This window comes from Flavobacterium potami (assembly GCF_020026915.1).
Classification (GTDB): domain Bacteria; phylum Bacteroidota; class Bacteroidia; order Flavobacteriales; family Flavobacteriaceae; genus Flavobacterium; species Flavobacterium potami.
On record NZ_JAINUY010000004.1, the window covers coordinates 1 to 57,671 of the forward strand.

The window sequence follows — 57,671 nt, forward strand, 5'->3', positions numbered from 1 at the left end:
CAGTCGCAGTCGCAGTCGCAGTCGCAGTCGCAGTCGCAGTCGCAGTCGCAGTCGCAGTCGCAGTCGCAGTCGCAGTCGCAGTCGCAGTCGCAGTCGCAGTCGCAGTCGCAGTCGCAGTCGCAGTCGCCAAATAAAAAAGTCCGAAAAAATATTTTTCGGACTTTTTTATTTTTTAATATACTTTCTCAGACTTCAGAATTTAAGTCTGGGCACTGAGACTAAGACTGAGACTGAACACTTACTTCACCATCACTCCTTCAACAAACAAAATCGGCACTTCTTCTGTTTTGTTTTCGTCAAGCGAATTGGCTTTAAAAATGAACTTCTTATCGTATAAAGTATTTCCGATAAAGAAAGTCACCATAAACTCGTTATTAAGTGCTAAAAGGCTTTTTTCTACCAATTCTATTTTCACAACAGAAACAGATGGAACCTCAACAAAAGCATGACGCAGAATTGACGTTTTTTTCATTTCACCGTCAATTGTTCCGAAAGCTTTTGAAACTACCATTACGCTGTCTAAGTTAAAATCGCTGTCGTTAACTAGATAAGCGTACCACACTTTTTCCATAAAATCGTCGCTCCATTCCTGCACTGCAGCTAGAAACACGTTTTCAACTTCTGGAATTATTATATCTTTTTTCATTTTTTTAGTAATTAGTAAAAAGTAAATAGTGATTAGAAAGAAAGCTTCTCACTAATCACTATTCACTAAATAACTTTTTTTTAAATATTTGCTTTAAACTGCTCTAAGAAACGAACATCATTTTCGTAGAACATTCTAATATCTCCAATTTGGTATAAAAGCATTGCAATACGCTCAACTCCCATTCCGAAAGCAAATCCGTTGTATTCGTCTGGGTTGATATCACAGTTTTTCAAAACATTTGGATCTACCATTCCGCAACCTCCAATTTCTAACCAGCCCGTTCCTTTTGTGATTCTGTAATCGGTTTCGGTTTTTAATCCCCAATAGATATCAATCTCAGCACTTGGTTCTGTAAATGGGAAATAAGACGGACGAAGACGAATCTTAGATTTTCCGAACATTTCTTTAGTGAAATAAAGCAACGTCTGTTTCAAATCGGCGAAAGAAACATCTTTATCAATGTATAATCCTTCCACTTGATGGAAAATACAATGCGAACGAGATGAAATTGCTTCGTTACGGAAAACACGTCCCGGAGAAATCGTACGAATTGGCGGTTTATGATTTTCCATATAACGCACCTGAACAGACGAAGTATGCGTACGCAATAAAACATCTGGGTTTGTCTGAATGAAAAATGTATCCTGCATATCACGAGCTGGGTGATATTCTGGTAAGTTCAATGCTGTAAAGTTATGCCAGTCGTCTTCGATTTCTGGACCTTCAGAAACGTTGAATCCGATATTAGCGAAAATATCAATGATTTGATTTTTAACGATAGAAATAGGGTGACGAGAACCAATAATTACGGGTTCTGCAGCACGTGTTAAATCTCCAAAAATACCTTTTGACTCTTCTTTGCTTTCAAGTTCTTCCTGAATAACTCTTACTTTTTCTTCAGCAACAGCTTTTAAAGTATTTATAACTTGTCCAAAATCCTTTTTCTGGTCGTTTGGAATATTTTTAAATTCAGTAAAAAGTTCTTTCAACAAACCTTTACTACCTAAATATTTAATACGAAATTGTTCTAAAGATTCTTTGTTTTTTTCATTAAAGGCTTTTGCTTCCTCTATATGTTGTTTTATCTTATCTATCATTTTCATTCAGTTCTGAGAATACAAATTTAAGTATTTTGTTTCAAGTTTAATGTTTAAAGTTCAAAGTTTCCTTCGCAACTGCAAAACAGAATCCTTAAATTAATGTACAACTCGTTAAATCTCTAAAAATTATATGTTTCTAAATCTCTTTAAAACTATTTTATTAGACTTAATTTTTCTTCTATATTCTTAATCTTTTCATGCCAATAATCTAAACCTTCCTGATTTCGAACGACTTCTTTTTTATAATTAGAAGAAATCCTTCCTAATTCGTACCAGTTTTTATTTGCATCGCGTTCTATTTCTTTTTTAGTTGAAGGTTCAACTCGATTACGCCAGAATTCCATATTTTTCAAATAGGTACTTTTTATTTCTTCAAAATATTCGATTAGCTTTTCCTTTGAATTCGGAATATATCCTGGACCACTGCACCCGCAAGAATGAAATGTAATTCCAACAGAATATAGACTTTTTAAATGTTCCCATTTCTTTAAATCGTCTTTTTTTGGCGATTCAAAATCCAATCCCATATTCGCCATCAATTCTCCACATTCAGGACATTTGGCTTCAAAACTCGATTTTTCTCCTTTTTTTATATCGCTCATTAATCTTCTTTTAAAAGTCTTTCGACAATTAAAACAGGCATAATGAGGTTTGTAGGATGTCATTGCATATCTGTACATATCTTTAAAGTTTTCAGTCGCGGTTTTCAGTCTCAGTACTGCAAACTGCGACTGCGACTGAAAACTAAAAACTATTCAATAAGTTTTCTTTCTAAAAAATAATTTACAATTGCTTCTTTCATTAAAACCGATTGTTCGCCTGCCTTTAACGGCGGCAATTGTTCTTTTACTTTGTAATGCGGCCAGCCTTCTTCGTCAAAATATTCGAATTCGTAAAATCCGTATGGTTCTAATAATCGGCAGATTGCAATATGCATTAAGTTCAGTTTTTCATCTTTTTTGTATTCGCGGTGCACTTTTCCGTATTCCTGAACTCCGATTAGGTAAATTATAGAATCCAAATCTAAATCTTCGCCTTGCGAAAATTGATTAGAAAGTATATCAACGAGCTTTTCCCATCGCTCTTTTAATTGTGTATCTCTAGACATTTGATTTTTGATTTTTGATTGTAGATTTTAGATTGCTGATTTACAAAATATAATTCTGAAGGATCAGAAACGCAATCTAACTCTAAAATTAGAGTTGCAAAGATACATACTCTTTACATAAAATGTATACAGAAGCTTTGTAGTTGTTTTTTAGCTCAAAACCTTTGTCACTTTGTCACTCTGAACCTTTGCCACTTTGAAACCCTTGTCCCTCAAAAAAAGACCTATCTTTGCGCCTCATTAAACACCAAACCAAAACATGAGTTTTTTTGATATTATCGTTGGCGCGCTTTTGTGCTATAGTTTATACAAAGGCATTAAAAACGGACTTTTTGTAGAAATTGCTTCTTTTATTTCTTTACTATTAGGAATTTATCTCGCGATTAAATTTTCTTCGCTAATGACCGGAATGATTTCAAAACATGTTTCGTGGAATCCGACCAATATTCAGATTACGGCTTTTATCTTAACTTTTATTTTGGTTGTTATTGGCGTTTATTTCTTAGCGAAAATTTTAACCGGAATTGCCGATTTCGCCATGTTAGGCTGGATGAATAAATTAGGAGGCGGATTTTTCAGGATATTAAAAACGATTCTAATTCTAAGTATTTTTATTGCTCTATTCGAAAAGATCAATTTCAATAACACTTTTGCAAAACAAGAAACTTTGGATAAATCTATTTTCTATAATCCGGTGAAAAAAGTAGCTGCTTTTGTATATCCGTCAATCGAAAAATGGTACGAAAGTTTTAAGAAGGAACATTCGGAGAAATCGGAAGAAAAAGAATAATCTTGTTTGTCAGGCTGAGTGAAGTCGAAGCCACGTCCCAATTGGAGCGCCCTTCGACTTCGCTCAGGGTGACATTCGTTTTTAAAGCAAATTTTGCTTAACGCAGACAAAACATTTCATTTTCAAATATTTGCAAGAAATATTTTATCTTGCTCCGTATTTCCAACAACCGATTTAACCAAAAATCAAAACCAATATGTTGTATTTAACGGGCATTATAATTACCTTTTTTCTGGTTGTTATTCTCTCAAGTAAGAAAAACAAAAGTGATGCCGATAAAATTCTGGCGCTTTGGCTGTTTTTTACAGGATTTCATTTGTTTTTATATTACCTACATTACAAAAACGACTTTGCTTCGTTTCCTTTTTTATTAGGTTTAGAACTTCCAATGCCGTTACTTCAAGGTCCGTTTTTGTATTTATATACTTCGGCTTTGACGAATCAAAATCAGAATAAAAAATACAATCTTTTACACTTTTTGCCTTTTGTAATTGCCATTTTGTTTTTGATGCCTTTTTTCTCTCTTTCATTTGAAGAAAAATTAAAAGTATTCCAAAATGAAGGAAAAGGGTATGAAAATTTGATTCTGATTTTATACAGCGCCATTTTACTTTCTGGTATTGTGTACGCCTTACTTTCGCTCCAAAAACTTTCAAAACACCGAAAAAATATCTCGGATCAGTTTTCTTTTAATGAAAAAATCAATCTACGTTGGCTTCAATATTTAATTCTCGGCTCCAGTATTATCTGGATTGTTGTCATTTTTTATGAAGACGAATATATTTTCTCTTTTGTAGTTTTCTATCTGATGTTTATTGGTTATTTCGGCATCAAACAAGTTGGAATATTTACGAATCAAAGCGTAAACGAAAATGCATTTTTGACTATTTCTGCTAATGAAAATATCGAAATTGAAACTGTTTCAGAAAAAGTAAAATACGAAAAATCAGGTTTAAGCAATACCGAACTGCAATCCATTCATCAAAAATTAAATGAAATTATGACGAATGAAAAGCTGTATAAAAATCCTGATTTGACTTTAACCGAATTATCTCAAAAATTGAATGTGCATCCGAATGTACTTTCTCAAGTTATCAATTCAGCCGAAGGAACAAACTTTTACGATTATATCAATTCACAACGTGTAGAAGAATTTCAAAAACTGATTCTTTTGCCCGAAAACCAAAAATTCACTTTACTTTCTGTCGCTTTTGAATGTGGTTTTAATTCGAAAACAGCTTTTAATAGAAATTTCAAAAAAGTTACTGGACTTTCGCCGTCTGAATATTTGAAGTAAGTTTTTTTAATCTCGCAAAGACGCTAAGTCGCAAAGTTTTTTCTGCCACATATTTTAAAAAATCTGTTTAAATCTGCGTGAAACAAAAAACTTTGCGCCTTAGCGTCTTTGCGAGCAAATTTCAGCAAGAAAAAAACTTAGTCCCTTAGCCTCTCAGCAACTTAGCCCCTTTTAAAAAAGACCCACCTTACAAGTTGGGGCGACCCATATTAGCTGGAACAACATCTTTGCATAAACTTTTAAAAAACTATGCAATGAAAACCAAGGTGTTATATTCGGCTGTAATGGCTTTTTCTATTTTCTTTTTCCTTAGTTGTGAAAATGAAAATAATATTGATGAATCTGGAAATTTAGTTCCGAAAACGGTCGACGAAGATCCTTCGCTTCCATCGATTTTTGTAAACGGAACACACTTACATTCTGAGACTTTTGGAAATCCAAATGATCCGATGTTGGTCTTTTTACACGGCGGCCCTGGCTCAGACTATCGAAACGGATTAAATGTACAGCAACTTGCCGACAAAGGCTTTTATGTTGTTTTTTACGATCAGCGCGGTTCGGGATTATCCAAAAGACATGACAAGAAAAGTTATTCCATTCAATTGGTTTTGGATGATTTGACAGAAGTTATTGCTTATTACAGAACTTCTCCCACTCAGAAAATATTTTTATTTGGTCATTCTTGGGGAGCGATGTTAGGAGCGGCTTATGTCAATTCGTATCCTGATAAAATCGACGGATTAATTCTTGCCGAACCTGGTGGACTCAACAAAAAACTTCTCGACGAATATGGCGAAATGAGCCGTAAAATCAACATTTTTTCTGAGGTTACGAGTAATCTTTTGTACGTCGATCAGTTTATTACAGGAAAAGAAAATCAGCATGCAATTTTAGATTATAAATACGGAATCTCTTCGAGTTTTTCTTATGCGAAAGGAAATACAGAAGGCATTCCGGGACCTTCTCCGTTTTGGAGAATCGGAACAACTGTTTTAGAAAGTTTCATCGATATTTCAGAAAATGATGGTTTTGATTTCACGACAAATCTTGCTCAATATCAAACGAAAGTTTTGTTTTTATATGGAGAATTAAACAAATCATACGGATTGAGTTTTGCTCAAAAAGAAGCCGCTTATTTCCCTGTTTCTGAAATTGAAGAAGTAAAAGGAACAGGCCACGAAATGATTTATTTCAAATGGGAAAATGTCGAGCCTTTAGTGTTGAGTTATTTAAACAATCTAAAATAAAAGACATGAAAGCAATAGTAGCATTAATTACATTTCTCATTTCGCTTCTTATGTCTAGCTTTTTACAAGCACAAACCATAAATTGGGAAAATCTAAAAAGTGAAGAAAAACATATTCTGAATGTCAATGCGGGTTGGGATTATAGTTTTGCATATGGTTTGAGTTATGGTTATCATTTAAAAACTAAAATGCCAATAATTCTAGAAAGTTCATTTTCTCTTGCGTCAGGCGAAGTGATTTTTGATGATTTCAAAACTAAAATTGGCGGACAAATAAATGTGTTTCAAATTGAAAATTTCCGTTTCAACGCAGCCATTCACGGAATTTACCGAAGATACGAAAACCCGATTGTGACTTTGCAGAATTTTGGTGCCGATGCTTCGACTACAATTGGTTATTATAAACCGAAATGGTTTGTCGCGGGAGAATTTGGTTTTGATAAAGCGATTGTCACACATTTTAAACATTCGGAAATTTACAAAGAAGTATATCCAGAAGTAAAAAACGGTTGGTATGAACCATCAACGGGAGGAAATTTCAATTTCGGAATTCAAGGCGGTTACTCTTTCAACAAAAGCGATTTGACATTAAGAGCCGGAAAAGTTATGACGCAAGATTTTAAATCAACACCATTGATTCCTTTTTATTTGCAAATTGGATATAGTTATAAATTGGATTGATAAAAAACGAAACCCGACAGGCTTTAAAAACCTGTCGGGTTTACTTTACGTTTGTCAGGCTGAGCGGAGTCGAAGCCCAGTCTCAATTGGAGCGCCCTTCGACTTCGCTCAGGGTGACAATAATTATTAAAAAACAATTTTCATTAGAATGGAGAAAGAAGCCTCAGCGAGGCGAAATATTTATAGAAATTCATTTGAGCACATACAAAAAAGCTCCAGCGGAGCGACATATAAATTTATCCACACAATGAATATGTCGCTCCGCTGGAGCTCTTCTATCTTGAACATTTGTTATTTGCTATAAATATTTCGCTCCTCTGGAGCTTAGTTTGAAAACGAAACCCGACAGGCTTTAAAAACCTGTCGGGTTTACTTTACGTTTGTCAGGCTGAGCGAAGTCGAAGCCCAGTCCCAATTAGAGCGCCCTTCGACTTCGCTCATGGTGACTATAATTATTCAAAAACAATCTCTTTCTTCTCTCCTTTTTTCAAAATAACATCCTGTTTTTGATCACCAAAAATCAGAGTTGTTTTTCCTCCAATTTTAGAAGAAACGATTACTTTTTGTGGTTTTTTATTACTCCAATTCATTTCAATTTCAAAACCTCCACGAGCGCAGATTCCTTTTGCAGAACCTTCTTCCCAAGCGTCTGGCAAAGCAGGAAGCAATCTGATTTCGTTTTCATCTGACTGAACCAACATTTCGGCAACAGCTGCTGCACCTCCAAAATTCCCATCAATTTGAAATGGTGGATGCGCATCAAATAAATTCGGATAGGTTCCTCCGCCTCTTCTTGGTGTTGCCGTTTTTTTACCGTCGGGATCAACGTAGCGCAATAATTCACGGTACATTTTATAAGCACGATTTCCGTCCCAAAGTCTTGCCCAAAGATTAATTCTCCAACCTTTTGACCAACCTGTAGTTTCGTCGCCTTTTATTTCTAAAGTTTTCTTTGAAGCTTCTGCCAAATCTGGAGTTTTCAAAGGCGTAATATGATCGCCAGGAAAAAGTCCGAATAAATGCGATTGATGACGATGTTTTGGATCATTATCTTCCCAATCAAAATACCATTCTTGCAGATTTCCTTTTTTACCAATCTGATACGGATGCAATTTTGCCAATGCTTTTTCTAATTTATCTCTAAAAGCCGTATCCGTATTTAGCACTTTTGAAGCTTTTATTGTTTTATCGAAACATTCGCGAATCATCGCTAAATCGGCTGTTCCTCCGTAGAATGTTGCACCAACAAATCCGTCTGCTAGTTTGTATTGGTTTTCTGGCGAAGTGGATGGCGATGTAATTAGATTTCCGTCTTTATCGGTCACCAACCAACCCAAACAAAATTCTGCCGCGCCTTTCATTAACGGATAACCTTCTTTTTTCAAATAACTTTGATCTTGAGTAAAAGTATAATGCTCCCAAATATGTGTACTCAGCCAGGCGCCTGCCATTGGCCAACACGCCCACATTGGATCTTCTTTTCCGAATTGTCCAACCGGATTCGTCATGGCCCAAATGTCTGAATTGTGCGCCGCTGCCCAACCTTCGTTTACACCATAAAAAGTCTTTGCCGTAATTTTCCCCGTTACCGAAAGGTTTTTAATAAAACTCAAAAGCGAAGAATGCATTTCTGAAAGATTGGTATTTTCTGCCAGCCAATAATTTTCTTCCAGATTAATATTCATGGTATAATTACTGCTCCAAGGCGGACTCAAATGCGGATTCCAAAGTCCTTGTAAATTAGCAGGAACACCCAACGTTCTTGAAGAACTAATTAACAAATATCGTCCGAAATTAAAATACAGAATTTCTAGATTTTTATCTTCTTTTCCGTCGGCATAACGCAATAAACGTTCGTCTGTTGGTAAATCTGGAGCGGCTGTTTTTCCTAGATTTAAGTCAACTCGATTGAAAAATTTTTGATAATCTGCAATGTGACTTTCTTTTACTTTACCGAATGGTTTTGTATAAGCTTTATTCAAATTTTGTGCAGCGAGTGCTACATCATCAATACCTTCTGATGCTGGATTTTTGTCAAATCCGCTAAAACTCGTTGCAACCGAAACATAGATGTAAACCTCAGAAGCTTTTTTTATTGTTAAAGCATCTCTAGAACTTGTTAACTGTCCGTCCGTTTTTTTGACTTGCAGTAAAGTTGTAAATCTTGTTCCTCTTTCTTTAATCTGTAAATATTTTTCTGGTACTTTATATCCAGCATTTTCATGAATTGGCGCTGTGCCGTTCATCATTAAAACATTATTTCGAACAGAAACTTCCGATTTTAATAAACTTTTTAAACTAATATCGAAGTTTAAAGCACCTTTTTCGCTACTCGTCAGTTTAACAACCATAACTTGATCTGGAGCCGAAACAAAATATTCGCGTGTATATTTTACGCCGTCCATTTCATAAGTTACTTTTGAGGTTGCATTGGCAAGATCAAGTTCTCTGTAATAATTGGTCGCTTTTCCTTTCTCTGAATTGTTGATTTCTAATGTTCCTAAAGGTGCATACGATTCAGAGTTTTTTCCCTGAACTTTTTTATTTAGTTCTTCGGCTAGTTTATAGTTTTCGTTTTTTAATGCTTCGCGAATAGCTGGAATATTTTTATACGCTTCTGGATTCATGTTTGCATTTACAGGTTCGCCAGACCAAAGGGTAATATCATTCAAACAAATTTTATCCGAATTCACGCCACCAAAAACCGTTGCACCCATTTTTCCGTTTCCTAAAACCAAGCTTTCTTCGAAGAATTCTGCGGGCTGTTTGTACCATAAAACATTTTTGGATTGTGCCGAAATGTTTTTTGCGTAAAATGTTAGAAGTAAGATGAAAAATGTTTTTTTGATGATGGTTGGATTCATGGGCTTGTTGTTTTTGGTTTTTATTTATCGCCTTTTATTTTGTCATTCCGAGGAACGAGACCCGAGCGATAGTGAACAGGCGAAGCAAATCACACTAGAAATTCCGCAAAGAGAATCATCAATCTTTGTAGATTTACTAGTGTGATTCCTCGTTCCTCGGAATGACAAACGAAACGTTAATTAATGCTTTGTCCGCGTGAGGGATAGGAGCAAGCTACCGAAGTAGCGCGGATAGCCCGACCGTATCCTGATAAGTGGGCGAATAAGCGCAAAGATTGTTTGCCCACTTATAAGGATGCGGTCACGCCCAAATATTATTTACTTACACTATATTTCTCGTTTTCTGTAACCATTTCCCAATTATCGGTTCTGAATTGCGATGCAGGGAATTTTTCTTTGTTGAAAAGATTAATCGCCGTATCGTCGTCTGCCCAGCCGTAATGCACTGCAACTGGATTTTGAACCTGATCACTAGAAACGATTATTTTGTTGTCTTTTATTATCGCTTTCGCGGAATGAAAAACTTTGTCTGAACCTGCGATTTCAAATCCTTTTAATTCATCGTTATTTGGAGTTGATAGTCCGCTGCCAATGTTATCGAAAGTAAGGGTAATTTGTTTTCCTTTTATTTCCTGAGATTTATAAGTTGGTCCGCTGTGAACTTGTTTTTTACCGTAAATATCGTTCATCGCGATGGCTGCCAAACGTAAGCCAATGTCTTGTTTGTTGGTTGGGTGAATGTCTTTTGCGTTTCCGATATCGGTTGTCACGGCCATTCCTGTGTTTGGCAATTTTAAAGTTTCAGATTGTGCTTCGCGAAGTTCTGCCCAGCGGCTTCCTTTTTGGCTGTTTCCTCCAAATTCGTCGAACGTCGATAATTGAACGAAATAGAATGGAAAATTACCTTGTTTGAATTTCGTTCTCCAATCGTTGATCATTAGCGGAAATGCTGTTTTGTACTGTTTCGCTCTCCAAACATTCGCTTCGCCTTGATACCACAAAACGCCCTGCATCGCATAAGGAACCAGCGGATTTACCATGGCGTTGTACAATAATGACGGATAACTATTTGGAGAAACGGAAATTTTAACCTGAATAACATTGAATTTCCAAAGTCCGTCTAAAGCTAAACTGGAATCTTTAAAGTCTATTTTTAGATCTTCTGGATCGCCGTAGATTCCGCCGCCGCCAGTGTTATCAGTGACTCTGACAGCGATTACATTTTGGCCTTCTTTTAGAACATTTGCCGGAATTTTATAAACCCTTAATTTGTCATAAAGAATATTAGTTCCGACTTCAACTCCATTTACGTAAGTTATGTCTTCATCGTCTACTTTTGCCAAATGTAAAACGGCTTCTTTTTTGGCTTGTTCAGCTGTTAAAACAATTGTTTTTCGCATCCAGACAATTCCGTCTATATTTCCGATTTGTTGATTTTCCCAAAGTGAAGGTAATTTTATTTCTGGCCAGTTTTTATCTTGAAAGTTTGGATTTTTGAATTGCTCTTCGTTTTTCATTGAAATATCAAATCCCTGTATTTTTTTAAGATTTTCGAAAACTGATTTTTTATTAATCTCCAAAATAGCATCAACATCTACGTTTGGCACATCAGCAATCATTGATTTGAATTCTGTGTTGTTTTGGAAAGCTTCACGACTTGTCCAAGTTTCTACATTCGTTCCGCCCCAAGAAGTATTAATGATTCCGATTGGAATTTTTAATTCTGAATATAATTTTCTAGCAAAATAATATCCAACAGCGGTAAAGTTGCCTACGTTTTCTTTGTTGGCTACTTCCCATTTTCCTTGTTTTAAATCGTCTTTTGGAGTTCCGCTTAAATCTTGCGCCACGCCAAAATGACGAATCATAGGATAATTCGCTTCAGCAATTTCTTTTTCTGAATTCATAGTTTTCACAACCTGAAATTCCATATTCGATTGTCCGCTGCAAATCCAAACTTCTCCAACCAAAACATTTTTGATAGTAATTGTATTTTTTCCGATTACGATCAATTCGAATGGTCCGCCTGCTTTTTCGGCAGCTAAATTTACCGTCCATTTTCCGTTTTTATCGGCTGTAGTTTTCTTGATTTGTTTGTTGAAATGAATTTCTACACTCTCATTTGCATCGGCAAAACCCCAAATCGGAATTTGCTTGTTTCTCTGCAATACCATTCCGTCAGAGAATATTAAAGGCATTCTTACGTTAGCGTTAGATATTGCACTAAATATCAATAAAATAAAAACTATTAACTTTTTCATTTATTCTAATTTTATTTTTTTGAACCATCTAAGTGATATAAGATATTTTAAGTTTTTATTTAGCTTTGCGCTTAAATTTACTTATATCACTTATATGGTTTAACTACATTTTTTTACTTTAATCCGTCGATTAATGCGTTTAAAGCTTGTGTGTCGAAGACGGTATTGTTCGTTCTATTTATGATTCCGAAACCATTATTTGTTAAGCTTCCTTCATCCCAATAAAAAGGTAATAATCCGTTTGCTTTTGCTGTTTTTACCACCGTTTTTAAATAATAGGCTCTAGAATTTAGATGTAAAGTCAAAGCATCTCCTGTTAAAGTTGTTCTGCGAATTGCTCCAAATTCTCCTAAAAGAACCGGAATTCCTTTATCAACAAACTGGGTTTTCATCAATTTGAAATTCTTTTCTAGATCGGCTTCTTCTCCCCAATTTGCATTTCGTTCTGTATCAGTTGTAGAATGAAATCCCGAACCCCAATAATAGAACATTTTGCCCCAAGTTTCGTCTTTAGTTAAACCTGCGAAATTCCACGGAGAATAATAATGCACTTCAACCATCATTCTGCCAGTAACTTTATCAGTAGGCAATGTAGTCATTAATTTGTTTGTTTTTTCAATATCTGTTGTTGGACCTTGAACTACTAAAACACGAGTAGCGTTTTTTCCTCCTGTCGAACGAACAGCATCAATAAAAGTTTGGTGATACGAAGTCAAAACTGCCATTTGAGTCGCATCTTCAACCGCTGGTTCATTAGCACTTGCAAAAAGCAAATGTTCATCGAAACCTCTTAAATGTGTTGCGATTTGTTCCCAGAAAGCTTTTTGTTTGGCGTTGTTTTCTACTTTTTTAGCTTCGGTAATATTGTTTTCTAACCAGCCACCGTCCCAGTGAATATTTACCACAACATACATATCATTGTCTACGCAGTATTGTACGACTTCTTTAACGCGGTTCAGCCAATCTAATTTAATTTTTGCCGTAGCAACATTTTCTAAGTTCTGATTCCAAGAACACGGAATTCTAATTGCATTGAATCCGTTTGCTTTTACAGCATCGATTAAAGCTTTTGTCACTTTTGGATTTCCCCAAGCGGTTTCGCCTCCAGTTGCTTCCAAAGTATTTCCGATATTCCATCCTAATTTGATTTTTGCAGCTAATTCAACTGCAGAACTTCCCATTCCTGCTGCATCTGCCGCGATTGGATTGGTGTTGTAACTCGGATATAAACTTGTTGCTACAGCCGCCGCTTGCGAAACTGATATTGTTGCAGAAGGCACTTCATTTCCGGTTAAAGTAATTGTTGCGTTTCGTACTGAAGTAGTCGTGTTTTCTAAAGCTGTAATTTTAACCACTGTGCTTCCAGAGGCTCCCACGGTCTGACTTACTTTAATCCAGTTAACTGGATTACTCAAAGTCCAAGCAACTCCATTAGAGTTAACCGTTACATCAATTGTATTTTCTTTGCTTTCAAAATCAACTTTATTGGTACTTGTACTTAATGTTTTTATACTCACTGGGGTATTTTCTTTATCTGAACTGCAAGCTAAAACTCCTAAAAAAGCAAAACATAAAATAAAACTCAAGAGGTAATCTTTGATTGTTTTTTTCATTTGGTCTGGTTTAATTTTACAAATAGGATCAAAAAAAACCATATAAGCAATTTAAGTTCATTTGGTCAAACTTCAAATTAATCTCGCAAAGACGCAGAGACGCAAAGTTTAAATGAACTTAAATTACTTATATGGTTAAAAAGACTACTTAATTATTACAGAAATTTCTTTTTTGATGTCTCTAGAAGAAGTTCCTACTTTAATAGTATATTTTCCTGGCTCAACTGTCCATTTTTTAGCAGCAACATCATAATAAGCTAGTTCTTTTACAGGAACTTTAATAGTTACTGTTTGTGAACTTCCAGCTTTTACATCAACTTTTTTGAAACCTTTTAATTCCTGCGCTGCACGAGTAATTTTAGAATCCGGTTTTGAAGTATATAACTGAATAACTTCTTTTCCATCAACTTTTCCTGTGTTTTTAACGTCAACAGAAACTTCGATTACATCTGTTTGAGCATATGAATCTTTGTTTGCTTTTGCATTATCTAAGGCAAAAGTCGTGTATGATAATCCATAACCGAAAGGATATAATGGTGCTACATTTTTAGTATCAAACCAACGGTATCCGATTAAAAGTCCTTCTGCATAGTTTACCGCTTTGTCTCCAGGGAAACTGTTTGTTGCGTGTGCAGGAGAATCTTTCAATTGTTTTGGCATTGTCCAAGGTAATTTTCCTGACGGATTTACTTTTCCTAAAATAACATCTGCCAAAGCATTTCCTCCTTCAGAACCATTAAACCAGCTCCAAACTAAGGCAGAAGTTTTTTGACTTACTTCATTCAAATCAAATGGAGCACCAGCAACCATAACTACAATAGTTTTTGGATTTACAGCCAAAACTTGTTTGATTAATTCTTCTTGTCCGAATGGCAAATGTAGATCTCTTCTATCCGAAGCTTCTGTTTCATAATCACGATTTGAACCCGCAAAAATGATCGCAACATCTGAGTTTTTAGCTGCTTCAACTGCTTCTTTTACTTTTGCATCATCTAATTTATCAATTGTAACTGGTCCTGTAGAAGTGATATTTCCTAAGTTTCCTTTGTTTTTCTCATCGTAACGCTCTAAATATCCTTCTGCATAATTGATTTTGATTGAAGAAGGCAATCTGTTTTTAAGACCTTCAAGAGGTGTAACTTCTCTTTTTGTTTTTACACCAGCTCCAAATCCGCCAAGAGCGTTTTTCTTTGTTGCGTTGTTTCCAATAACTGCGATAGATTTTACTCCGTCCAGTTTTAAAGGCAACGCATTGTTTTCGTTTTTCAACAATACAATAGCTTCTGCAGCAATTTTGTAAGCGTCTTGGTAATGTGCTTCTGTTGCGATGCTTCCTTTTGCACGCTCGCCTCCGCCCATTGCTTTAATATGGAATAAACCGCGTAAAATACGTTTTACATGAAGATCAATTTCTTTTTCTGAAACTTCTCCAGATTTTACTGCCGCGATTAATTTATCAGCTAAGAAAAATTCGTTGAAAGGTTTTGGTGTTCCCATTTCAATATCTAAACCGCTTTTTAAAGATTTTGCTGTAGAATGCACCGCTGCCCAATCTGAAACTACAATACCTTTAAATCCCCATTCGTCACGAAGGATTTTGTTTAACATATAGTCATTTTCACATAAATATTCACCTCTAAATTTATTGTAAGCCCCCATTATACTGTATGCTTTCCCTTCTTTTACAGTAGCTTCAAAAGCTGGAAGATAAATTTCGCGAAGTGTACGCTCATCAATTTGCACATCTACAAAATCACGATTGGTTTCCTGATTGTTTGCTGCGTAATGTTTTACGCAAGCCATTACATCTTTTTCCTGTAAACCCACAACCAAAGGCACAGCAATTTTTTTATTTAAAAATGGATCTTCCGACATGTATTCGTAAGTTCTTCCTCCAAGCGGTGTTCTTACCATATTGATGGCTGGCGAAAGCAACATATCTTTATCTCTTGCACGTAATTCTTCTCCTAAACTAGTTCCGAAAGTATGCGCCATTTCAGCATTCCACGTTGCCGCCAAAGCGCCTCCTGCTGGATAATAGGTTGCAAAATCATTTGTCCATCCTGCCGGAGCCCAATTGTCTCTTGAGATTTCCTCACGAACTCCCAACGGACCATCAGCCATTTTTAATTCTGGAATTCCTAAACGTTTTACACCTGCATTTGCAAACATGCTGTTACCGTGAAGCATTCCGATTTTTTCTTCTAATGTCATTTGCGAAATCAGTTTATCGATTTCTGCATCATGTTCTGTACCTATTTCTTTTCCAACGTATTCTTCAGTCTCCGCCGAAGTTGAAGCCGTAGTCTTCGCATCATTTTTACAAGAAGCAAAAAATGCAAAAACCAAAGCTGCCGAAAGGTATATCATTTTGTTTTTCATAGATAGTTAGGTGTTTTTAGATTTGAAGATTTTGATTCCTCACACATTGTCTTCAAATCCAGTTAATAATTATATCGTTTGTGGTTTTTTGTTTTTAGTTTATTGTTTTATCAGATTAAGAAAAAACACATCATTTTCATTGATTTTGAATTCTCTACTGAAAGTACCTTTTGCATCAATTGTAATTTTTTCTGTTGCAATTGGCGCTCCGTTATTTTTCTCTTTTATTGAATTTACTTGTTCACGCGTTAACTGACTTGGTTTATTCATCGCTAGATAATCCGCGTAAGCGTCATTTACTTTATAGCCTACTTTATAAATTTCCAATACATATTTGCCTTTCTGCATTCCGTACACTTCAATTTTGACTTTTCCTTTTTCTTTTGATGGAAGGTCTTTAATGTAATACGTTTGATTCAGCTCTTTATCACCCGGATGCGTATTCGTAAAATCCCACAATAAAACCTGAACATCACCTTTTGCATTTTTAGAAGTCCAAGAAGCTTTATCAGAATTTTGAAGTTCTGTTTCTCCTAATTTATTCATTAAATAATAAGAGAAATAAGCCGGCTTTTTAATTCCCTGCGTATTCAATAATCCGAAACCGCCATGAAAAGGTGTAAATCTTGGTCCAGCTTCTTCAAAAATATCAGTAAAAACCCAATACGACATGGAATTTGCTGCGTTGCCAACTTGTTTCAATTTCTGCAAAATATATGCTGCCGAATGATAACTATCGTGAATTGGATCTGCAGGTGTGTAAGACGCGCTCCATTCAGTATAATGCAATTCAAGATTTGGCTTAGCCGATTCTGTAATCTGTTTGCGAGAATTTATCACTTCGCCGCTTACGCTAAATTCATCTTTACTTAAGATTGTTCCAGAAGTCCCGAATTCATCCAAATATCCATGTTTTACACCATAAGTATGCGTTGAAATAAAATCGATTGGCACGTTATTCTTTTCGCAAAAAGCAATTGTTTCCGGAACCCAAGCTGCGCCCGCTGTCGCAGGACCTCCAACTTTATACGCAGGATTTACTGCTTTTACACCGCGAACCGCGTAATCGTATAATTTATAATATTCGTCTTGTGTACTGCTCCAAAATCCAGGTGAAAGATTAGGCTCGTTCCACACTTCAAAATACCATGTTTTTACTTCTTCGTCTCCGTAACGTTCTTTAAAATGCGCCGTTAGATTTCTAATTAAATCTTCCCATTTTTTATAATCTTTTGGTGGTGTTACATTTCCTTTCCACCAAAAAATAGTTTCTTTTCCGCTTGCTAAAGCATTCGGCATAAAACCTAATTCAACAAAAGGTTTCATTTTCAGACTCACAATATAATCGAACAAAACGTCTACATATTGATAGTTGTATTCTGGATTTCCTTTTTCATCTTCACGATAAATGGCCATATCATCAGTCAATAAACCATGAAAACGGATGTATTTAAAATCGCATTCTTTTTTGACCATTGCCAATTGCTGCTGCCAATCGGCACGAAGACCTTCATTTGCTCTTCCCGCACCGATGCATTCTTTGAACATCTTGTTTATTTTGCCCGCAGTTTTATTGAAATCGACTTTTATGATTCGGTTTTCATTTTGTCCAAACGAATGGATCGAACTAAATAAAACTGCTACTAATATTAAAAGTTTTTTCATCTGAAAATGTTTTTTTATTATCATAACAGGTTTTGAAAACCTGTTAGGTATCTTTTGCGATTCTAATATTTTTCAAACTATACTTAATTAAATACCTAATAGGTTTCGGAAACCTGTTAGGATAACTTAACTTTATTTTTGCGTTGCCAAACCCGACAGGTTTTAAAAACCTGTCGGGTTTACCATCTAACTTCTGACATCTAACATTTAACGCCTAACCTCAATTACAATTTTTTAAACCTAACAGCTCCACCGCCAGCTCCTCCTAAATTCAATTTTAGAGAATCTGTAGATTTTACTGTTTTCTTCGAAATTGCCACTGCTTCTGGATTGTTCTTTTGATTTGTTCCTTCCGCATCAACATAAATCTGAGCTTCGTAAGTTGCATTTGGATCTAAGAATGATAATGAAACATTTACGTTTCTTGGATTTTCATTTGTCAAAGTTCCCAAATACCAATCTGCGCTGTTTCTGTCTTTTCTAGCTGTTGTGATGTATTCACCAATTTTTCCTTCTAAGATTTTAGTGTCTTCCCAATCTGTTGGAACATCTTTTAAGAATTGTAAAGCTGGTTTTCCTTCGTAGTTTTCAGGAAGATCTGCTAACATTTGAATTGGAGAATAAATTGTAACGTACAATGCCAATTGCTGCCCAACTGTTCCTTGAATTCTTTTTCCTGGATAACCTTGTTTTACCTCAACATCAAAAATTCCAGGTGTAAAATCCATTGGTCCAGAAAGCAATCTTGTGAATGGAATAATGCTTAAGTGATTTGGCGGATTTCCTTCGCTCCACGCGTTGTATTCTTGTCCACGCGCTGCTTCTCTCGAAACCATGTTTGGATACGTTCTTCTTTCTCCTGTATCTTTAATTGATTCGTGGTATAAAACTGCTAAATCGTATTGTGCTGCTTTTTCTAAAATGTATCTGAAATAATTTACTCCAAATTGTCCAAAGTGCATTTGATTCATGTTTAATTTAGAACCTACATGACCAATTTTCACCGTGTGAATTCCTAATTTTTTGTATAAAGCAAAACCTTCGTCAACTTGTTTTAAATAGTTAATTAAGTTGGAGCCCGTTTCGTGATAACCGATTAATTCGATGTTCTTTTTCTTTCCGTATTCAACTACTTTTTCTAAGTCGAAATTGTCAGCGTTTTTCGTGAAGCTGAACATGTGCATACGGTTTTCATACCAACCCGGCGTCCATCCTTTATTCCATCCTTCGATTAATAAATGGTGGAAACCTTCTTTTGCTGTAAAATCTATGTATTCTTCAGCATGTTTTGTTGTTGCGCCTTGTTTGTCGCTTTCCCAGAACGTATATTTTCCGATGTGCATTCCCCACCAAATTCCTAAATATTTGTATGGTTTGAAATAGCTGTTTGTATTCTTTAATTTGTTTGGTTCGTTTAAGTTTAAAACCAAATATGAAGTAATCAATTCTCCCGGATTTTCTCCAATTTGAATCGTTCTCCAAGAAGAAGTAAACGAATCTTTCACACGAACTTTTACTCCGTCAGCCCAAGGCACTAGATCAGATTTTAATTCTGTTCCTTTTGTGTTTACCAAAGTCATACTTGCAAAATCAATCAAGTTTGCTTCGTGAAAACTTAAAGCCAATCCGCTTTTGCTTTCGATTGTTAATGGAGTTAAAACCGTATCAAGCGTACTAACTGGAGCATCTTTAAACAAATATTCGTCACGGTTTTCTCTGTTTGCAGGAATCCACCATGCTTTTCCGTCTTCTTTTAAGTTGAAAGTCGTTTTTTCATCCATAATGAAAATACTGTCTTTCACATTTTGTTTTGGATACACATATCTAAAAGCAACTCCGTCGTCAAAAGCACGGAACTGAATTTGTAATTTTCTTTTGTTTCCTGTTTTTTGCTGTAAATCGACTACTAACTGATTATAGTGATTTCTGATATTTTTCTTTTCTCCCCAAACTTGTTCCCAAGTTTCGTCAAACGTAGAAGTTTTTGCACCTTTGATTTCGAAGTTGGTGCTTAAATCTTCGTTTCCTTTTAATACAAATCCCATTTCAGAAGGCGTAATCACTTCGGTTTTTCCGTGAGAAACAGCATATTTTGGAGCGTTTTTCACCAACTCAAATTTGATTTTATTTTGTCCGTTTGGCGATGCCAACTCGTAAGCGTTTTTCGTTTTTTGGCTGTAGCCCACTGCAACTGAAAACAGTACGGCTGGGAGAATTAGATAGTTTTTCATGTTTTTTGGTATTATGTTTTTTGCCTAAATGCTGGCGATATTTTTTAACACATAGAATCATAGTTTATTGGAATCTTTAAAAGAGGCGTTTCACTTGTTTAAATTCACATAGTTTTCTATGTGTTAGAAACTAGTTTCTTTCCAATTTCTTTATTCACAAGCAAAAATCTATGTCTCTATGTGTTTAAATATTTTTTATTTTTTCACCGCAAATTCCGCAAATTACCACAGATTTAATTCGTGGAAATTCGTGCAATTTGTGTTTAACTTTTTTATTTAGCCCACTCGGTTTTGAAAGTGGTTTTTCCGTTTAACGGATTTGTTGTTACGTCAAAATTGTTTCCTGTTTTGGTCACTTTTATTTCTTGTAGCGCCTCTCCATTTGGCAAATAAACTTTGGCTGAAGCCGAAGTTGTTTTATCGCTTGCAAATACTTTTAAAGTCAATTTGCTCCAATCCATATCTTTTGTCGACTGCGCTAAACCGATGTGTGGCAATGCAGTTCCGTCTTTAACTAAAACTACGATTGGAATTTCCCCCGCTTTGATTTTATGCCAGCCTGATTGATACACTTTTTTAGTTTGATAATCAATCCAAGTTCCTTCTGGAAGGTAAACGTCTCTTTCTTCTACTTCTTCAAAAAGTGGTGCAACCAACATGCTTGAACCGAATAAATATTGATTATCTACTAACCAAGCTCCTGGATCATTTGGATATTCTACGAATAAAGCACGCATCATTGGCAATCCTTTTTCTGAACTTTCTTTTGCTTGAGCGTAGATATATGGCATTAATTCGTAACGCATATTATCAGCTTTTCTAAATCCTTCTAAGAAATCTTTGCTGTACAACCAAGGTTCGCGAGGTGGCTCTCCGTGGCTTCTTACGTGTGAAGTCAACATTCCGAATGGCGTCCATCTTCTGTAAATGTTCTCAGGAGATTTAGTTGCGAAGCCTCCAACATCATGACTCCAGAAACTAAATCCGCTTAAACCTAATGAAAGTCCGCCGCGTAATTCTGCCGACATTGCTCCGTTTGTAGTTTCAGAATCTCCTCCCCAATGTAAAGGATAACGCTGAGATCCTGCCCAAGTACTTCTAGCCCAGATTAAAGTATATCCTTTTTCTTTCTGAGTGATTTCAGCAACTGCTTTATTGTATCTTAACGGATATAAATTATGCTCATAAAAACCTGTTCTTCCTGAATGGTAAATTCCGTCTGGCGGTGCAGCTTCTCCAAAATCTACTTTGAAAACCGCAACTCCTTCGTCAAATAACTTTTTCAGTTTTCCTTGGTACCAAGAAATTGTTTCAGGATTTGAGAAATCTAGAACCGCATCTTCGTACGGAAGATTTCCTTTTCTGTCTCTTACAGCCAAGTTTTTATCCATAATTTCTGGAAACAAAGTGTTTTTTGGCGTGAAATAGGGTAATTGCCAAAGACAAACTTGGAAACCGTCTTTCTTTAAATCAGACATCATTTTTGTTGCATCTGGGAAACGAGATTTTGCAAACTCGTAATTGTTTCTCCAATCTACATCAAACCAACCTGTATCAAAGTGAATTACGTCTGTTGGGATTTTGTATTTGCGTAAATCTCTTGCAACATCGCGTCCTTCTTTTTCTGAGAAATACGTAATACGGCTCATCCAAAAACCAAATGACCAAAGTGGCGGCATTGCAGCTTTTCCAGTCAAATTAGTGTATTGATCTAAAATGTCTTTTGGTTCTCCAATAAAGAAAAACAAATCAGCTTCGTCGTCTCCAATGTACATTTCGTTGGCACTTGAAAAATATTTTCCGAAATCAACTGTAATTGGTGTTGAATGATGCATGAAAACGCCGTAACCACGGCTACTCATGTAAAACGGAATCGGTTTGTACATGGTTTCATTTTGGATTCCGTTTGCATCATCTGCCCATAAAACTACTTTTGAACCGCGTTTGTTGAACTGTGTGAATGATTCACCGCAACCAAATATTTTTTCGTCTGGTTCTAAACTGAACGCTGCGCCCATACTTCTTGAATAATCGCTGTTTCTGCGAACATACGAAAACGGAAGTGTCGGCGTATACGTGTTTTTAAAGTCAGTATCGTGAAGTGTGTTTGTTAGTAGTTTTCCTTTTTCATCGTATATTTTTACGTGCCAAGGTTTTGTCAAAATTTCAACTTTTCCGTGTTTGCTTGTATAGCTATGTCCACCTTCGATTTTAGCATATTTCCATAATTCTGGGTGATTTGGAGCTACTCCGTTTACCAACATTAAAGATTCTGCTTGTGGATGAAATTGCGGTCCAGAAGTTGTTTTGATACGAACTGTTCTATCTGAAACAAACTGAATTTCGAATGGCAAAACTGGAGATTCTGCATATTCTGTTGTTGGGAATTCGTTTGCTTTTTCCACGTCCGGTTTCATCATCATGTTGTTGAAAGCCTGACGAGTTTTATAGTTGTATCTTAAATATTTAATCGTTCCTTTTCCCGTTGCAGGATCAAAAGAAGCTAGTTCGTCTGCGAAATAAAAAGTGTTCAGATAGTTCTGAAAATCTTTACTGATATCTATTGGTGCATTCAGTACATCTGCGTTTTGAATTTGTGCTGATGCTTTTGGCGTCAAAACAAATCCAAGCATAAAAGCTGAAAACAATGCGGTTAGTTGTCTGTTTTTCATTCGTTAATAATTCTAATTGTTAGCTCTCCTGCAAGGTTTCCAAAACCTTGTAGGTCTTTACTTTTTTACTTCTTCAAAATATTATAGATACCTACAAGGTTTTGGAAACCTTGCAGGAACGTGGTAACTTATTCTGTTGTAATTACGATTGTAGACGATTTCAATCCGTTTGCACTTGCGGTTAATTCCAATCTTCCTGATTTATCTCCCGATTGTACAATTACCAAACATTTTCCAGCCAATGCTGTATGTTTAGTTCCTTTGTACGGTTCATGGCTTACCGGATCTCCACTGCAAACGCCTACGATTTTTCCATTTCCTTTTAATGAGAAATTGATTTCGTTGTTTGCATTTGGCGCTATTGTTCCTTTGGCATCCAAAATATCTACGGTTACAAATGACAAATCATTTTTATCTGCTTTGATCGTACTTCTGTCAGCCGTTAATTTCAATTGTGAAGGATTTCCAGCTGTTTTGATTTCTTTTTCTAAAACCACTTTTCCACCTTTGCGAGAAACTGCTTTAAGCGTTCCTGCTTCAAAAGGAATTCTCCACATAACATGTAAATCATCTCCTTTTTTAGCTCTTTTTCCAACTGATTTTCCATTTACGAAAAGTTCAACCTCATCAGCATTATTATAATACGCCCAAACATCAACTGTTTGTCCAACTTTCCAGTTCCAATGTGGAAAAACGTGAAGAACCGTTTTGTTCGTCCATTCGCTTTGGTACATATAATACACGTCTTTTGGGAAACCGGCTAAATCGACAATTCCGAAATACGAACTTACCGATGGCCATTCGTACGGAGTTGGTTCTCCAATATAATCGAAACCTGTCCAAACGTACATTCCAGCCAAGAAATCATGTTTTTTAATGATTTTCCAAGTGGCTTCGTGCGTAGATCCCCAAGGCGTTTGCACTTGATCGTAAGCCGAAACGGTATTCCCTGGATTTCCTTCCGTAAATTTAAGATCCCATCTTACCGGCCATTTTTTGATTGTGTCTGAAACGGCATCATAATATCCTCTTGTCTGTAAACCTGAAGTAGTTTCGGTCGCAATGAAAGGAGTTTTTGGAAAGTTTTCTAAATGATGTTCAAAAGTCTGATGCGCATAATTGTATCCGATTAAATCTAAAACTCCAGATCCGGCTAGTGGATTAATCGAAACATTTTTTTTCTCGAATTGTAATGTTACGGCATCAATATTCATGTTTACCGGCGGATTCATTCCTGCTGTAAGTGGTCTTGTTTTATCGTATTGGCGTGTAATTGCGGCTAATTCTTTAGCAATTTCAACACCTGTTTCGCTCCATTGTTCCGGAATTTCGTTTCCGATACTCCACATAAAAATACTCGCATGATTTCGGTCGCGTAACAACTGATCTATTAAATCTTGTTTATGCCATTTGTCCCAATCATTTCCGTAGTCGTATTTTGTTTTGGTCTGTTTCCACATATCGAAAGCTTCATCCATGACAATGAAACCCATTTTATCGCAAAGCTGTAAAAGTTCTGGAGCAGGCGGATTGTGAGAAGTTCTGATTCCGTTTACACCCATTTCTTTCAGGATTTCTAACTGACGTTCAATTGCACGCGTGTTGATTGCTGAACCCAACGGGCCTAAATCGTGGTGCATACAAACTCCTTTTATTTTAACTTGTTTTCCATTCAAAATAAAACCTTTGTTCAAATCAAATTTAAAATCTCTGATTCCGAAACTGGTTTTGTATTGATCTATGATTTTATCGTCAAGCGAAATTTCGGTAACTGCCCTGTACAATTCCGGATTTTCATCTGACCATAGAGCAGGGTTTTCAACCTCGGCCAATTGTTTTATCGTTTGATTTCCGTTGGCATTGATGGTTATATCTTGAGTAACCGTTGTTACTTTAGTGTCTTCTTTAAAGATTGTTGTAGTTACAGTTGCTTTTTTACCTTCTGCATATTGATTTTTAATCGTTGTTTCAATATTTACCAAAGCTTTTTCAGCCGTAACTTTTGGAGTTGTAATATACGTTCCCCATTGTCCAACGTGAAGTTTATCTGTGGTTTCGATCCATACATTTCTGAAAATTCCTGAACCCGAATACCACCGTGAATTAGGTTGTTTTGAATTGTCAACCTTAACAATGATTTCGTTGTTTTTGTCTCCGTAATTTAAGTATGGAGTCATTTCATATTGAAAACCGATATATCCGTTTGGACGTTTTCCTAAGTAGTGTCCGTTTATCCAAACTTCGCTGTTTTTGTAAACGCCATCAAAGGTTATTGATATTATTTTATTTATATCTTCTTTTGCTATTTTGAATGTTTTTTTATACCAACCTAACCCTCCGTTTAGTGATCCACCTCCATATCCTGCGGGGCTTTTTTCATCAAATTTTCCTTCGATGCTCCAATCGTGAGGAACGTCTAAAGTTCTCCATTTTGTAGCAGCTCCAATAGTGTCTTTATCGACAAGACTGTCATTAAGATGAAAGCTCCAATCTTCATTAAAAGAAACTTTTCGGTTTATAAAGGAGTCTTCTTTTTTAGCACAGGAATTCAATAAAAAAATGCTAGTCGTAACTGCTATTAAACTTATGCTTTTTAAGGTTTTTATAATTTGCATAGGTACTTTTTGTGGTTTTTGGAATTGGAAGATAGAAATAAAAATCGATACCGTTTATTTCTTACTAAAATAATTTAAGTCTCAGTCTTAAAGAACATTACAAAATGCTTTTAGGACTGAGACTTCAAAACTAACTAACCTAAGATTTTGGAACTAAATGATAAATCAAATAATCATTATCTGCTCGTATTGCAATAAAACATAAACTGTTATCTGTCAATTCAACAATCTTTACATTAGTAAAACTGAATGACGGACTAAAGTAACTTGGTTCATTTGGATGAAGCATTTCTGTTCCTCCATTGAATGAGATTCTATCATTTGTTTCACCAGTTGTCAAACTAAAATTGAATGTTCCTGTTTTTGTTGTTTTAGCTGTGCTTCCTAATGTTGGATTGGTTTGCGTTACCGAAACATTATAACCTCCATTAAGATTAAAAGTAATTTCTCCCCAATCTTTATTTTCCAAACCAGCCCAAGAAATATCAGTAAGATTTGGCCACCATCCTGGACCGCTTACTGCTCTATTTACATAACTTGGCGTGTTTCCAATAAATTCTAATGGAGCCGTCATGTACAATACCCAAGTTTTTCCAGCTTGTCCGTTGGTTAATTTTTCCCATCTTGGATCACTGAAGAAAGCATCGTCATTTTCTGGAACCTCAATTGTTACTGGTGCAGCTTCAACAGAACCTCCGCGTACGAAAGCTGTGTAAAAAACAGTGTATTTTCCAGCAAAAGGAAAAGTTACCTTATCATCACTTTTGTTCGAATGTCCCAGCTCATTTCCGTTACCATCAACATATCTCCAAAATGGAATTACTGTTGGGTCATCATTCTTTAAAACTACTTCATTCTTTTTTGCCGTGTTTTGTGTTATAGAAAACTTAAGTGTTTCTGGTGTCTGTGTTACTTCTGGCAAGCTTTCACGATCTTCAACAGGCTCGCAAGAGAATAAAAACGAACTGATTGTTACAGCCGCTAATACTATATATAATATACGTTTCATAATCAATTAGTTTAAATATTAATTCCAACCTGGATTTTGCTGAATAGTACCATTTGAAAGTACGATCTGCGATTGTGGTAAAGCAAACCAACCTAGAGTTTCTGGTCTAAAAGTCACATTAAATTGAGAATCTCCTGTATTGTTATCAATAGCAGATTTCATTACTCCCATTCCTTGTCTGATTAAGTCAAAATAACGTAATCCTTCTAATGCTAACTCTAAACGGCGCTCTTCCATAATATTCGTTTTATTTGCTGTAACTCTGTGAGCAGCATCTTTAAAAGCACGATCACGAACTCTGTCTAAATTTGTTTGAGCTAAACCTGCGTTTGCGTCTAAATTCAATTCGGCAGCCATTAACAGAACATCTGCAAAACGAATAATAGCATAATCTTGGTAGTTGTCAATTTGAAAGTTTCCTCCGTTTGCTTCTACAACAGCTGTTCCTGCTGCATTGGTAATTGGACAGTATTTTTTCCAAGAATATCCAGTGTACTGGCGTTGTTCTCTTGTCTGTGCATCAAAACTTAATCCTTCTCCAACGTAATCAATAAACGAGGCTTTTCTTCTGGTATCGGCAAGATCATATGCGGCAACCAATTTCGGGTTTACGGTTGCTCCTCCCCATCCTGTTGCATATCTTCCGATTGCTCCTCCACGTGGTGCAATGTTTACCTGGAAACGGTTTCCTTCATGAAGATCCCAGTTTCCTTTTCCAGAACCGTTAAAACGAACTGCCCAAACCATTTCTGTATTGTCTTCTCCAACGAAGTTTTCTAAAGAAGCCGCCAGCCAAAGATTAGCAAAATCAGGAACTAAATCATGACCACTATTCGCTACTACATCATTGATGTAAGTTGTTGCCTGCGCTTTTGTAATTACTCCTGCTAAATCTGTTTTGTTGTAAGCTCCGGTGTAAAACAAGAAAGTTCTAGCCAAATACGCTTCTGCAGCCCATTTTGTAATACGTCCGAAGTTTGCATTTCCTGCTTTTGAATAATTGTCATTGCTTAAGTTATCTGCAGCAAATTTCAAATCATTAGCAATTAAAGCATATGTAACTTCTGGTGCTTGTCTTGGCAATTGGAATTCGCTTGTTGTAACCGTATGATCCAACGGAACAATATCACCAAACATTTTTGCTGCCTGAAAGTGAAAGTGTGCTCTTAAGAAACGAGCTTCTGCTTCGTAACGCGTTTTCAAAGCAACATCTGTTCCCCAGTTTACTTTGTCTAAGTTTTCTAACAAAATGTTCGCTCTGTAAATTCCAAGATAAGAATTTGTCCATGTTAGAGCGTTCATATCTTTATCGGTAGTGTACTGAAAGCGATCCCATTGCAAATCTACAGTTGGATCTGCAAGACCAAATCCGCCGAAGCAGTTGTCAGATGCTTGCTCGCTTACAATCAATTGCGTACCATAAGCTTCTCTTTGCAATACGTCATAAACAGCAACCAAACCTTCAAAAGCGTCAGATGGAGTTTTATAAAAATTCTCCGTTACTTTATCTGTATATGGCTCGTTTTCTAAAAAATCCTCCGAACAAGAACCTAAAACAAGAAGGCTTGAAAGGGCAAATAATTTTATATATGTTTTCATCGTTTTCAAAAATTAAAAGTTAACATTTAGACCCATCATGTAGGTTCTTGGCTGTGGGTAATATCCAACATCGATTCCTTTTGCCCAAGACTGATTTACGTTTCCGAAACCAATCTCCGGATCCATTCCTTTGTATTTCGTGAAAGTATAAATGTTATTTCCTGCCACGTACAATCTGAATTTAGAGAAGAATTTCAATTTGTCTGTCAACTTTGTTAAATCACATCCAATTGTAGCATTTTTAATTCTGAAGAAATCTGAATCCTGAATATACAAATCAGAGAATTTAGTGTAGTTACCATTATCATCTGTTCCATAAGTTACTCTTGGAATTCTGTTTGAGGTTCCTTCACTTGTCCATCTGTTCAATACATCTGTAGTATTGTTTGTGTAAGCACGAGTATAATCGTGAATACCAAAAACGTTTTGTCCTCCGGCAGTACCATATGTATTAATAGTGATATCAAACGCTTTATAAGATAAATCTAAATTGATACCATAGGTGATATCCGGATTCGGATTACCTACTTGTGTTTTATCATTAGCATCAATTTTTCCGTCACCATTTAAATCCACGAAACGAACATCTCCAGGTTGAGCACTTGGCTGAACACCTGCTGCAACTTCAGCTGCATTTTGGAAAATTCCGTCTGTTTTTAATCCGTAGAAATAGCCCATTGGTTTTCCAACTTCAACACGGTTCATCTCATCTAAACCTTGGAATAATACATTTGATTCTCCGTGAATGATTCCTTCGCTGTTTGCAATTCTCAACACTTCATTTTCGTTACGCGAAAGATTTGCATTAATTCCGAAATTCCAGTCTTTTCCGAAACGTGTACGGTAAGCCAACCCAATTTCAAAACCTTTGTTGCTAACGTCTCCACCATTAATATAAGGCGCAGTTGCTCCGGCATAGGTCGGAATCGACGCTAATACCAACCAGTCTTTGGTTTTCTTATCGTAATAATCGAAAGTTAAAGTGAAGTTGGTAAATAATGTAGCATCAAAACCTAAATCCAATTGTTCAGAAGTTTCCCATTTTAAGTTACGGTTTGCCAATTGATCAGGACTTGAACCTACTAATAAAGTTTCGTCGCCAGTTCCGAAATGATAGGTTTTGTCTGTTGAATTTACAGTTGACAAATAAGCAAATCTTCTACCAAATTGGTCGTTACCATTTTGTCCCCAGCTTGCTCTAAATTTGAAACTATTTAAAACTTTATTTTCTTTAAAGAAAGCTTCTTTGTCTAAATTCCATCCTGCAGAGAACGAAGGGAAAATAGCGTATTTGTTATCTGGGCCAAATTCTGATGAACCGTCACGACGAACTGTTGCAGAGAATAAGTATTTATTGTTGTAATCGTACAATAAACGTCCGAAATAAGATTGAATCGCATAATCTTTACGATTTCCTTTTACCACATTCGAAGTCGGATCTTTTGCATTATCCAAATACGCATGTTCGAAATCATCAAAAATTAAGTTTCTTCCTTGGCCTTCCATATAATCTGACGTATTCTTTTTAGCAGAAGTACCTACTAAAACATCAAAATTATGAGAAGAAGCAAGATTGAATTTGTATTGAAGAGTGTTTTCAAAAATCCATCCCGTAGATTTAGTAGCACTCTGAGTCACACTAGAAACGGTATTATTATCGTTTGAAGAAAGAGAGTAAACTGGTCTGAAAGCGCGGTAGTTGCTATCTGTCATATCAACACCAAAACTTGTTCTGAAAGTAAGGTCTTTAATAACTTTCAATTCAGCAAAAATATTCCCAACATAACGATTGGTTTTCGTTTGATTGAAGTTGTTGTAGTATAAAGATCCAACTGGATTTGTTACGTCATTCGAAATAATGGAACGAGCAAAATTTCCATCTTCGTCATAAGCCTGATCGATTGGAGCAGCATTTAAGAAACTTCTAATCGCATTTCCATAAATACCATCATCTGCTACACCTTTAGATTTAATGTTGGATAAGGTAAAGTTTTCACCAATTTTCAAATATCCTTTAATAACTTCAGAAGTAGAATTTACAGAAAACGTGATACGATCGTACTGAGATTGATTCGTAGAACCTCCAATCATACCATCTTGTCCGTAGTAAGACAAACCAGTGGCAATAGTAGATTTTTCGTCACCACCTGTAATCAAAAGAGAATGATTTTGTTTCATTGCTCCTTCGTAAAACAAATCTTTCTGCCAGTCATTGTTTGGAAATCCAGCAATTTGCTCTTTTGTATACAATGGCGCATAACCAGAGTTTACACGAGCTTCGTTAATAATTGTGGTATATTCTTGTGTGTTCATCAAATCCAGTTTTTTAGCAATCTGCTGAAAACCTGTGTATGAACTAAAAGATACATTCATTTTACCATCTTTTCCTTTTTTAGTCGTAACCAAAATAACTCCATTTGCCGCTCTTGCTCCATAGATAGAAGCTGCAGAAGCATCTTTTAGAATATCCATCCTTTCAATTACCGAAGGATCCAGATATCCGATTCCGTTATCTACTACCACACCATCTACAACATAAAGAGGATCACTGTTTCCAGCTGTACCTGCACCACGAATATTTACCACCATATTCGCTCCCGGCTGACCAGAAGAAGAAGTTACCGAAACCCCAGAAGCCTGACCTTGCAAAGCATTTACAACATCTAGACTCGCTACTTGCTGAATGTCTTTTCCAGACACCAAAGAGGTTGCCGCAGTATTAACTTTCTTCTTTTGAGTACCGTAACCAATTACTACAATTTCTTTAAGTTCTGCTGTTTCTGGACTCAAAACCACGTTTACTGTTTTTTGAGTTCCAACCGTAATATTCTGAGTTTTGAAACCCACAAAACTCACCACTAAAACATCTCCTGTTTTAGCTTCTACTTTATATTTTCCATCAAAATCGGTAACAGTACTCGATTTTGTTCCCTGTACTTGTACAGTTGCTCCGGGAACTCCAAATCCGTCTTCGGCAGAAGTGATTGTTCCACTTACAGTTTTAGATTCTTGTGCAAATCCAAACTGCATCATAAATACGCTAAGCAGCACCGTCATAAAATACGACAGCTTTGTTGTTTTAATACAATTTTTGCTTTTCATAATAAGAATTGATTAAGTTTAAGTTATAGTTAGTAATTTCTACCCTAAGAGAAACTCCGGAAAAATTCCCAAGCAGGTCATGCCAAAAATGAGGGCCTGAATCTCATTTCCAACATTTAGTACTTGCTGACTATAAGCAGATGTTTCTTTATTTTTTAAAACATCTAAATCAATTCTTTTTGCATTTTTTAATGATGATTATTTCATCAAAAAAGCTATTTCAATCAATTTTCAAAAAAACAATTGTGGTAAGTTTAAGTTAAGTTGTAGTTTTGTCTTTTTTACTTATGGTCAATTTGAATTTATCTTATGGTAAATTTGACTACAAGTGTAAAACAATTTTCTATATTAACAAAATATTAGGCTTAATTTTTTTCTATTCTGATAAATTCTATTTCATTTTTATGAATGTTATAAAAATCAAATTAGATTTAAAATAAAAAATATAGAAAAAACAACGTTTTATAAAATTGACAATCAACTATTTAAGAATCCTTTAAAAAAAAGACCATTTCTGAACGATTTATAATTACCTGATTATCAAAATTTTGTTTCGTTAAAAAAATATAAAGCTTTCAAAGAAGCCTCTTAATCATTTAATTTATTTAATTTGTCAAAATTTATCTCGAGTATGATTGAAAATGTAGACGACAAACCTGCACCAAAAAATGAACACAGCGCCATGAATGCCATCACAATTGACTGTGTGATTTTTGGTTTTGATCAGGGAAGTCTTGAGGTACTTTTAGTACAGCACGGCGAAGGTATCAGCAAAGGAAAATGGGGTCTTCCAGGAGGATGGATTTACAAGAAGGAAAGCACCGACGCAGCTGCCCATCGTTTATTGCATGAACTTACAAGCCTTGAAGATATTTATTTAGAACAGCTGAAAGCATTTGGAGATCCCGATCGCTTTCCGCTTCGACGTGTTATCACTATTGGATATTATGCACTTGTAAAAAGAGAAGATTACAATATTAAGGCAGGTTTTACAGCTTCGGATGCGAAATGGTATAAAATCAGTGAAATTCCGGATTTGATTTACGATCACAACGAAATTTTAGATTATAGTATAAAACACCTAAGAAGCAAAGTTCGCCAAACACCAATTGGTTTTAACTTATTGCCAGAAAAATTTACTTTATTGCAATTGATGCATTTGTATGGAGAAATTTTAGGGATTGAGATGGACAAACCCAATTTTAGAAGAAAAATTCTTCACATGAAATTATTGGTCGCTTTAGACGAAAAACAACAGGATGTCTCGCACAGAGCGGCACAATTGTACAAATTTGATCCCGAAATTTATACCAAATTAACCGAAAAAGGATTCAATTTCGAATTTTGATTTTCGTCTAAAATAAATTTAAAAAAGCACTTTTTACACTTCGAAACAACACAACAAAATTGACAGACACAACTACTCAACATAACAAACCTGCCGTAGACGGAATCACAATTGACTGCGTTTTCTTCGGCTTCAATAAAGAAAGCCTCGAAGTGCTTCTGGTGCAGCATGCTCAAGGTGAAAGTAAAGGAAAATGGGGACTTCTTGGTGGATGGCTTCAACTTGAAGAAAGTGCCGATGATGCCGCGCAGCGTATTTTGCAGGAACTTACAGGTCTTGAAGATATTTATCTGGAGCAGTTAAAGGCATTTACAAATCCGAAACGTGTTTTAGAAAGACGCGTTGTAACAATTGGCTATTATACTTTGGTTAACCGAGAAGATTATAACATTAAAGCCAGTTTAAAAGTTATTGAAGCCAAATGGTATAAAATCAATGAAATTCCAGATTTGATTTTTGACCACAATGAAATTCTCGATTTCAGCTTATTGCAATTAAGAAACCGTGTTCGTCAGGCACCGATTGGTTTTAATTTATTACCTGAAAAATTCACCTTATTGCAATTAATGCATTTATATGAAGAAATTTTAGGAATCGAATTGGACAAGTCAAATTTCAGAAGAAAAATTCTTCACATGAAACTGCTCACAGCATTAGACGAAAAGCAAAAAGATGTTTCGCACAGGGCAGCCAAACTTTATAAATTTGATGCTGAAATGTACAAGAAATTAACAGAAAAAGGATTCAATTTTGAATTTTAGCCCTGTTTTTAATTCATTCCTATTAACTATCGAAGATCAGCATTCCAGAATCCAAAACTTTGCGCTATCTTTGCGCCTTAATAACATGCTTTAAAGCAATTGCTTTAGTCTGTTTTAAACCCAAAAATACTTAAACTCGTTTTTAGAGAACTGATATATACAAATGAAGAAGATACGTAATTTTTGCATTATTGCACACATTGACCACGGTAAAAGTACATTGGCAGACCGATTACTAGCCGCAACGCAAACTGTGACAGCCCGTGAAGAAAAAGCGCAATTGCTTGACAACATGGACTTAGAGCGTGAGCGTGGAATTACCATTAAGAGTCATGCCATCCAGATGGAATACAAATACAAAGGCGAAGAATATATCTTAAACTTAATTGATACTCCTGGGCACGTTGACTTTTCATACGAAGTTTCGAGATCGATCGCTGCCTGTGAAGGGGCGCTATTGATTGTTGATGCTGCACAAAGTATTCAAGCACAAACGATTTCAAATTTATATTTAGCTCTTGAAAACGACTTGGAAATTATTCCAGTTTTAAACAAAGTCGATTTGCCAAGTGCTAATCCAGAAGAAGTTAGTGATGACATTATCGATTTACTTGGGTGTAAATTAGAAGATATTATTCACGCATCTGGAAAAACTGGTTTTGGTGTAGAGAACATTCTTGCTGCCATTATCGAAAAAATTCCTGCTCCAAAAGGAAATCCAGAGGAGCCATTACAAGCTTTAATTTTTGACTCGGTTTACAATCCGTTTCGTGGAATTGAGGTAATCTTTAGAGTGGTAAACGGTGAAATCAAAAAAGGGCAGAAAATTAAATTCATGGCTACGGACAATGAATATTTTGCTGACGAAATTGGAACATTAAAATTAAATCAAGTTCCGAAAAATGTGGTTTCTGCCGGAGACGTAGGTTATTTGATTTCTGGAATTAAAGAAGCACGCGAAGTAAAAGTTGGTGATACGATTACAGATGCAAAAGTGCCAACAACCAATATGATTACTGGTTTCGAAGATGTAAAACCAATGGTATTTGCTGGAATTTATCCTGTTGATACAGAAGATTATGAGGATTTACGTTCTTCAATGGAAAAATTACAATTAAATGATGCTTCATTGGTTTTTAGTCCTGAAAGTTCTGCTGCTTTAGGTTTTGGTTTCCGTTGCGGATTCTTAGGAATGCTTCACATGGAAATCATTCAGGAACGTCTAGAGCGTGAGTTCGATATGACTGTTATTACAACTGTTCCTAACGTTTCGTATTTGGCTTATACTAAAAAACATCCTGAAACGCCTTTAATTGTAAACAATCCATCAGATTTACCAGAGCCTTCAAAACTAGACAGAGTTGAAGAGCCGTTTATTAAAGCAACCATTATTACAAAAGCCGATTTCGTTGGAAACGTAATGAGTTTATGTATCGAAAAACGTGGTTTAATTACCAACCAAACCTACCTGACAACGGAAAGAGTTGAATTGAATTTTGATATGCCTTTGGCGGAAATTGTATTCGATTTCTACGATCGTTTAAAAACAGTTTCTAAAGGTTATGCTTCTTTCGATTATTCTCCAATCGGAATGAGAACTTCGAAATTGGTGAAATTGGACGTTCTTTTGAATGCTCAGACTGTTGATGCACTTTCTGCATTGATTCACGAAGATAACGCTTACAACATCGGTAAAAAAATGACCGAAAAATTACGTGAACTTATCCCAAGACAGCAATTTGATATTCCGATTCAAGCTGCAATTGGAGCTAAGATTATTGCTCGTGAAACGATTAAAGCACTTCGTAAAGACGTTACCGCAAAATGTTACGGTGGAGATATTTCGCGTAAGCGTAAATTACTTGAAAAACAGAAAAAAGGTAAAAGACGTATGCGTCAAGTAGGAAATGTTGAGATTCCGCAAGAAGCATTTATGGCTGTTTTGAAATTGAATGACTAGATCTTTTTTAAGAGAAAAGAAGAAAGATATAAGAATATAGACCTACCCAACAACTATTCGTTGTTGGGTTTTTTATTAATTTACATTCAATAATTAAAAAGATAAAACTTACAAATTTATCAAAATATTAACTTGATTAATTCAATTTTAACGCGATAAATCAAATTTTTGGTTTCTTATAACATTGAAAACTAATTTTAATCTTACAAACAATTAAATATGTAAGATTATGAAAACCAAATTATCACTTATTTTAGCCCTTTTTACTTTTTGTTTCGCAAACGCTCAAGAAAACGAAGCCGAATCGGAAATGAACTCAGCAAAAGGTGTTACTTTTTCACAAGGCGATATGTTTCTTGAAGGTTCTATAAAAATAAGTACTGGCGGTGAAGAAGATTATTATGGTTTTAGTCCAAAATTTGGCTATTTCCTAAATGATAAATTTGCTGTTGGAGCGAAACTAAATTATGCAAGTATCAAACAAGAAACTCCATATGAGAAAACAAATGTATTTGGAGCTGGAGCTTTTGCACGTTACTATTTCTTAGAATTAGATAAAAAACGTTTTAAAACTTATGCAGAAGTAGGTTTAGGATTCGGAAGAAATAAATATGAAAGTGATGTTATTGACGACACTACAAATAGTATAACAGCAGATGTAAATATTGGATTAAACTACTTTATTACCAAGAACGTTGCAGTAACTTTTGTATTAGCCAATATGCTTTCTTACAACAGTGTTGCTCCAGAAAATGGTCCGTCATCCGATACTTTTCAATTAAACATTAACTTATTTGAAAACATCTTCGACCAACCACAATTCGGATTATTATACAGATTCTAATTCGTTCATTCAAATTATAAATCAAAAGCTGTCTCAATTTGGGACAGCTTTTTTATTTCGCAAAACATTTAACCTTTGTAACTTTGAACCTCTGAACCTTTGTAACTAAAAGAAAAAAATGCTCGACGAAACTCCAAAACGATTTGACCGAATTGTTGCCATTCTGATACAATTGCAATCTAAAAAGATTGTAAAAGCACAGGAATTGGCCGATCGTTTTGATTGCAGTTTAAGAACCATTTATCGAGACATTCGAACATTGGAAGCTTCCGGAGTTCCTATTTATAGCGAAGCGGGAGTTGGTTACGCTTTAATGGACGGTTATCGTCTTCCGCCCGTTATGTTTACGCGCGAAGAAGTGAGCAGTTTTATCGCGGCCGAAAAATTAATCCAGAAATTTACCGATCCTGTTTTAGGAAATCATTATGCGAGTGCGATGTACAAACTAAAATCGGTTCTTCGAAATAGTGATAAAGACTGGCTTTCGAACATAGAATCGCGTGTGATTATGCAGACTGCTGAACCGATGTTTCATGATAATTCTCCTAATACTTTAACCGCTTTGTTTGAAAGTATTGCCGAAAAAAAGCAAATTTTACTTTCGTACAAAACCTTCGGAAAAGATGAATTAACCGAAAGAAACCTAGAGCCTGTTGGTGTTTTTCATGATAATAACAATTGGTATTTTTTAGGTTTCTGTCATTTGCGAAAAGATTACAGACAGTTTCGAACCGACAGAATTCAGAACCTCAAAAAAACAGATTTAGATTTTACAATCGAGCATGATTCATTGGAAACTTATCTGAGTAAAAACGAAACCATTCCGACCACCAAAGTTCGACTTTTGGTCGACAGGAAAATCGCAAGGTATCTGACTTTTGATAGAAAATATCACGGATTTGTTTCTGAAAAAGAAGTTGGAGACAAACTAGAAATGACCTTTTTATCTCGTGATATCGAAAGCGGTTTTCCACGCTGGTTCTTAATGTTTGGTGATTATGCCGAAATTCTGGAACCCGAAATATTGAAAACAAAAGTTTTAGATTTAATCGAAATCAATAAAAAAAGACTTTTATAAAAAAACTCTCAAAAGAGAATTATTCTGTCTTTTGAGAGTTTTTTTATTTCGTTTTCAGAGAATTATCTTTCCCAGAAAAATGGTGGCTCAATATTTAAAGCTCTTAAATATACGTAACCTTGTCCACGGTGATGCACTTCATTATCAATAAAATATAAAATATTTTGGATGATTGGAAACTCATATTGTCCAAATAAATTGAAAGTTTCGTTGAAATCTTCAATAGATAATTCCTCCCAATATTTATTGATTTCAGCTGTAGCTTCATCCCATTTTTCAAGATATTGCGCTTTAAAAATCAATTTTTCTGTTCCTTCTGTGTAAGGCTGTGCATCTCTGTTTACGATTCCTTTCATTGCCGGACCTCCAATTGCCAAAAGTTCGTCTACCAATTTTGAAAAAGGTCGCATTCCACCAATTGAAAATTCAAAGAAATCCTTTTCAGGGAAAATTTCAATTAAACGACGTGTTAAAGCGCGATGACCTTGCCAATGTTTCAATAAATCTTCTGAACTGATTACTTGTGCTTCTAATGTTTTCATGATTTTTTAAGTTTTAAATTTCTACCCTTCAAAAGTAAAATGGGCCGGTGACAACAGTTTGTCAGTAGGAAAAAAAATTATAAAAACTTCTGTAATTTTCTATTTTAACAAAATTTGAATTCTTCTTCTTTTTTCATTAAACGACATTAAAAAATCATAAAATACTGACAATCAAAAAAATAAAATAAAATAATTCGTATCTTTAAGTTAGTAGACAAATGAAAATGAATTATGAGAGCTGTCCTGTTTCTACTTTTACTACTATATTCGACCCTATCTTCATCTCAAGGAATTGCAGTCGATACTACAACTTTGAGCATCCCAGAATTGGTGCGAACGGAGTTGATGCAAAATGGCTGTTCAAACGAAAGTAATTTTAAATTTTCCTCACATCAGGGTATCGGTAAATTCACCAATACCAATCCGAACTTTCCAATTTCTAGCGGAATAATTATACGAAACGGAATCGCCAAATATACCGAAGGTCCATACAACGGCACAAATGAAAGTAGTAAAATCAATAATGCGACCGATAGTGATCTACAGGAAATCAGTGATAATAACGGGCAAACTGTACCTGTTACCGATGTCAGCTTTCTTCAATTTGATTTTACCCCTTTATCCAGTAATTTTAGCTTTGATTTTCTTTTTGCCTCCAATGAATATGGAGAATTTCAATGCGGATTTAGTGATGTTTTTGCCTTTATATTAACAGATTTAACCACAGGAATTACCACCAATCTTGCCGTAGTGCCAGGAACAACGACGCCTGTTTCTGTCAAAAACATTAGAGACCAGCAATATAATTCGTCTTGTTTATCTGCCAACGCAAATCTATTTGATCGTTACAATGTTGCGAATCCTGTTCAGTCACCTCTTAATATGAGAGGCGAAACCAAAGTTTTAACTGCTAGCTCAACGGTTATTCCGAACAGAACGTATCGCATAAAACTGGCAATTGGCGATTACAACGACAGTAATTATGACTCAGCAGTATTTATAAAAGGAGGTAGTTTTATGACTACTCTAAATCTAGGACCAGATCGAACGATTTGCCAAAGCGAAAAAATTACCCTTACAGCCGAACTTGTGGGGAATTTTAATTATGAATGGACATTAAACGGACTTGTAATTCCTAATGAAACCAGCAATTCAATCACAGTAGATAAAGCCGGAACTTATGGCGTAACAGCAACACTTTCAGGCTGTGTTATTAAAGACGAAGTTGTTATTCAAGACCTCATCATAAGATCTCCTCAAAATCTAACTGCCTGTTATAACACAAATGGTATTTATCAATATGATTTAACGGTAAATAATTTAGCCGCATTAGGAATTGATCCTGAAAAATATGCCATTTATTACTTTGATTCTTTAGCTTCAGCGAATGCTAACGGACCAACGATACCTGAAAATCAATTAAAATCATATACCAGTTCTGGCAATCAGACCATTTATATAAAAGCGGTTCCAATTTATGATAAAACTTTCTTTTGCAGTAATCTTGTTTCTTTTAATTTATTAGTAACTCAGCCAATTAATGTTGCAAAACCGCCAGATTTAAGTGGTTGTGATGATTTAGCTAAAAATGTTACTTTCGATTTAACCGCTCAGGAAACCATCATTTTGAATGGCTTAAATCCTGCTGAATACAAAATCAGTTATCACAATAGCCAAACAGATGCCAACAACAAAACAAACAACATTTCAAATCCAAAAACATTCAGAACATCTTTATCAGAATCACCAAAAACAATTTGGGTTCGAGTTGAAAATATTTCGAGTGCTGCTTGTTACGCCACAGTTAGTTTCAACATTATCATCAATCCACTTCCTGTTGTAGATAAAATTCCGAATGTTGTTGCCTGTAACAGTTATACCTTACCGCCAATTCAAAATGGAGAATATAATACAGCCCCAAATGGAACTGGAACGAAACTAAATGCAGGAGATGTCATTACCACGGGCGGTCTTTATTATATCTATAAGGGACCAAATGCGAACAACTGCACCAATGAAACCAGTTTTAATGTTATCCTGATTTACGAAATTGATTTTAAAAAAGAAGCCTGCGGTCAGTATATCGTTCCAAGAGTACCTGCGGGAGGTTTTTTTACACAACCTGGAGAAAAAGGGGATTCTATTCCTGAAGGAACAGCATTTACGGCGAGTCAAACAATTTACTATTATGTAGTAATCAATGGTTCGGTATGTCGCGATATAGCAGTACCTTTTATAGTGTATCCTTTACCATTGGTAGACAAACCTGCCAATATCATTACTTGCGATTCTTATGCATTGCCTCCACTAACTAACGGAAATTATTTTACTTTATCTGGAGGTTTGGGTACAAAATTGAATGCCGGAGACAGAATAACAACAAGCCAGACCGTTTTTGTTTTTGCAAATGATGGAAGATGTACCAATGAAAATTCGTTTAAAATAGACATCATCAATTCTCCCATATTTGTTCCAGTTTCAAGATGCGGAAGTTTTACTTTACCTCCAGTTGCCGTTGGTGGTTATTATGACAGCCCTGGTGGTCAGGGCAAAAATATCCCGGCCGGAACTGTTATTACCAATTCGCAAACTGTCTACTATTTTGCCACAACAACAACTTCGCCCAATTGCACCGAAAATCTTAAATATGTCATTACTATAAATCCTCTTCCCCTAGTTGATACACCAGTCAATAGATTAGAATGCAACCGTTATGTATTACCACCATTGACAAATGGCAATTATTTTACGCAAAGCAATGGTAAAGGAAAAGCATTAAAAGCAGGTGACATCATTACTTCTACACAAACTATTTACGTTTATTCCGTAGGGCCTTTATGTACAAACGAACATAGTTTTACTGTCGAAATTAGGCCTCTTCCTCCAGTTGACAGTTTCACAGACGTTGTAACCTGTAATGATTTTATACTTCCTAAATTAAAAAATGGAAAATATTACACAGCTACCGGAGGACCAAAAGGAACGGGAACGCAACTTACTGAAGGAACAAGAATTAACACAACCCAGACTATTTACATTTATAACGAATGGGCAGATTTTAAATCCTGCAGTAACGAAACGTTTTTCAAAGTCAATTATAACGGAATAGACGTTGGTAATTTTAGCAATATAAATGCATGCGATAGTTATACTTTACCTGCTTTAACATTAGGAAATTATTATACACAGTCTGGAGGAAAAGGTCCTGTTATTCCGGCTGGAACTGTCATCACCAACTCGCAAACCCTATATGTTTATGCTATTGTCGGTACACGTTTAACTTGTGTCAGCGAAAAGAGTTTCTTGGTTACTATTTCCAAAACTCCAATCTTGGTTAGCACTCCTGATATTGCTATTTGCGAAAGCTATACGCTGCCTGCTTCAACCGTGGGAAATTATTATAGCGGCCCCAATGCAACCGGAACCCAATATATGGCAGGACAAAAAATAAATAATAGTCAAAAAATGTATATTTATGCATCGGCGGCGACAAATTCCAGTTGTTTTGCTCAGGATGATTTTGATATAACTATTTATCCTCTTAAAAATTTATCGATACCAAACGGAATCATTTGTGTTGATTTCCAAACAGGAACCTTGCGACATTCAGCACTATTAAATTCTGGAATAAATTCACCCGATTATACTGTAGAATGGTATCTAAAAGGCTCAAAAGTCAGTACAGGCCCAACCTATTCTGCAACTCAAGAAGGAATTTACACTGTTGTACCTGTCAAAAACGTACCCGATGTCGGCAACGACTGTGGTTATAATCAGACTACCGTTACCGTCGAAAAATCTAGTCAGGCAGTTGCAACGGTTTCTGTATCTGATAATTTCACAGATGACATCGACATCATTGTAAATCTTACAAACGGATTCGGAACCTACGAATACCAATTGGATGATGGTGAATTTCAGACTAGCAATACCTTTGTGGACGTTGATTCCGGAGAACATGCCATTACAATAAGAGATATAAAAGCCAATTGCGACAATCTTATTTTATTTGCCAAAGTACTCAAATATCCAAAATTTTTCACCCCAAACAACGATGGGTATAACGATACTTGGAACATTCCTGATCTCGCAGATCAGCCCGATGCCGTTATCACTATTTTCGACCGATACGGCAAACTCATAAAAACAATTAAACCTTCCGGTATTGGCTGGGACGGCAATTATGACGGTGCTCCCCTTCCTTCTACAGATTACTGGTTTGTGGCAACCTACACCCAAAATGGCATAATTCAGGAATTTAAAGCTCATTTTAGTATGAAACGATAATGCTTTGGGCGTGCCACCGTTCTAATAAGAGGGCAAACTTAGATTGCGGTTCTTCGCCCTCTTATCAGAATGCTGTCAGGCTGTCCGCGTTACTTCGGTAACTTGCTCCCATCCTTCACGCGGTTAGCAAGAACTTTTAGGAAATTTGAGATTATTATTATCTATTTAGAAATACTGAGCGAAAGACGCATAAAAAAACTTAGAACCTTAGCAACTCAGAATCTTAGCATCTTTAAAAAAAACCAAAAAACTTTGTATCTCTGAACCTTTGTTTCTTTGTCACTTAAAAAGAAAAAACCTTTGTACCTTTGCAGCTTACAAACTTTGGAACTTAAAAAAATGATAGAAGATAAAAATCAGCAACGAACTAGTATAGCGCAATTGGGAGAATTTGGTTTAATTGATCATTTAACCAAAAATTTTGATGTTACTCAAGAATCGACTTTAAAAAGTATTGGTGACGACGCAGCTGTTCTTGATTTTAAAGACAAAAAAGTAGTAGTTTCTACCGATTTACTGATTGAAGGAGTTCACTTTGACCTGGCTTATATGCCTTTGAAACATTTAGGGTACAAAGCAGTTGTGGTAAATGTTTCTGACATTTGCGCAATGAACGCAAAACCGACCCAGATTACAGTTTCTGTAGCAGTTTCAAATCGTTTTCCTCTTGAAGCTTTAGAAGAATTGTTTGCAGGAATTACACATGCGGCAAAAGAATATAAAGTTGATGTAATTGGAGGGGACACTACCTCATCTCAAAAAGGCTTGATTATAAGTATTACAGCAATCGGAGAAGCTGACGAAAACGAATTGGTTTACCGTAACGGTGCCAAACAAACCGATTTATTAGTCGTTACAGGAGATATTGGTGCCGCTTACATGGGATTGCAAGTTTTAGAACGTGAGAAACAAGTTTTCCAGGTTAACCCAAACAATCAGCCAGATTTAGATCCTTATACGTATTTGGTAGAACGCCAGTTAAAACCAGAAGCTCGAAAAGATGTTCGCACTTTGCTTCATGCATTAGACATAAAACCAACGGCTATGATTGATATTTCAGACGGATTATCTTCTGAGATTATGCATATCTGCAAACAATCTAAAGTGGGTTGTAATTTATACGAAGACAAATTGCCTCTAGATCCGCAGTTTATTTCGACTTGCGAAGAATTTAATATCGACAGTACCACTGTTGCCATTAACGGAGGTGAAGATTATGAACTTTTGTTTACTATTGACATCAACGATTTTGATAAAATAAAAGGAAATCCGAATTTCTCTGTTATCGGACATATGGCAGAAGAAAACGAAGGAATTCATCTCGTAACTCGTGCCAACACAAAAATTGCTCTAAAAGCACGTGGCTGGGACGCTCTAAGCGAATAATCCTCAAAAATATCAAATAAAAAATTCCAAATTCCAAACGTTAAGTCATTGGAATTTGGAATTTTACTTTTACTGGAATTTCTTTTCTAAAAGAGTCCTTTACTTTTTGCTTCTTTGAGTAAATCATCATCAGAATTGTTTTTGATTTTCAGCAATTCTTTTAAGTGTTTTTTTCTTTTTTCGATTGCATTTAAAGAAATGGGAATATTTTGCAGCATGTCATTACTTGAAATTCCTTTTGCTAAATGAATTAAAATCTGCTTATCGTACTGATCAATTTCAATGGCATTGTGCGTAGACTGATTTAGCATTTTTACCACTGATTGGCTGTAATATTTTTCATTTTTCATTACTTTATCAAAAGCCAGAAGCAGCTCATCAAAAGTGAGATCATTTTTAATAATTAAACCATTTGGCTGAATTGATCTGATAATTGTTTTAATTTTCAGTAATTCTGTATACATGGTCAGCAGAATAATATTGCAGGAAGGCATTTTCCTCAAAAGCAGTTTGGCCAGATCTTCTCCAGAAAAAATCTCTTTTTCTTCATAAGGAGGCATACTGATATCTAAAAATGCAATATCAAATTGTGGTGAATTAGGATCTTCAATAATTTCGTAACCCGATTTACAATCGTGCGCCTGAAAAATTGAAAATTCATACTGTTGTGGATTATACCGCGTAATGGCATTCTTGTATCCTTCAATAATAAATGGATGATCATCTACTATTAAAATGTTTTTTTTAACTAATTGCGAAACGGAGGCTGTTACATCAAATGTCATTATTATGCAGGTAAGTATTAGGTATTATTGGGATTTTGACAGTAAGCTTAGTTCCTTCTCCTTTAACAGATTTTATAGCAACTGTTCCTTTACATTCTTTCGCTCTGTATTCGATATTGTGCAGACCAATTCCGTTTTTGGTCCTTTTGGTATTAAATCCTATTCCGTCATCTTCAATAGTTAATACCAAAACTTCATTTTGATTTTTCATCTCCACTTTAATAAAATCTGCATTGGCATATTTATTACAATTTTGAAGTCCTTCCTGGATAATTCTATATAAATTGATTTTGACAATGTTGCTTATCAATTCCCATTTAATGTTGGGATCAAAATTGGTAATCAATTTAGAATTATACGTATTTATTTGATTTTCAAATAGTTTATTTAAAATCGCGATAAAATTATTAATTAATTCCGATTTTTCTCTATTTAAATCATGAGAAATTTCACGAATATCCTGCTCGATATTTTTTAACTCTGCAAGATACTTTTTTCTTTTAGAAGCCGCCTCCTCTTCATCAAGTTTATCGAGACTGTCAAGACTAATTCTAATACCAAACATACGCCCCAAAACTCCGTCATGCAGTTCCTGAGCCACATTTTTCTTTTCTCTTATCCTTGTTAATTCAATTTCGTTCTGCTGTGAAATCATCAAATTGTAAATATCTTCATTTGCAATTTGCTGTTGTTGTTTAAAAAGCAATTCACGATTTTTAGCCTGCTGGGTTTTATAAACGTAAAAAAACAATCCGAGCAATGTACAAATACTAAAAACATAAACCAAAGTTTTGTTTTTTTCCTGAAGGTTGGAGTTTTGATCTTTTATTTCATTGGTTTCGTATTCTATTCGAGAGAATTTTTCACCCATTTTTCGTTCTTCCTTCAACATTTTATCGTTGAGTTTGATATATTCTCTCGAATAAACAGAGGCATTTTTTGGATCAACAATAGCCGTTTGCTTAAGAGCTTCTAAAGTATTTACAAATTTGGCTGTAGTTCGGGAAAGCGTCAAAGCCTGTTTGGATAATTCTAATGCCTTTGCAGTATCTTTATTAAAAGCATAATATTCAGACAAATGGATTTTACTGGACACTACCCCAGAAAACAAATCAAGGCTATCTCTAATTTGCAGTGATCTATAAAAAAGATCTGGCAATTGGGTAGAATCATTAAGTTTGAATTTCGAATATCCGAGATTATCAAGTAAAATGGCATATAAACTTGCCCTATCGTGAAAAAGATTTTTTTGACTCAGTCCGTCTTCAAAATAACTTTTTGCTTCTGTATAATTCCCCATATTCATATAGATGAAACCGATATTATTTAAAGAAGCTGCCTTATATTGAAATTCTGAGGCTATACTTTTATCCTGAAGAATCTTTAAAGCGTTATTCTGAAATTCCAAAGCCTTTTTATATTCTTCCCTTTCATTATATAAAACTCCGAGCAGGTTATAACTTTCGTATAGAAGTTCGTTTACATTTTTCTCCTTTTTTAAAATACTCAAAGTTTTAAAAACAGTGATTTCGCTTTCAAAAAAATCTCCTTCATTGTATTGCAGATTCGCTTTACTCAAAAATGTTTTCGCCAGATTTAGTTGATCTTTTATTTTTAAATATGTTTTCTCTGCGCTATAATAATACATGAATGCACTATCAGAAACAGATTGAGAAACGTAGTAATCACCCAAATAAGTGTATGCTTTGGCCACGTGTACAGAATCTCTAGATTTCTGCGATCGATCCAAAATTAATTTTGTGGTACTGAGGTAAGATTTCCAGTCGCTCATATTGTAAAAACGATTGGCAACTTTGAAAAGATTAACCTTATTTATGGAATCATTTTTTTGAGCTAAAATGATATTTAGCGCCTTCTGATTATAACTTTGTTTGAATTTGAAAGGAATAGTATCCTCATTAGCAAGAGAAAGATAGATGGGAAGACTATCAGCTGAAGAAATTGTATTAGTATCTAACCCTGTTTTCTTGGTACAACCCAACAAAACCAAGAGTATAAGTAATACTATTTTGCTTGTGTCTTTCAATTCTGTTTTTTGAATTTTACCAAAAATACTAAAAAACTTGAGACACAAAAAAAAAGCTGTCATTTCTGACAGCTTAAATATATATTTTGATGTAGATTAGTCTACTTTTTTATCATTTCCGATAGATTGATTAACGCTAGCAAAGTTAACAGGAGCGTCTTTCTTTTTGATTACTCCACCTGCAGCACCACCATCGATTGGCAACATTGCATAAGCATCTTTCTTTTTAATTACTCCACCGGCAGCACCTCCGTCAATTGCAAAAGCATCTTTCTTCTTGATTACTCCACCTGCAGCTCCACCGTCGATTGGTGTGCTAAAAGAAGTTGCTATTACTACTAAAGAAAATAATCCGATTGATAAAGCTGTGTTTTTCATGACCTGAGGTTTTAAATGTTTGTTTTAATTTTTGGAGAAATGATTGCTGTTTGTTGCAAATCATGGTGTAAAACTAATACGAAGGCCAAGAAAAATTTATACGAAAAATTGAGATTGTGGTAGATCATACCCAATTGATAGTCAATGGATAGCAAATCTGAGTAAATGTCTACTTTTTAGATTTCCAAATAATTACCAGCTGCAAAATCAGCAATTATCTGATCGACGTTTGCTTTGTAAGTCTTAGAAAAAGGGATTTTCTTTGAAGAATTTTTAATGTAACAGATTGAGTTTCCGCTATGAATTCTGGAAATATAATTTCGATTAATGACATAACTGTTATGAATACGAATAAACGGATACGTTAATATGCTTTCAAAATGCTTTAACGTTTTAAATGCGGTAATCATTTCACCGGTATTCAAATAAATATCGGTCGAATTGTTATCTGCCTGAAAATAACATATATCGGCTGCGTTTAAATAACGATAATCTCCATAAGATTTTATACAGATGGTTAATGGTCGTTCGACATTTTGCGGAATTGTCACATTATTCACATTATCTATGACAATAGAAGTTGGCTCTTCTTTAATTGGTGCTGTTTTATGGTCTAAATTTGCTTTTTTAAGCCTTAAAACAGTTTTTAGAAGATCGAGATGAGCAACAGGCTTTAAAATATAATCAAAGACACCGTATTGAATTGCATCAAAGGCTTTCTCTTTTTTATGGGTCGTAATAATAATTTTGGGAATTTCTTGAAAAAACCGATGCAGTTCACTTATAAAACCTAAAGACAATTGACTTGAAGAATTTTTAGGATCGATTTCCAGAAAAACCAAAGTGGGTTTGTGCTCCAAAACCAAATTTAAACCGTCTTGAAAATTGGATGCCGATGCAATAAAAGATAATTCTGAAAAACCTGCAGCGGTTGTCTTGGTTTTCAAAATACTTTCAGCATCATCATCAACAATAATATACGAATATTTCCTCAATTTTTGGTTTTGTTGATTTCCTCCATAAGCGATCACATCAAAAATTAAGTTTTTGATTTAATGTACTGGCGAAAAAATTGGTTTTGGCTTTTTACCCGAATTTAAAAATACGGATTTAAACATTTTAAGCCATTCATTGTTAACACATTACAACAAAATGTTGATACAAAATGATGAAAAGCAAAAAACATCGATAAAATACGTGTTTTTTAAAATCAAAAATCCCAAACTCCTTTACGGAATTTGGGATCAATACTATAATTTGTAAAGATTACATTTTCATTAACCAGTTTTTCATCGAAACTTCATTTTCGATTATATCTCTTAATTCTGAAATTTTTACACGATCTTGTTTCATAGTATCTCTATGACGAATTGTTACCGTTTCGTCTTCAAGCGTTTGATGATCAACCGTAATACAGAATGGAGTTCCTAATGCATCTTGTCTTCTATAACGACGACCTACTGCATCTTTTTCATCATAAGAAACATTGAAATCCCATTTCAAATCTTCGATGATTTTTCTTGAAATTTCTGGTAAACCATCTTTTTTCACCAATGGCAATACCGCCGCTTTAGTTGGCGCTAAAACTGCTGGCAATTTTAAAACTGTTCTTGTAGAACCGTCTTCTAATGTTTCTTCTTTTAATGACGTTGCAAAAACAGCCAAGAACATACGATCTAAACCAACTGAAGTTTCTACTACGTAAGGAACATAGTTTTCGTTTAATTCAGGATCGAAATATTGTAATTTTCTTCCAGAATATTCTTCGTGTGCTTTTAAATCGAAATCGGTACGAGAGTGAATTCCTTCCAATTCTTTAAATCCAAATGGGAAATTAAATTCAATATCAGCTGCTGCGTTTGCGTAGTGAGCCAATTTCTCGTGATCATGGAAACGATAGTTTTCTTTTCCTAATCCTAAAGATAAATGCCATTTCAAACGAGTTTCTTTCCAGTATTCATATGATTTCATTTCTTCTCCAGGACGAACGAAAAATTGCATTTCCATTTGTTCAAACTCACGCATACGGAAAATAAATTGTCTTGCTACAATCTCATTTCTAAATGCTTTACCAGTTTGAGCAATTCCAAAAGGAACTTTCATACGACCAGATTTCTGAACGTTTAAGAAGTTCACAAAAATACCTTGAGCCGTTTCTGGACGTAAATATAAATCCATTGCATTTTCTGCAGATGCACCTAATTTAGTTCCGAACATCAAGTTAAATTGTTTTACCTCTGTCCAGTTTTTAGAACCCGTTTCAGGATCTGAAATTTCTAGTTCTTCGATTAAAGCTTTAACATCAGCTAAATCTCCGTTTCCTAAAGAACGTCCTAAACGCTCTCTAATTTCTTTTTCTTTAGCCAAATATTCAATTACACGAGCATTTGTAGTTACAAACTCTTGTTCGTTGAATGCATCACCAAAACGAGCTTTTGCTTTGTCAATTTCTTTTTGAGCTTTTTGGTGAATTTTTTCAGCATGATCTTCAACCAAAACGTCAGCTCTATATCTTTTTTTAGAATCTTTATTATCAATTAATGGATCATTGAACGCATCAACGTGGCCTGAAGCTTTCCAAGTTGTTGGATGCATCAATATTGCAGCATCAAGGCCGACAATATTTTCATTCATCTGAACCATTGATTTCCACCAATATTCACGGATATTCTTTTTTAATTCGACTCCATTTTGTGCATAATCGTAGACTGCACTTAATCCGTCGTAAACTTCGCTTGACGGAAAAATAAATCCGTACTCTTTTGCGTGCGAAACCACATTCTTAAATATATCTTCTTGTTTTGCCATAGTGATGCAAAAATATAAAAAGTACCATTAAAAAAAAGAAAAATAATAAAGTTTGAAGCAATGATTTTGCTTTATTTGTAAATAAAATCTTTCTTTTAATGATTAATTACCTAATAAATCTGTTTTTCCCTAAAGTCTGTGACGGATGCCGCTCTATTTTACTTCAAAATGAAAATGTTTTCTGTACGAGTTGTCGTCATGAAATGCCTCTTACTCAATATCATTTAGATCCAAAAAATGAAGCTAAAAAAAAGTTCTACGGCAAAGTCGATATTCAATTTGCAGCAGCATTTTTATATTTCAACAAAAAAGGAATTGTTCAGGAATTAATTCATAACCTAAAATACAAAGGCCATCAAGAAATTGGAACCGCTTTGGGAAATTGGTATGTCGAAGATTTAAAAGAAATTGTTTTAGATACTCCTTTTGATGCCGTAATTCCGGTTCCGCTTCACAAAAGAAAATTTAAGGAACGAGGTTATAACCAAATAACCACATTTGGAAAAGCAATTGCAGAAGGTTTTAATATTTCTTTTAATGAAAATCTTTTATTCCGAAAGGTTTATTCTAAAACACAATCCAAAAAAAATCTCTTAGGAAGATCGGAAAACATCGAAAATATTTTTGATGTTGAATTTACCGAAATCGACCATAATAAGCATTTTTTACTTGTAGATGACGTTCTCACAACCGGCGCTACAATTGAGGCTTGCTCTAGGGCTTTATTAAAAATTCCGGGCGCCAAAATAAGTACAGTTTGTATTGCAATGGCGCATTAGAAAATTAATTGACTATAATTTTTCTTACCGTTCTTTTTTCGCCGTCTGTAATGGTTACGAAATAAACACCCGCAGGAACATTTGGCAATTGAATATCTTGAATAAAATAGCCGGAACCTTGGAATGTTTTGTTGTACACATATTTTCCTAAAATATCGTGTACATAGACTTTAATATCTTTCACAGAATCTCTTGCAAACTGTATCGTAAAATTCCCTTTATTCGGATTTGGAAATAAAGCAAAATCTACATTCTGAAAATCTTCTGTATCCAGCGTATACGTTGTATTACAAATGTTTACAGAAGCTGAATTTATGGTTCCTAACATTCCGACAACATTATCGCGAACTCTAAAAGTCCAAGTTCCCTCAGGATTTTGACCATTAAAAGCACTTAAAGCGCTGGCAGGAATTACAATCTGACTCGTTGTTGTACTACAATTTAAAGCATTTCCGCTATCATCAAACTGTAGCGCAAGTGTTGAATTTGTGCTGCCACAACTTTTGTTAAACAAACTTACCACTGTCCCACTTGGGCTCACGATCTGCATTTCCAGATCTGAGAATCGTGCATGAGTCACATTTACGGTAACATTTACATCTGAAATTGTTCCTGTTGAAGACGGAACTGTAATTGTTTTATTTATAAAAGTTGAACTATTTCCTGTCGAATATCCACCTTCGAAATTATAAGTAGAACAGCTTGTAGTAACATTGTAACCAATTGCAAATGGGGTTTTATTGACAGCATAATAAATATTGTTAACAGGCTCGATCAAAAGTCTGCAATTTGTAGATGGTGTAATTCCCGTCGGAATTAAAACTGTTTCTGATCCGTCATTCAAGGTATTTGAAGCCAGAACGGTAGGAAATGTCAAACCTCCATCTAAAGACAATCTAATATTAACGTTTGCCGATCCTGGAAGTGTATTGGTATTATTTACACTCCAAGTAACGGTTTGTGTGGAACCTTTTTCCCATCCGATATTGTCTGTGTTTTGAGAAGTTACAGCAAATGGCCCAGCTGCAGCACTTACTGTCACAACCATTGCATCTGTACTGGTTTGAGCCGTATATTCTGCTGTGATATCTCTTCCCGTTAAGGTAAAATTCATTGTTTTGGCAATAGAAGAAACAGATTCCCAAGTTGTTGTTAACTGATTATTTAATACAGAACTTAAAGCTGGCATATAACGAACTGGAGATGCAGTTGGAGGAAACGATCGAAACATTGGTCCGTCTGGTTTGGTTGCATACGCAATACTATTTGCACCCGTTGTTGTTATGGCGCTATCAAATTGCTCCCAGGTATAGGTTATAGAATTACCTTCAGGATCTGTACCTGTTCCGGTTAAAACAAATGGCGTACTAATTGGAATAGTATAATCTGCCCCTGCATTAATAACGGGTGGATTATTAGCAATAACTGTTGTCACCGCACAAGTTTTTCCTGCCAAATTATTCTGTATCTGATTGATACTTCCGTAAGAGAAATAATCATCAGAATTATTCTGAATATCGTAAGTTCCGGTAACTCCGGCATATCCCATAATGGTCGAACCACTTCCCGGCTCATAATGCGTTCCTAATCCTTCTGCTTTATAAGAAAAAGTATGCGTTCCGCCTAGTTGATGCCCCATTTCATGAGCAACAAAATCAATATCAAAAGTATCTCCTAATGGTCTTTGGTTAGATGGAGAAGTATAAGCACTTCCTTTTCCCATTGGAATACTGGTTGTTGGACTCACACAAACACATCCGATACACCCCGAATTTCCGCCTCCGCCAGATGCTCCAAACAAATGCCCGATATCGTAATTTGCTTCTCCAATTACATTTGTCAAAGTAGTTTGAACTTCCTGACCCCATGTACCACCCGGATCTGCAGTTCCAGCCGAAGCGTTAGAATACGGGTCTGTAGTGGCATTGGTATAAATTACGGCATCGTTATTGGCAATCAAAACCAATTTTACAGAAAGATCTTTATCAAAAACCCCATTTACTCTTGTCATTGTCGCATTCATTCCAGCTAAAGCGCCCTCTTTTGTACCGCCAAAAAAAGCCGTGTATTCTCCCGTACAGGACAAAGCCAAACGAAACGTTTTGAATTGTTTAGCATTTGAAGCCGTTTTACCCATAGTCGAAGATTGGCTTTCTGAGATTGAATTGATAGTTTTACAATCTAGACGCATTTTTGAATCGGCATTGTCTGCAGATTTAAACAATACATATTCCGATTTATCATCAGGATTTTGCTCAATAAATTCTGTTGGTTTTTCTACGCGGAAAACCATTGTCTGTATTCCTATCGGTGCAACACTAAAATGTATTTTAGCACTTTTATCGTCTATTCCTATTCCTTGATACGCTCTAATTTCAGGATATTTTGCCTGCAATTCCGGATCAAAATTAGAAGATTCCCAAACCGAAAAACGCTCTAAACTTCCATCATAATTTGGAATTGTTATTTCGGCAGTATTACTTTTTGAAGTTTTATTTGTTGCAGAAACCAATTTTGAACTAAAAAGTTCTGCATTTAATTTATAATATAATTTGTTTGAATCTGAAGCACTTACCTTTCGCGTAAGCGAAGAAGAATTTACTTTTTGCCACAAAACAGTACTCTGAGCGTTAACGCCGGCACAACAAAAAATAAAAAATAAATAAAGTAATTGTTTTTTCATATTTCGATCGGGATATAATATCAAAATTACTTTAATTAATTTTAAAATATACAAGATATAAGACAATTAACGCTTTTTAATCGACGAGTTGGTCTGTTTTCTCAAAAAGAAATCAGCAGAATAGTTAAAATTCGATTTAGCCAGTACTAAATTTAAGACAGAATAGTATAAATTTGCACCATCTTAAATAATTTGTTTTGAAGCTCTTTCATTCTATAAACGATTTTCAGTCAACCAAGAAAACTATTTTAACTCTTGGTACTTTTGACGGTGTACATATTGGTCACAAAAAAATTCTGGAAAGAATTACCCAAAATACAGAAGAAGGAAAGTATGAAAGTTTGGTTCTTACCTTTTTTCCGCATCCGAGAATGGTTCTTCAGGAAAAATCGGAAATCAAATTATTGAATACCATCAATGAAAAAACAAAATTATTGGAAGCAACAGGAATTGAAAATCTAGTTGTTCATCCGTTTAATGAAAGTTTTTCAAGATTGACTGCAGAAGAATTTGTTCACACTATTTTAGTCGATAAATTTCAAATTCAAAAAATCATAATTGGCCATGATCACCGTTTTGGACGTAATAGAACTGCCAATATTGATGACCTAATCGCTTTCGGAAAAGAATATGGTTTTGAAGTTGAACAAATTTCAGCGCAAGAAATCCAGGATGTTTCGGTAAGTTCAACCAAAATCAGAAAAGCTTTAAATGAAGGTAATATGGCTTTGGCAAACAAATATTTGGGATACGACTATTTCTTAAACGGAACTATTGTAAAGGGCAAACAATTAGGTAGAACAATTGGTTTTCCTACGGCAAATATTCATATCGAGGAAGATTACAAACTAATTCCAAAAGTTGGGGTTTACGTTGTTAAGGCAACTGTAAACGAAGAAACTGTTTTTGGAATGATGAATATTGGTTTTAATCCGACTGTAAATGGCGAAAAACAAACCATCGAAGTGCATCTTTTTGATTTTGAAAAAGACATTTATGATCAAAATATTGAAGTTTCGTTGTTGCATTATATTCGCGAAGAGCAAAAATTCAGTTCTGTTGATGCACTAAAAGAGCAGCTGAATCAAGACAGAACTGTTGCTTTGGATTTTGTAAATCTTCTTTAACAATCTGTTACACAGTTTTTCACTGTTTTTAAATCATCGTAGTTATTTTTTTAGTAAATTTGATAGAACACTGTTCTTCAATTATTTACTATTAACTTCTTTAAAAATAACCACTATGAAATTACCTAAAGAAATTACCAACGGTTTTCTGATTTTTCTCGGAATTGGCATTTATTTTTTATTGATGAATGTATTAGGTTTAGCAGATTTGTTTTATTTAAGAACACTCAATGTTTTCTTTATATTCTACGGAGTTAACAGAACAATGCAAATGAATCTTCATGAAGGAGAAACCAACTTTGTAACAAATGCCGTTTCTGCTATGACTACTTCTGTAGTTGGTGTATCGATGAGTGTATTTGGTTTATTGGTGTATAGTTATGCCCGAGGCGGAGACGCATATGTAAAGTCACTATCTGAAGCATTTATGTTCGGAGGAAATCCTTCAGTACCAACTTATTGTATTTGTTTATTGTTTGAAGGACTGGCTTCTTCAGTGATTGTCACTTTAATGATGATGCTTTACTGGAATAACAAATATGCGGCCGATTAATCTTTTCTATAATTTTTTTTAAACAAATTAATCATTACGAAACATTAAGGCTTCGATTCAATCAAAAATTTAGTCAAAAGAGTTAATCTATCTCGATAAACAATTTTAAATTGCTTGTAGCTCAATGTTATAAGCAATTTTTTTATTTAATAAAATGAAATTAAAACAAATAGAAAGGGTAAAAAAAATCTCAAAATCTGATTTTATTTCCCAATATGTAAAAAAACAAATTCCTGTTGTTGTTGAAGAATTAACCGAAGACTGGCCTGCTTACAACAAATGGAAATTATCTTATATGAAAGAAATCGCAGGCGAAACTGTTGTGCCTTTATACGACAATCGTCCTGTAAATCATGAAGATGGATTTAATGAGGCACACACCAAAATGAAAATGAGTGAGTACATCGATCTTCTGGAAGAGAAACCTACCAATTATCGCATATTTCTTTATAATTTGATGAAAGAGATTCCGTCCTTAAAAGATGATTTTCTCTGGCCGGATATTGGCCTAAAATTAGTAAAACAATTGCCAATGTTATTTTTTGGCGGCGAAAGCTCGAGAGTATTTATGCATTATGATATTGATTATTCTAATATTCTTCATTTTCATTTTCATGGAGAAAAACAATGTATGCTTTTTGCTCCCAATCAGTCAAAATACATGTACAAAGTACCTCATGCTTTAATATCGAGGGAAGATATCGATTTTGACAATCCGGATTATGAAAAATTTCCAGCGCTTAAAAACGCAGAAGGTTATATTACGAATCTTAAACATGGAGAAATGCTTTATATGCCTGAAGGATATTGGCATTATATGAAATATCTAACGCCTGGATTTTCTATGAGTTTAAGGTCTTTTCCAAAAAACATTGTCAACTTATCTAAAGCTGCCTATAATGTTTTCATAATGCGTCATTTCGATATTATGATGCGAAAAATTCAAGGTCAAAAATGGATTGATTATAAGAATGAAAAAGCCATACGGAATACAAATCAAAATCTCCAGCGAACATTCTAAAAAAACAAAAAAGCGGTTGAGTTAGTCCTCAACCGCTTTTTTATTTTACGACTTAAAAGGCTACCTTTTTGGTTATCGTATATCCGTTGTCTAATGTTATTTTTATTAGTAAGATCTGATAGGCAGGTTGCAAATTTGTAATTAGAAATTCTTTATTATTAATATCCTTTTTATGATACAACAACTTGCCGCCAATATCATAAACAGAAGTTTCTTTTAGATTATTGCTTTCAGAAATTGACTCCAGTTTAATCTTTTTATCTTTTACAGAAACTAAAACATTTTCATCAAGGCTGGCGAAACTATCGGTGCCTAAAGTGTTGTCGGTATAACGCAATACAAAACGCTCGCGAAAAACACCGCTTTGAGTTGTAAATGTATAGGCTCCCGTTCTAAGATTGTGTATCGTTTTGGTAACCTTATCCTGTAAATAAATTGCGTGATTACTCAAATTTCCATCTGAACGATCAATGGCAATAGTAAAATCTCCTGCAGTAGCAGATCTATAACCTAACGGAATGGTATCAGATTCGACAAAAGGTAGTGCACGTCCTTGAATGATTAATTTTTTGTCTTCATTTATGCTATAAAAATCCAACAATGGGTTTGCATCCAATGTAATACCGTCATAATTATCGTCCCAGAAATTAGTTGCGCCTTCTATATATCCCACTAATATTTGTTTATATGCTCCCTGTGTATTTGTCATATTAAGCCATACTCTATGTCTCTCGAGCTCTCCAATCGAAGATTTAAAAAACTGACTATTATAACCTGCAACTCTCATAGTGTTGGTAAAAACCGCTTTTTGTCCTGTTTTCGATTTTGCAATAAATCCTTGGCCGGCTGCAATATAACCCAATGGAGGATTCTGATTTCCGGGTGATGTTGCCCCATTACCTGTCATAGAACCAATGACTGTAGTTCCAGAAAGGTTATAGATTGCAAAATCATTATTTGTATAATAATAAACACCTTCTCCTGGCACTCTTTCGGTAGGAAGCGTATTATGTGTCCAAAAATACAAGGTCCCATAATAATTGGCTTGATTATCAAAAATAAATCGATCGGCATAAATAGCTGATGGATATGGATTACCTAATAAATTGGATTTTCCTGCTACAGCTGTCGGCCCTAAAATCGTTCCGTTGTTAGGCACCCCAATAAATTCTCCACCATAGATTTGAGTTGAAGTAGGATCGTAAGGTTGAGGCGCTCGAATACTATAACCATTTCCTTTAACCATTTCTTCTGTTCCATTTAGAATACTTACCCACGCCAAGTTTGGATCATATCTATAGTATTTGTCTAATAATGTATTTGGAGAAAGGTCGTGCAATGTAAACGCAGGAACTCTGGTAACAGGAGATGACCAATAGGTTAAATCTAAACGACGTATAGGTGTAGAATTTCTTCTATAAGTAATATTTCCTGTATTTACAGCTTCTGAAACCTGAACTAAACTGGAATTATTTTCGAAAATGAAAACCCCGTTTCCTAATACTTTTACCTCATTAGTAACCGTAAGGGTATTAGTACCTTGCACAATTATTGATCCATTATTCTCAACCGTTAATCTATTCGCAAAAAAGGACCCATTGGTTCCAGAAATAACCGGACTGGTTGTCATCGCAGGAATATCAACACAATCAGACGCTAGAGGAACTCCCGACGGAGTCCAGTTTGCCGGAGTAGCCCAATTAGCACTAACGCTACCATTCCAAGTTTTAACAATTAATGGATTTACAGTAACCAATACCGATGGAGATTGACAAAGTGTACTATTATTTCTCACTGAAACATTATATCCACCAGCTGTCAAACCTGTAAATATTCCTGTAGTATTACTAAAATTGGAACCATCAATACTATATGAAAAACCGGTTCCTGCCGCAGGTGAAGTAACAGTGATAATCCCTGAATTATCTGCACAACTTGGCTGCTGAGTAGCAGATGTTGTTGGTGCAACTGGCGAAGCAATTACACTTAACGAAACTGCCTGTGTACTAAAACATCCATTTGCGGATGTAATGGTCATCACTCCAGGATAAGTTCCAGCCGGAGTATTTGCCGGTACACTAATCGTATTAATATTTCCTGTTCCAGAAGCAAAAGCAAATGGAGTTGTATTCTGATCTGTCAATGTGGCCCAATCAATCGAATAACTTGTTGGTGTATTTGTTGTGGCACTATATGCTAAAGAAGTGGTCTGCACTAGTGTACTCGAACAAACTGCTGTTACTGTACCAGAAGTCGTAATTGTTGGAGTCGCCCTAACAACCAAAGAAACTGCTTGCGTGGATAAACAACCATTTGCATTTCTAATTGTCATTACACCAGGATAAGTTCCTGCTGGAGTATTGGCGGGCACAATGATTGTATTAATATTGCCACCACCAG

38 protein-coding genes (1 of these 38 running past the window's edge) are annotated in these 57,671 nt (G+C 35.2%); 15 read left to right on the top strand and 23 right to left on the bottom strand.

From position 1 onward, the window contains the following. Positions 1-238: 238 nt before the first annotated feature. From K6T82_RS12365 to K6T82_RS12380, 4 genes are all read right to left on the bottom strand, one after another. Entirely contained in the window at positions 239-646 is a 408-nt protein-coding gene (locus K6T82_RS12365; protein ID WP_012022855.1) for a hypothetical protein, read from the bottom strand. An 80-nt stretch (positions 647-726) separates the two neighbouring features. Next, positions 727-1,746 (bottom strand): phenylalanine--tRNA ligase subunit alpha, encoded by a 1,020-nt coding sequence (locus tag K6T82_RS12370; protein WP_198855280.1) that lies wholly within the window; start codon positions 1,744-1,746, stop codon positions 727-729. Positions 1,747-1,901: 155 nt separating this feature from the next. After that, on the bottom strand, positions 1,902-2,351 hold the full coding sequence (locus tag K6T82_RS12375) for a hypothetical protein (protein ID WP_223706188.1): 450 nt from the start codon (positions 2,349-2,351) through the stop codon (positions 1,902-1,904). A gap of 149 nt (positions 2,352-2,500) precedes the next feature. Continuing rightward, the gene (locus tag K6T82_RS12380; protein WP_223706189.1) at positions 2,501-2,857 is read right to left on the bottom strand and encodes a hypothetical protein; all 357 of its coding nucleotides are present in this window, start codon (positions 2,855-2,857) and stop codon (positions 2,501-2,503) included. Between the two features lie 259 nt (positions 2,858-3,116). On the opposite strand from K6T82_RS12380, the gene K6T82_RS12385 reads away from it, so the two are divergent. The 4 genes from K6T82_RS12385 (at position 3,117) to K6T82_RS12400 (ending at position 6,871) form a co-directional block, all read left to right on the top strand. Continuing rightward, complete coding sequence (locus K6T82_RS12385) at positions 3,117-3,647, top strand: CvpA family protein (RefSeq protein WP_223706190.1); 531 nt, start codon at positions 3,117-3,119, stop codon at positions 3,645-3,647. Positions 3,648-3,843: 196 nt separating this feature from the next. Further along, positions 3,844-4,944, top strand: a complete 1,101-nt coding sequence (locus K6T82_RS12390) for a helix-turn-helix domain-containing protein (protein ID WP_223706191.1) — start codon at positions 3,844-3,846, stop codon at positions 4,942-4,944. Positions 4,945-5,198: 254 nt separating this feature from the next. Beyond that, positions 5,199-6,191 (top strand): alpha/beta hydrolase, encoded by a 993-nt coding sequence (locus tag K6T82_RS12395; RefSeq protein WP_223706192.1) that lies wholly within the window; start codon positions 5,199-5,201, stop codon positions 6,189-6,191. 5 nt (positions 6,192-6,196) lie between these two features. Continuing rightward, the gene (locus K6T82_RS12400) at positions 6,197-6,871 is read left to right on the top strand and encodes a hypothetical protein (protein ID WP_223706193.1); all 675 of its coding nucleotides are present in this window, start codon (positions 6,197-6,199) and stop codon (positions 6,869-6,871) included. Between the two features lie 452 nt (positions 6,872-7,323). On the opposite strand, the gene K6T82_RS12405 is transcribed toward K6T82_RS12400, so the two are convergent. The 11 genes from K6T82_RS12405 to K6T82_RS12455 form a co-directional block, all read right to left on the bottom strand. Beyond that, on the bottom strand, positions 7,324-9,735 hold the full coding sequence (locus K6T82_RS12405; protein ID WP_223706194.1) for a glycoside hydrolase family 95 protein: 2,412 nt from the start codon (positions 9,733-9,735) through the stop codon (positions 7,324-7,326). Between the two features lie 314 nt (positions 9,736-10,049). After that, entirely contained in the window at positions 10,050-11,996 is a 1,947-nt protein-coding gene (locus K6T82_RS12410) for a sialate O-acetylesterase (protein ID WP_223706195.1), read from the bottom strand. Between the two features lie 113 nt (positions 11,997-12,109). Then, complete coding sequence (locus K6T82_RS12415; RefSeq protein ID WP_223706196.1) at positions 12,110-13,609, bottom strand: cellulase family glycosylhydrolase; 1,500 nt, start codon at positions 13,607-13,609, stop codon at positions 12,110-12,112. A gap of 144 nt (positions 13,610-13,753) precedes the next feature. Next, the gene (locus K6T82_RS12420) at positions 13,754-15,991 is read right to left on the bottom strand and encodes a glycoside hydrolase family 3 C-terminal domain-containing protein (RefSeq protein WP_223706197.1); all 2,238 of its coding nucleotides are present in this window, start codon (positions 15,989-15,991) and stop codon (positions 13,754-13,756) included. Between the two features lie 99 nt (positions 15,992-16,090). Beyond that, on the bottom strand, positions 16,091-17,656 hold the full coding sequence (locus K6T82_RS12425; protein ID WP_223706198.1) for a GH39 family glycosyl hydrolase: 1,566 nt from the start codon (positions 17,654-17,656) through the stop codon (positions 16,091-16,093). 224 nt (positions 17,657-17,880) lie between these two features. Then, positions 17,881-19,887, bottom strand: coding sequence for a glycoside hydrolase family 97 protein (locus tag K6T82_RS12430; protein ID WP_223706199.1), 2,007 nt, complete (start codon positions 19,885-19,887; stop codon positions 17,881-17,883). 272 nt (positions 19,888-20,159) lie between these two features. Continuing rightward, positions 20,160-22,559 carry a glycoside hydrolase family 31 protein gene (locus tag K6T82_RS12435; RefSeq protein WP_223706200.1) on the bottom strand — a complete coding sequence of 800 codons (2,400 nt, stop codon included), beginning with the start codon at positions 22,557-22,559 and terminating at the stop codon, positions 20,160-20,162. 128 nt (positions 22,560-22,687) lie between these two features. Beyond that, the gene (locus K6T82_RS12440) at positions 22,688-25,174 is read right to left on the bottom strand and encodes a glycoside hydrolase family 2 TIM barrel-domain containing protein (RefSeq protein ID WP_223706201.1); all 2,487 of its coding nucleotides are present in this window, start codon (positions 25,172-25,174) and stop codon (positions 22,688-22,690) included. Positions 25,175-25,313: 139 nt separating this feature from the next. Then, positions 25,314-26,183 carry a hypothetical protein gene (locus K6T82_RS12445; protein ID WP_223706202.1) on the bottom strand — a complete coding sequence of 290 codons (870 nt, stop codon included), beginning with the start codon at positions 26,181-26,183 and terminating at the stop codon, positions 25,314-25,316. 18 nt (positions 26,184-26,201) lie between these two features. Beyond that, positions 26,202-27,782: a RagB/SusD family nutrient uptake outer membrane protein gene (locus K6T82_RS12450; protein ID WP_223706203.1), complete on the bottom strand. Its 1,581-nt coding sequence runs from the start codon at positions 27,780-27,782 to the stop codon at positions 26,202-26,204. Positions 27,783-27,794: 12 nt separating this feature from the next. Then, positions 27,795-30,884: a SusC/RagA family TonB-linked outer membrane protein gene (locus K6T82_RS12455; RefSeq protein WP_223706204.1), complete on the bottom strand. Its 3,090-nt coding sequence runs from the start codon at positions 30,882-30,884 to the stop codon at positions 27,795-27,797. A 631-nt stretch (positions 30,885-31,515) separates the two neighbouring features. Between K6T82_RS12455 and K6T82_RS12460 the strand changes: the two genes are divergently transcribed. The 5 genes from K6T82_RS12460 to K6T82_RS12480 all read left to right on the top strand — a co-directional run bounded on the left by K6T82_RS12460 (position 31,516) and on the right by K6T82_RS12480 (position 36,875). Next, complete coding sequence (locus K6T82_RS12460) at positions 31,516-32,232, top strand: NUDIX hydrolase (protein WP_223706205.1); 717 nt, start codon at positions 31,516-31,518, stop codon at positions 32,230-32,232. Between the two features lie 59 nt (positions 32,233-32,291). Beyond that, positions 32,292-32,993, top strand: coding sequence for an NUDIX hydrolase (locus K6T82_RS12465; protein WP_223706206.1), 702 nt, complete (start codon positions 32,292-32,294; stop codon positions 32,991-32,993). Positions 32,994-33,156: 163 nt separating this feature from the next. Further along, positions 33,157-34,953, top strand: coding sequence for a translation elongation factor 4 (gene lepA, locus K6T82_RS12470; protein ID WP_223706207.1), 1,797 nt, complete (start codon positions 33,157-33,159; stop codon positions 34,951-34,953). Positions 34,954-35,182: 229 nt separating this feature from the next. Further along, positions 35,183-35,797, top strand: a complete 615-nt coding sequence (locus K6T82_RS12475; protein WP_223706208.1) for an outer membrane beta-barrel protein — start codon at positions 35,183-35,185, stop codon at positions 35,795-35,797. A gap of 118 nt (positions 35,798-35,915) precedes the next feature. Continuing rightward, entirely contained in the window at positions 35,916-36,875 is a 960-nt protein-coding gene (locus tag K6T82_RS12480; protein ID WP_223706209.1) for a helix-turn-helix transcriptional regulator, read from the top strand. Between the two features lie 62 nt (positions 36,876-36,937). Here the strand turns inward: K6T82_RS12480 and K6T82_RS12485 are convergent, their stop codons facing one another. Then, positions 36,938-37,417, bottom strand: coding sequence for a DinB family protein (locus tag K6T82_RS12485; RefSeq protein ID WP_223706210.1), 480 nt, complete (start codon positions 37,415-37,417; stop codon positions 36,938-36,940). Between the two features lie 231 nt (positions 37,418-37,648). Here K6T82_RS12485 and K6T82_RS12490 point away from each other — a divergent pair, with 231 nt between their 5' ends. Together K6T82_RS12490 and thiL are read left to right on the top strand one after the other, a co-directional pair. Further along, positions 37,649-41,704, top strand: coding sequence for a T9SS type B sorting domain-containing protein (locus tag K6T82_RS12490; protein ID WP_223706211.1), 4,056 nt, complete (start codon positions 37,649-37,651; stop codon positions 41,702-41,704). A gap of 339 nt (positions 41,705-42,043) precedes the next feature. Beyond that, on the top strand, positions 42,044-43,090 hold the full coding sequence (thiL, locus tag K6T82_RS12495) for a thiamine-phosphate kinase (RefSeq protein ID WP_223706212.1): 1,047 nt from the start codon (positions 42,044-42,046) through the stop codon (positions 43,088-43,090). 86 nt (positions 43,091-43,176) lie between these two features. Here the strand turns inward: thiL and K6T82_RS12500 are convergent, their stop codons facing one another. The 5 genes from K6T82_RS12500 to K6T82_RS12520 all read right to left on the bottom strand — a co-directional run bounded on the left by K6T82_RS12500 (position 43,177) and on the right by K6T82_RS12520 (position 49,108). After that, positions 43,177-43,875: a response regulator gene (locus K6T82_RS12500; protein ID WP_223706213.1), complete on the bottom strand. Its 699-nt coding sequence runs from the start codon at positions 43,873-43,875 to the stop codon at positions 43,177-43,179. Further along, positions 43,865-45,922 (bottom strand): ATP-binding protein, encoded by a 2,058-nt coding sequence (locus K6T82_RS12505; RefSeq protein WP_223706214.1) that lies wholly within the window; start codon positions 45,920-45,922, stop codon positions 43,865-43,867. The genes K6T82_RS12500 and K6T82_RS12505 overlap by 11 nt, the downstream gene beginning before the upstream one ends. A gap of 96 nt (positions 45,923-46,018) precedes the next feature. Then, the gene (locus K6T82_RS12510) at positions 46,019-46,300 is read right to left on the bottom strand and encodes a hypothetical protein (RefSeq protein ID WP_223706215.1); all 282 of its coding nucleotides are present in this window, start codon (positions 46,298-46,300) and stop codon (positions 46,019-46,021) included. A 176-nt stretch (positions 46,301-46,476) separates the two neighbouring features. Further along, positions 46,477-47,295: a LytR/AlgR family response regulator transcription factor gene (locus K6T82_RS12515; protein ID WP_223706216.1), complete on the bottom strand. Its 819-nt coding sequence runs from the start codon at positions 47,293-47,295 to the stop codon at positions 46,477-46,479. A gap of 271 nt (positions 47,296-47,566) precedes the next feature. Next, positions 47,567-49,108 carry a glycine--tRNA ligase gene (locus K6T82_RS12520; RefSeq protein WP_223706217.1) on the bottom strand — a complete coding sequence of 514 codons (1,542 nt, stop codon included), beginning with the start codon at positions 49,106-49,108 and terminating at the stop codon, positions 47,567-47,569. Between the two features lie 98 nt (positions 49,109-49,206). Between K6T82_RS12520 and K6T82_RS12525 the strand changes: the two genes are divergently transcribed. Further along, positions 49,207-49,887, top strand: a complete 681-nt coding sequence (locus K6T82_RS12525; protein WP_223706218.1) for a ComF family protein — start codon at positions 49,207-49,209, stop codon at positions 49,885-49,887. A 4-nt stretch (positions 49,888-49,891) separates the two neighbouring features. On the opposite strand, the gene K6T82_RS12530 is transcribed toward K6T82_RS12525, so the two are convergent. Continuing rightward, complete coding sequence (locus K6T82_RS12530) at positions 49,892-52,570, bottom strand: zinc-dependent metalloprotease (protein WP_223706219.1); 2,679 nt, start codon at positions 52,568-52,570, stop codon at positions 49,892-49,894. A 197-nt stretch (positions 52,571-52,767) separates the two neighbouring features. On the opposite strand from K6T82_RS12530, the gene K6T82_RS12535 reads away from it, so the two are divergent. From K6T82_RS12535 to K6T82_RS12545, 3 genes are all read left to right on the top strand, one after another. Further along, positions 52,768-53,697, top strand: coding sequence for a bifunctional riboflavin kinase/FAD synthetase (locus K6T82_RS12535; protein WP_223706220.1), 930 nt, complete (start codon positions 52,768-52,770; stop codon positions 53,695-53,697). Between the two features lie 115 nt (positions 53,698-53,812). Beyond that, on the top strand, positions 53,813-54,250 hold the full coding sequence (locus K6T82_RS12540) for a hypothetical protein (protein WP_223706221.1): 438 nt from the start codon (positions 53,813-53,815) through the stop codon (positions 54,248-54,250). Between the two features lie 154 nt (positions 54,251-54,404). Then, positions 54,405-55,271, top strand: coding sequence for a cupin-like domain-containing protein (locus K6T82_RS12545; RefSeq protein ID WP_223706222.1), 867 nt, complete (start codon positions 54,405-54,407; stop codon positions 55,269-55,271). A gap of 52 nt (positions 55,272-55,323) precedes the next feature. Here the strand turns inward: K6T82_RS12545 and K6T82_RS12550 are convergent, their stop codons facing one another. Further along, a protein-coding gene (locus K6T82_RS12550) for a T9SS sorting signal type C domain-containing protein (protein ID WP_223706223.1) crosses the window boundary here: on the bottom strand, positions 55,324-57,671 show its 3' portion. 1,864 nt of this gene lie beyond the right edge of the window; only the last 2,348 of its 4,212 coding nucleotides appear in the window; its start codon lies off the right edge, out of view; it ends in the stop codon at positions 55,324-55,326.

Excerpts from the sequence above, each read along its gene's own strand:
- K6T82_RS12365 (WP_012022855.1), bottom strand. The coding sequence starts at position 646 with ATGAAAAAAGATATAATAATTCCAGAAGTTGAAAACGTGTTTCTAGCT.
- K6T82_RS12370 (WP_198855280.1), bottom strand. The coding sequence starts at position 1,746 with ATGATAGATAAGATAAAACAACATATAGAGGAAGCAAAAGCCTTTAAT.
- K6T82_RS12375 (WP_223706188.1), bottom strand. The coding sequence starts at position 2,351 with ATGAGCGATATAAAAAAAGGAGAAAAATCGAGTTTTGAAGCCAAATGT.
- K6T82_RS12380 (WP_223706189.1), bottom strand. The coding sequence starts at position 2,857 with ATGTCTAGAGATACACAATTAAAAGAGCGATGGGAAAAGCTCGTTGAT.
- K6T82_RS12385 (WP_223706190.1), top strand. The coding sequence starts at position 3,117 with ATGAGTTTTTTTGATATTATCGTTGGCGCGCTTTTGTGCTATAGTTTA.
- K6T82_RS12390 (WP_223706191.1), top strand. The coding sequence starts at position 3,844 with ATGTTGTATTTAACGGGCATTATAATTACCTTTTTTCTGGTTGTTATT.
- K6T82_RS12395 (WP_223706192.1), top strand. The coding sequence starts at position 5,199 with ATGAAAACCAAGGTGTTATATTCGGCTGTAATGGCTTTTTCTATTTTC.
- K6T82_RS12400 (WP_223706193.1), top strand. The coding sequence starts at position 6,197 with ATGAAAGCAATAGTAGCATTAATTACATTTCTCATTTCGCTTCTTATG.
- K6T82_RS12405 (WP_223706194.1), bottom strand. The coding sequence starts at position 9,735 with ATGAATCCAACCATCATCAAAAAAACATTTTTCATCTTACTTCTAACA.
- K6T82_RS12410 (WP_223706195.1), bottom strand. The coding sequence starts at position 11,996 with ATGAAAAAGTTAATAGTTTTTATTTTATTGATATTTAGTGCAATATCT.
- K6T82_RS12415 (WP_223706196.1), bottom strand. The coding sequence starts at position 13,609 with ATGAAAAAAACAATCAAAGATTACCTCTTGAGTTTTATTTTATGTTTT.
- K6T82_RS12420 (WP_223706197.1), bottom strand. The coding sequence starts at position 15,991 with ATGAAAAACAAAATGATATACCTTTCGGCAGCTTTGGTTTTTGCATTT.
- K6T82_RS12425 (WP_223706198.1), bottom strand. The coding sequence starts at position 17,656 with ATGAAAAAACTTTTAATATTAGTAGCAGTTTTATTTAGTTCGATCCAT.
- K6T82_RS12430 (WP_223706199.1), bottom strand. The coding sequence starts at position 19,887 with ATGAAAAACTATCTAATTCTCCCAGCCGTACTGTTTTCAGTTGCAGTG.
- K6T82_RS12435 (WP_223706200.1), bottom strand. The coding sequence starts at position 22,559 with ATGAAAAACAGACAACTAACCGCATTGTTTTCAGCTTTTATGCTTGGA.
- K6T82_RS12440 (WP_223706201.1), bottom strand. The coding sequence starts at position 25,174 with ATGCAAATTATAAAAACCTTAAAAAGCATAAGTTTAATAGCAGTTACG.
- K6T82_RS12445 (WP_223706202.1), bottom strand. The coding sequence starts at position 26,183 with ATGAAACGTATATTATATATAGTATTAGCGGCTGTAACAATCAGTTCG.
- K6T82_RS12450 (WP_223706203.1), bottom strand. The coding sequence starts at position 27,782 with ATGAAAACATATATAAAATTATTTGCCCTTTCAAGCCTTCTTGTTTTA.
- K6T82_RS12455 (WP_223706204.1), bottom strand. The coding sequence starts at position 30,884 with ATGAAAAGCAAAAATTGTATTAAAACAACAAAGCTGTCGTATTTTATG.
- K6T82_RS12460 (WP_223706205.1), top strand. The coding sequence starts at position 31,516 with ATGATTGAAAATGTAGACGACAAACCTGCACCAAAAAATGAACACAGC.
- lepA (WP_223706207.1), top strand. The coding sequence starts at position 33,157 with ATGAAGAAGATACGTAATTTTTGCATTATTGCACACATTGACCACGGT.
- K6T82_RS12475 (WP_223706208.1), top strand. The coding sequence starts at position 35,183 with ATGAAAACCAAATTATCACTTATTTTAGCCCTTTTTACTTTTTGTTTC.
- K6T82_RS12480 (WP_223706209.1), top strand. The coding sequence starts at position 35,916 with ATGCTCGACGAAACTCCAAAACGATTTGACCGAATTGTTGCCATTCTG.
- K6T82_RS12485 (WP_223706210.1), bottom strand. The coding sequence starts at position 37,417 with ATGAAAACATTAGAAGCACAAGTAATCAGTTCAGAAGATTTATTGAAA.
- K6T82_RS12490 (WP_223706211.1), top strand. The coding sequence starts at position 37,649 with ATGAGAGCTGTCCTGTTTCTACTTTTACTACTATATTCGACCCTATCT.
- thiL (WP_223706212.1), top strand. The coding sequence starts at position 42,044 with ATGATAGAAGATAAAAATCAGCAACGAACTAGTATAGCGCAATTGGGA.
- K6T82_RS12500 (WP_223706213.1), bottom strand. The coding sequence starts at position 43,875 with ATGACATTTGATGTAACAGCCTCCGTTTCGCAATTAGTTAAAAAAAAC.
- K6T82_RS12510 (WP_223706215.1), bottom strand. The coding sequence starts at position 46,300 with ATGAAAAACACAGCTTTATCAATCGGATTATTTTCTTTAGTAGTAATA.
- K6T82_RS12520 (WP_223706217.1), bottom strand. The coding sequence starts at position 49,108 with ATGGCAAAACAAGAAGATATATTTAAGAATGTGGTTTCGCACGCAAAA.
- K6T82_RS12525 (WP_223706218.1), top strand. The coding sequence starts at position 49,207 with ATGATTAATTACCTAATAAATCTGTTTTTCCCTAAAGTCTGTGACGGA.
- K6T82_RS12530 (WP_223706219.1), bottom strand. The coding sequence starts at position 52,570 with ATGAAAAAACAATTACTTTATTTATTTTTTATTTTTTGTTGTGCCGGC.
- K6T82_RS12540 (WP_223706221.1), top strand. The coding sequence starts at position 53,813 with ATGAAATTACCTAAAGAAATTACCAACGGTTTTCTGATTTTTCTCGGA.
- K6T82_RS12545 (WP_223706222.1), top strand. The coding sequence starts at position 54,405 with ATGAAATTAAAACAAATAGAAAGGGTAAAAAAAATCTCAAAATCTGAT.